Raw genomic sequence first — 56,799 nt, forward strand, 5'->3', positions numbered from 1 at the left:
ACACCGTCGCGAGCACGTCCAGGACCAGGCCTCGGCCCGACGGGTCGTCGGCGTGACGCGTGTCGAACGGGGCCGCCGAGAAGCCGAACGGCCTGGGATCGAGCGACGCCTGGAGCAGGGCGGGGCTCTCGCGCAGCATCGGCACGAGCGCCTGGGACGTGTCCGGCGGGAGCTGGAGGCGGGCGGCCGCGCTGTCCCCGATGAGCGCGTGGAGGCGATCGCGGAGCTCCCGTGCATCCCCCGCGGAACGGACGGCCTCCAGGACCGCCTTGGGCAGCTCCTCCCGCAGGAGGCTGTCGCGGGGGACCGCGTCCGATACGACGACCAACTCCTGGATCGCGTCGGCTGTGATCCTCGCTTTCACTGCCTTGCTCGTCAACACCCGCTGGAGGAGCCCCTCCAGGCGGTAGCGAAGGTACGCGTCGGAGAGGACCCGCGGGAACCGGGAGGCCATCAGCTCGCCCCAGCGAGACCGGTCCGATAGGAGCAGGGCGACGGCCTTGTCGACTTTCTCGGGGTCGTCCAGCGTCGCTCTCCAGCCCTCCGGGGTCCGTTCGACCGGGAGGCCGTCCTGCGCCAAGCGGGCCAGGTTCCGCTTCACGGTCATGCGCGGTAGGTCGAGTTCCTTGGCGAGCCTCCCGTGGGGCACGGAGGCGCCCCGGCCCGCGTCGTCCAGGCGGGTGAGCAGGGCCAGCATGACCGTCCATTGGTGTCGGTGCGGTCGCCCCCTCCTGCGGCTGTGGCTCGGAACGGAATCGGTCATTTCGTCCCCTCGTCCTCAAGTACCGGCGCACCCCTCGAAGGCGTAGGAGGTGAAAAAAAGATGCCTGAACCCGGCGCCGCCGTGCCCCTCATCCTCGCCGCCGTCGTAGCCCTCGGAGCTTTGGCCCTGGGGACGGCCGCGATGACCGGCACCGCGACCGATCCGACGGTCGTCGCCGTCGCGGGGGGCCTCGCCCTATTCGGCGCGATTGGGGCGGCGATCAAGAAGCAGATCGCATAGAGAGAGGTCTCTCGGAACAGGTACGTCGCGAGCGAGCCACGGCTTCGTCAGCGAGGGTCAACGGGAATACGGCGCTGCCGTGAAAGTCCCCCCCGGATCATGCGGGGAGTCGCCACCCTGGCTCGAGGCCTAACGGACCTCTATCTGCAGAAGAACTGCATGAGGCCGATCAGCAGCTTCGGTTCGTTCAGTCGCGGGCGTGTCCTGGCTCTCACCCAAATGTGCAATCGACGGTGACCTTGTCCATGACGCTCTTGAGGGCAGCCAGCTCTTTTTGATCGAGTCGCGCGACAAAGAGATCGGAGACCCCGCGCAGGTGGATTCGCGCCGCCTCGGTCAGGCGGGCCACGCCCGCATCGGTCAGTACGACCACGACACCACGTCCGTCTGCATCGGTGTCGGCTCGACGAACGAGGCCTTCGTCAACCAGCCGCGCGACACGGCGAGTCATGCCCGACCGCGAGATGAGCGCCCGGGCCGCGAGGTCGGTCATGCGCAGCTCGCCACCCGCGAGCGCCAGCTGCGCGAGCACGTCGAAATCGGCCAAGGCCAGGCCGGTCTTCTTCTCGAGATCCGTATCGAGTTGGCGCATGAGCGTGGCGTGTGCTCGCAGCAGGGAGCGCCATGCCTCCAATCCGCGCCGGCTCGGCAGCTCTTTCGCGACGAGCCGGTCGAAGAGCCCAGTGACGTCCCGCTTTGATCTTACTTGCATCCGCAACCTTATACACCACCCAGGGTATAAGGTACTTGCACTTGCAAGTTATTCCACTGGAACAACGCGGAAGGGAGTGTCAATGACCACCGAGCTCTACGCCGACCTGGATCGGTCCATCAGACGTCGGTTCGGGACTCTGGCGGACGACACCCGCGTGAGGCGCACCGCGGCCGCCCTCGAAGCAAACGGAATTACCGTTCTCCGGGCGCCGGACGCCGCAGAAGCCAAACGGATCGTGCTGGGTCTCATCCCCGACGGATCCCAGGTGCATCACGGCGCCTCGCAATCTCTCGAGCTGTCGGGCATCGCCGAGGAGATCGAGAAATCCGGTCGCTACGAGCCGCTCCGGCCGAGAATCTGGAGCATGGATCGCAAGACGCAGGCCGACGAGATCCGCCGCCTCACCTCTGCGCCCGACGTCATGCTCGGCAGCGTGCATGCGGTCACCGAGAGTGGATCGCTGCTCGCGGTCTCGGCCAGTGGCAGCCAGCTCGGCCCCTACGTCACCGGTGCGGGGCGACTTATCCTCGTCGTGGGGACGCAGAAGATCGTGTCCGACCTCGAGGAGGGTCTCCGCCGCATCGACGAGTACGTCTTCCCGCTCGAGGATGCCCGCGCCCAGGCGGCGTATGGCGTGCACAGCGGCGTCAACAAGGTCCTCATCATCAACCGCGAGATCGTGCCCGGCCGCATCACCGTCGTCTTCGTTGACGAGGTCCTCGGCTTCTAGCGCCAGCCGACGGAGGAATCCACCATGGCCACCCAAATCGAATCGACGCTGGGTGTCGGCATCATCGGTGTTAGCCCCGTCCGGGGCTGGGCCGCCACCGCCCACATCCCGGCACTGCACGCGCTGCCAAACTACGAGATTCGGGCACTCAGCGGGCACAGCGCGGAATCCGCGCGCGCAGCGGGCGAAGCGTTCGGGGTCAGCGCGGTGTTCTCAGACCCCAAGCAGCTGGTGAGCCAACCCGACATCGATGTGGTCGCGGTTACGGTCAAGGTCCCGCACCACCGAGAGCTCGTCTCCGCCGCACTTGCCGCCGGCAAGGCCGTCTACTGCGAGTGGCCCCTTGGCCGCGACCTCGACGACGCGCGAGCGATGGCCGCACTCGCCGCCAAGCAGGGGGTGCGCACGGTCGTCGGGTTGCAGGCCCGCCAGGCCCCGGCGATCGAGTTCGTTCGAGAGCTGCTCCGCGACGGATACGTCGGTGAGGTCCTGTCAACGACCATGGTCGGGCTGTCGGTCCCGGGCGACGTGATCGTCCAGCCCAACGCGTACATGCTCGACAAGACAAACGGGGCCAACGTGCTGACGATCGCCGTCGGCCACAGCCTGGACATACTCAACTACGTACTGGGCGAGTTCGCCGACCTGTCGGCCGTCTCGAATCTCCGCAGGCCGCTCATCACCATCGAGGAGACCGGGGAGCAGATCGTGAAAACGGCGGCCGACCAAATCGCGGTGATCGGCACCCTGACGTCCGGCGCGATCGCCAGCGTGCATGTCCGTGAGGCCGTGGCGGGTGGTACCGGGTTCCTGTGGGAAATCAATGGAACCGACGGAACGCTTCGTATAACCGCTGACGCAGCATACCCCGAAATCTATCCCTTGACCGTCGCGGGAGCACACGGGCGGAGCGAGCCCGCCGAGCTTGCTGTCCCGGCGACGCTGACGCAGAAATGGCCCGCGCTCACCCGCCTGCAAGGAGCGCCCGCCTACAACGTCGGGCGTGCCTACGCCGCGTTCGCGGCAGACATCGAGAACGGGACTCACACCGTTCCGGACTTCGCGGACGCCGTCCGGCGCCACGAGGTCATCGCGGCCATCGAGAGGTCCGCGGCATCAGGGGAACGCTTGAAGGTGTAGCCCGTGCGCCGAGCCGAGTAGCAGAGCCTCGAGAAGGCGCTTGCGCCGCTCGATGCAGACGGCGGTCAGGCACTACGCCGACCTGCGAACGACACGAGGTCCGAAGGCGTTCATTTCCCCGGTCAACAGAAAGCCGACGCCAGGCTCGTCGTGTCTCAGAGACCGCACGGATCGGCAGGGGGGCCTGCGCGCCAGACGGTCAGGGCCACACAACGAACAGCGCCAGAACCGTGCCGTACGCCAAACGGGTCAGGAAGCTTGTCGTGACCGCAGCGGATCTGAGCCCTTCCGACCAGGGGCTGCCAGCCGTGGCCCGCCTGTGGATAGCGAGCGTGATGGCGAACAGGGCGATGCCATATCCGGGTCCCAAGATCCAGGGCAAAAGCCCGGACGGGAACAGGGGAAGGACCAACACGAAGACGACGCCTAGGACCAGCCCGTGGAGGAAGTGGAGCCCGAGCCCTGGGAGCAGAACGGCGTCCGCAGGCCGCCTGAGAATCCTCGAAGCCATCCTCTGATTCACCTGCCAATCGAGGAGGCCTTCGATCCCCCAACGAAACCGCACAGGGAGTTCCACGAGGGTCATCGCTCCCGTGGCCGCGAGGCCCGCGGCGAGCCCCCGCACGATCACGAGGACGTCCATGGTCTCACATTGCCAGGCCGTCAGGTCGGCGTGAGGCCTCGGCGCCGAGGCGACGCGGAGCGCCTCGAATCGGTTCCTCGCACGTCGAAGCCACTTTCGGACATCGAGTTACGACCTATAATCATCCCTGCATGGACTTGCTCCGCGCACCTTCCCCGTGGTCTCACAAGGCCCAATCCACCCGACCTAGGCGCGATACGCAGCGGGACACGCCGTCATAGGAGAATAGCGGACCCTGAGGGATTCGTGTGTTCTCCATATGGACATGTCAACGTCTGACAGAACAGCGGACCAATCGAGGTACGCGAAGAGCAGTAGGTCGTCCCGTCCCAACATGCTCCCTTGGGAGGTCACAGGCATTGGCGGGAACGAGGGCTTCAACGACATGATCCGAACAGAAGCGTCCGTAGCTGTCTTCGAAGTGCTTTGTCTCGACCTCCTGGCTGAATCGAAAATCTTGCCCCTCGCGCGACGTCCCTCGGTACGTCCGTTTGGTTGTCCCGTGGAGGCCACAATGACTCCCAAACTTGATAACGGCGCCGCAAGTCTGAACCGAGCGACTAGCATCCCAACGGATCAGTAAGGCACTCCGCCATGAAAGCAGAGACCGAGAACGACCGCCCAGTGCTCGGTAAGACCGAGAACGACCGCACAGTGCTCGGTAAGACCGAGAACGACCGCACAGTGCTCAACAATTTGTTCGGATTGGAAGAGGGGACATGCTACCTCGTTCGGGGGAAAAAGGCCGAAACGAGCTACCTGCTCTTCCAAGCCATTGTGGAACAGGGGACTCCTGGCCTTTGCATTACGACGAGGTACCCGGAGAAAGTGCGTTTGCGGTACCGTCTCGCCTCCTTTCCGGTCTGGTGGATTTCCTTCGTCCCAGGGGATCAACACTACGCCCCAACCGCGATCGGCGTCCTTGCGAAGGTGATCGAGGGCTTCGTCGACGAGAACCCAGCCGGCTGCGTTGTACTCCTGGACGGTGTTGAATCGATCATGAACAACATCGGGTTCGACAAGGACATGCTCTTCGTCGAGCATCTGAACGAGTACATGATGTCGCGGAAAGCGATCGTCCTCTTCACCGTGGATCCGGAGTGTTTCAAGCTATCCGAATTCGCCCGCCTCGAGAGATCCCTCGAAAGCATCGACGAACCGCAGTTGCGTCAAGCCCTGGACAACCCGGAACACTATCCTCGAACTGGAATCCGCTGACTGACGCGGACCCAAACATGAACGAACGGTCTCCCGGTGGCGGGACGAAGTGAAGGGATACCACCTCAGCCGTCCACCTCGCCGAGGAACGCATCCTTCGCCGCCCGCAGGTGATGGATTCACCCAAGGATGCCCTTGCGCGAATCAAACGCGGCTTCGCGGGGCCCTTGATTGACCGCGATTCGCATGGGAAAGAGCGCCGTCGTGCGGATTCGCTCTGTACGAGGCAATTTGGGCCAGTTCCGTCCTATGGATTCAAGGACGCGGGCATCGAGGCGACTACCGTGTCCTTCAACGTACGCACGAGCAAATCCTGATGGACCGGTTCGAGGCCCGTGACCACAAGGAAGGCAGCGTCATCGAGATTTCTGCGAAGCGGTTGCGCCATTCAATGCAGACGGCGGTCCGGCACTACCGGACCTGCGGACCAGCAGAGGTCAGAAGGCGGCGCAAGACGCTTGGGAGACGCCGATCGTCAAGGTCAGTGATCGTCGCGACTAGGCGTCGGCAAAACGTCAGACACGGACCCACCGAAAACCATGACCCCCTCGGACACGTCGCCATGGAGGAGCAGCGGACCCGGAGGGATTCGAACCCTCGACAGCCGGATTAGAAATCCGGTGCCCTATCCGTGCTAGGCGACGGGTCCGGTCTCAGGGACAGAACGGCAATCTTAATAACCCATCGACCCCGCACTCCGAGAACCGTTATCTAGCCCGGCCCATCCTTCCGATCCGGAGTTTTGACACCATCAAGGTCGTCCTCCTCGGAGCCGGCGCGATTTGCTCCGTCGTCGCCACACTCCTCGCGAAGAGCCCGAACGAATCGGGGGCGTGGGTCGGGGGCTCTCCGTGCCGCGCTTATACCTCTAAGTAGAGGTATATTACCGGCCGAGCCCAGGTGGGGACCGCGGTCTCACTTCCCGTGCAGTGCGGCTACGCGGAGAGGTCCTCGATGCGGTGTTGGCCCGCGTACACGTTGAATCGCTCGCCGCGCGCGAATCCGACGAGCGTCATCCCGAACTCGTTCGCCAGGGTGACCGCCAAGCTGGAGGGCGCTCCGACCGCTATGACGAACGGCGCGCCAGCCACCGCGGCCTTCTGCATGATCTCGAAGCTCGCGCGGCCGCTCACGGCAAGGATCCGGTCCGACAACGGGACGCGGTCCGAGAGGAACTGCTCCCCGACGACCTTGTCGACCGCATTGTGCCGGCCGACGTCCTCTCGAATGCTCACGCGGCGGCCGGCGGCTTCGAACAGCCCAGCGGCGTGAATCCCGCCCGTCTGCGAGAACAACGTCTGACCTGTCCGGAGGCGCTCCGGGATCGCCGCGATCGTCTCGGCGGTGGCGAGAGGCCGGTCCTTCGGAATCGGATGGCGGGCGGCGACGCGGACCGCTTCCAGGGACGTCTTGCCGCAGACGCCGCAGCTGGACGACATGTAGAAATGGCGGCTCAATCGGTCCGCGTTGAACTCGATTTCGGGCCGGAGGACCGCGCTCACGATGTTGTACTCCTGCGCGATGCCGGCGTCCGTGCAGTACTCGATCCGCACGAGGTCCCGTTTCCGGGCGACGATCCCCTCCGTCAGGAGGAATCCGGCCGCGAGCTCGAAGTCGTTCCCCGGAGTCCGCATCGTGACCGCTAGGGAAGTCGTGGCGCGGCGTTTCCCGCCGTGCTCCACGCGGATTTCTAGCGGCTCTTCGGCGGCGAGCCGGTCCTCTTCCTCGACGAGGCTCCCAGGGCTTCGCTTCCAGACGTCCGCGGTCGCCGTGGGGCCGGGGCGGTTCACGGGCCCTCCGGAGGTGTCGAGGGCCGGGTGATCTGCACGAGGGCGTTGTAGTCGGGCATCTCGCACGCGGGATCGACGACGCCACGGCGGATCAGGACGTTGCCCTCGGGCCAGTAGATCTGGACGTTCCGCGGTCGGATCGGCGCGATCCGGACGGGGCCCCGCAGCGATCCGAGCGGGTTCGAGACGAGGACTTCGTCGCCTTCATGGATGCCGAGCGCGTTCGCGTCGTCGGCGGACATGAGGACGTCTCGGCGCGCCGCACCCAACAAGAAGTCGACGTCGCCGTGAATCATCGAGTTGAACTGCTTCCCGCGTCGCGTGCTCAGCAGGAACTGCCCCTCCGGGATGTCCGCATCCGGCAGGCCGACCGTCGTGAAGCGCGCCCTTCCGTCCGGCGTCGGGAAGACGCCTCCCTCGCAGAGGCGCGGGCCGCTGTACTGAAAGGCGTCTCCCTTGGCCGCGAGGTTCTGGATGCCGTCGTACGTCGGGATCGCCCGGGCGATCTCCGCACGGATGGCGGCGGCGTCCTTGAAATGGATGAGCCGCGTGGCGTTCGGGATGGCGCGCTCGGCGAGGCCCATGAAGATCTCCCACTCCGCTCGCGCCTCGCCCACCCTTCGGCGGGGGATCTGCGGCGAGAAGTACACGCGGCGCTCCGTGGACGTCTCCGTGCCTCCGCCGGGCTGCTCGTACCGGGTCTGCGCGGGGAACAGGAGGACCTTCTCCGCGGGGTCGACGAGCATCGACGACGTGACGACGAGGTCTTGGTGGATCCGGAGGGGGATGCGCCCGAGCGCCTCGCGGACGTACTCCGGCTCCGGGAGCGTCTCGAGGAAGTTGCCTCCCGCCTGGTACAGGATGTCGAGGAGGCCCTCGTGCGCGGCGTCGATCATCCCGACCGCCGTCATGCCGGGGATCGTCGGCGGCCGGAAGCCCCAGATCCCCGCGAACCGGTCCGCGTTCTCGTCGTCCACGGGGAAGCCGAGTCCGAACGCCGCGGGCTGCGCCCCCATCTCCGAGCCGCCCTGGACGCCGCTGTGTCCCCGGATCGGCATGAGGCCGCACTTCTCCCGCCCGACGAAGCCGCGCGCCAGGGCGAGGTTCACGATCGCCTTGACGTTGTCCACGCCAAAGCGGTGGTGCGTGATCCCCATGCTCCACACGAAGACCGCGGAGCGCGCCTCGTGGTACATCCGCGCGAAATCGAGCATCCGCTCCCGAGAGACCCCCGCCTGCCGTTCGAGCTCTTCCCACGGTTGCGCCGCGAGCTGCACCCGCAAGGCGTAGAAGCCGCTCGTGTGCTTCTCGACGAATTCCTCATCGAGCCAGTCGTTCTCGAGGAGGTGCTTCAGGACCCCGGTGATGAAGGCGATGTCGCCCCCCGTGTGGACCGTGAAGAATTCGTCGGCGAAGTGCGTGCCGAACAGGGCGCTTCGCGGGACCGACGGCACCCAGTACCGTTCGAGGCCGGGCTCCCGCATCGGATTCACGACCGCGACTTTCGTGCCCTGCTCCTTCGCGTAGTACAGGTACTTCATCGTCACGGGCTGGTTGTTCGGGACGTCGGAGCCGAAGAAGACGATCAGATCGGTCCCGATCCAGTCCTTGTAGGAGCACGTCGAGGCGGCGACGCCGAGCGTCTCCTTGAGCCCGGTCGTGCTCGGCGAGTGGCACGGCCGGCTCGAGTTATCGATGTGGTTCGTCCCGATGAAACGGGCGACCTTGTTCGCGACGTAGTACGATTCGTTGGTCATTCCGCGGGAGGTGATGAAGAACGCGATCCGGTCCGGAGTCGTCGCTCGGATGCCCGTTGCCGCGGTCTGCAGCGCCTCGTCCCACGTGATCCGGCGGAAGCCCCGGTCGCCCCGGTCGCGGACCATCGGAAAGGCGAGTCGGCCGAGCCCCCGCAGCTCCTGCGAGGACTTCGTCCGCAGCGGCTCGACGTCCTTCAGCACCCGCGTCCGCAGGCGTCCCATCGTGTTCAGCGGCAGGAGGTCCAGGCGCACCGTGCAGAGGTGGATCCCTTCCATCGTGAAGTCGCGGAGGCCCGTCGTGCCCAGGGCGCAACCGTCGCACACCCCGTTTCGAAGGATCCGCGTGGCGAGCAGCGGCCGCCGTTTGTTGTCCCACGCCGATCGCAGGACTTCGCGGTAGTTGTGTGGCTTCACGAAGCCGAGGCCGAAGGGGACCGGGCTCACGCGCCGCATGGTCGTCCGTCGCCCCGGAGACGCCACGTGCCTGGGAAGCGCATGCGGTTTATCTTATCTTCCCCCTGCGAATCACACCGACGACGGACCCCTTTTCAAATCCCGAAGCCATCCCGTGCCCCATGGACACGGCCCTCATCCTCGCGGGCGGGGAATCCGCCCGATTCGGAAGGCCGAAGGCCCTCGTGGACGTCGGCGGCAAACCGATGGTGTCTCGGGTGTTCGACGCCGTCCAACCCCTCGCCGGGGAAGTCATCGTGGCGGTCGCTGACGCGGGCATGGCGGCCGCGATGAAACCCACGGTACCCTTAGTGAAATTCGCGGTCGACCGCCGGCGCGGGGTGGGCCCGATCGAAGGACTTGCTCGCGGCTTCAGCGTCGCGCTCGGAGATCGGGTCCTCGTCGCACCCTGCGACGCTCCCCTGTTGCGCGCCGAAATGTATCGACTGCTGCTCACGGACCTCGGAGACCATGACGTAGCCGTGCCCCGGTTGGACGTCCTCGATCCGGTTCGAGCCGTCTACCGGAAGACCGCGGTCCTGCGGATTCTCGCGAAGGCAACGGAGCCGGTGCCGTCCCCGTCGGCCCTGGTCGATCGACTCGACGCGGTCTTCGTGAGCGAAGAGCGGTTGCGGTCTGTCGATCCGCGACTCGACTCGTTCCTCGATGTGAACACGCACGCGGACCTGGACCAAGCCCTCCGGAGGATGAAGACACCCGCGGACTAGCACAGCGGGGCAAGGTCTGCGAAGGCTATGGTCGTCGGAGCCCTCGGAACAGACTCAGGACGGCCTTGCGGTGCTCCCCACGCCGGATTTCTTTGGCCTTTAGGAGTTCCTCGATCTTTTCAGGCGTGTATTCGCGGAACGTGGCGTCATCCATCGCCGCAAGCCGATCCAGCTCGCCGGCGTCGAGCCAGACCCCGTTGCAGTCGAGGCACACGTCCACGCGGATGTCCTCGATGTCCTCGCCATCCATCAGGCCGCCGCAGTTCGGGCAAACGAGCTGGCTGTCGGAATCGAGGCCCAGTTTTTTCGTGAGTAGTCTGTTCAGACTCCGGCTGCCTGTCAACGTCCGGATTTCCCCTCGGTCGAGGAACAGCCCACCGCAAGTCGGGCACACGTCCGTCTCCACGGTCCGGAGGTGCGTTTGCCGCGGTTCCTTCCGTAAGGGAGTCCAATCTTTGGGGCACTCCCGCGCCTCGCGGATCTTCTTGGTCACGGGCCTCATGACGGAGACGTTGGCGGAAGAGGCTTTCGCCTCGTGGGTCAGGTCAACCGAACATTCCGCGCGACGGGGGCGACCGTCTGCACGTAGCCTTTCGGCTCCGTGTTGGCGAAGATGTCCTGGAGGAGCTTCGCCCGATCCTTCTCCGGCACCCCATCGAGGAACTTCCGCTTCTTGCTGGTCTTCTCCCACTCGCGGAACTCTTCCTGCTTCGAGACGTACAGGGACTTGACCGTGTTCTGCACGAATCGCGTCCCGCCCGCGCTGACGGCGTCCGGATCATAGTCCCGCTGGACGAACTCGATGAAGAACCACTCGTCGTCGAACAATTCGCGCGTGAAGGCCTGGAGGAGCGGCCCGAAGGAATCTTTGTCCTTGTAGATGGGCGTGAGGAACTCGCCCCCCTTCGACTCGAGATGCGCCTTCAGCTTGGCGAGGTCCGTCGTCCGGAGCGCGAGGTGCTGCATGTACGTGTGCGCATCCTTCTGCGGCTGGCCCGCGAACCCGTAGACGAACGGCGCCTGCGCATGGGAGACCTCGTTGGGGGCGCTCAGCCCCATGACCACTGCGAGACATTCACCCGTCAAGCCGCTCCGGCACGCGAACGTAGCCATGGCGGTCTTCTCCTCGCCAACGCGTTCGGTCTCGTACACGCCGACGTAGCCGCTGTTCAGGAGGAAGTCGCGCAGGGCACGGTAGGTGTTCAGGTCGCGGCAGAGGACGGTCTTGTGGTCCACCTTGAGTTTCATGAACGGGGGAGCGGGCATTCCGTCACCGGCCTCGGAGGGGAAACTGGGGCGATAACCCTTTCGTGGCACGAGGTCGCACGGAGTGTGACGCCGTCGAGTGTGCTCCGAACTAGCCCCCTCCGATGCGCATTGAAGGCGACCTCGCGGGGGGCTCGAGTCTCGCGTGTCCGCGCATCGAGGAACGAAAGTAATGCGATGATCACGTCCGCGCGATGGAGTTCGCCAAGACGCCGATTCCCTCGATTTCGATCTCGACTCGGTCTCCGGGCATCAGGTACCTCGCCCGGTCGCCTCGCTCAAACTCGCAGCCGCCTGGAATCGTCCCGCTCCCCCACACCTCGCCTGCTTGGATCGGTTGGAAACGCGAGGCGAACTCGACCATCTCGGGGAACGACCACAAGGCGCGCGGACCTTCCTTCGCCCACGGGTTCTCGAAGACCATGTTGCGATAGCGGTCGCGCAGCCGCTCCTCATTGTTCACGCGGACCACAACGGCTTGGTCCCGCAGCTCCCCGAACTCGTCGCGGGTCACGATGGCGGGTCCGAGGGCGTTCGCCCAGTCCTTTCCCGGAGCGGGACCCATCCCGATCTTCCCGGCCGTAACTTGGATGTCACGCGCCGAGAAGTCGTTGAAAATCGTGACGCCGAACAGATGCGCAGGGGCCCTCATCGCATCGATCTCCCGACCGCCCTTGCCCAGGACGAAACCGATTTCTGCCTCGTAGTCCATCTTCGGCGAGAGGATGAGCCGGGGCGTCTTGCCGTCGAACATCTCGTAGCGCATCGGCCCGACCTCTTCCCCCGTCCCGACGATGTTCAGGTGGTTTCCATTGTAGTAGCCGGGCATCCAGTTCCATTCCGGCGGGATCGACGTCCACGCGGCCGCCCGTGTGCGGGCCACATGGGCACGGAACGCAAGGAAGTCTCGCAGGAGGCGGGGCAGGATCGGCGGATGGATCCGGACGTCGGGGGGTCGGAAGGCCCACGGAGGCGGATCCGACACGATCCGTTCGGCCTCAGAGAGGATTCGATGGGCGCGGTCCCAGATGTCCCCGGTCAGGTCCGGACAGGCGTCGATGAACCCGAGGGTGTCCGACGGGATGGCGGCGTCGGCTGCCGAGAGGTCTGCGATCCACTCCCAGCGGTCCCAGGGCCCGACGACGGCTCCGAGTCGGGGAGCGGAGCCGCCGCGGGAGAAGGTGACGAGCTTCATCGGCGCGGGCCTTCCGCGAATTCCCTCCAGGACACCGGGGGCGAATTCGTCGCGACGCACTCCGGACACGAGGCGGGCGGATAGAGCGGCACGTCGACCTGGAGCGTGCTGTAGAAGCGCGGGCCAAACCGCTCCTCCGTTTGGCGGACGAGGTCGGTGGCGCCCTTGACAAAGACCGCGGCCGAGACGACCTCCGCTCCGAGGCGCGTCACGAACTGCGGGAGGCGCAGGCCGACGCACCGCCCTTGGAGGCTCACGCCGTTGAAGGCGAGGACCTTCGAGTTCGAGGGCACCCATCCTTCGACGAGCGCGTTGCCAAAGCGTCCGCTCGGCCGGTATTCCCAGTAGGCCACGGGCCGACGCAGGCGCTGGGCGAACGCCTCGGCGAGCGGACGCACGGCCGGCTGAGCCGGCGCGAAGACCAGGTCGACGTCGATTCCCTCCCTCAACGCCCAGGCCGCCATGTCGTCCGCGATCGCGTCGACGAACGGCGCGTACGCGGTGACCGGCTCGATTGCGAAGAAGCCCCGCGTGTGATTGCCATCCTCGTCCGCGGGGTACACGAAGTGACCCTCCGCGGTGGACGGTCGGGAGACGTCGAGGATCTCCTCGAGGAATTGCGGCTTGAACGTGGGCGACACGAGTCGGATCGGGAGCGGCGGCATCGGTATCAACCCCTCACGCGGACGGCGATTCCCAGCCTTCGCCTTTCGGCGCGTGCACGCGGCTCTCGTCCCAGCTCAGGACGTACTCCGGGTCCCGGAACGCGTAGCCGTGGGTCGTGATGCGCATGCTCTCGAAGTAGGTATCGAGCATGACCGCGAGGCGGCCTTGCAATTTTCCGCGGCCGGCGAGGGACTTCTGCGCCGCGTTGCCTTGCGGACTGTGCGGCGTCGCGCCCGGATGGAATGTGAACGAGCCTTCCTCGACGACGCCCTCCCGCGCTCCGTAGAACGGATTGCAGAAGAACATGAGCTCGTCGGAGTCGACGTTGAAGTGGGCGTACGGCGCGGGGACCTCCTGCGGATGCCATCCGGCCATGACGGGCACGAACGAACAGAGGGAGAAGCCGCTGTGCGGCACGTTGCCCGCCTGGAACGTCTGGTGCATCGGCGGCGCCGTGTGGATCTCCCGCGCGATCCCGTGGTGGCTCTTGATGTCGAAGACGTACGGATAGAGGGCGCCCTCCCAGCCCGCAAGGTCGAACGGATGGTGGCCGAGCGTGAGCCGCGTGACCTTGCCGCCGGTGTGTCTCACGTCGATTGGGAATTCGCCGCGCTCGTCCTGGAACGGCGGTAGGACCGGCGTCTCGATCTCCGTCTCCACGACGGGCGACATCAGGGTGGCCTGGCCTTCCTTATTGAAATAGTGGGGCGCGAAGTTGACCGGATAGATCGACTCGACGAGGAGGAACCATGCCTTCGGCGACGTCAGCTCGACGCGGTACGTCGTGCCCTTCGGAATCACGACGTAGACGTCCTTGCGGAACGTCAGGTCGCCGTACTCCGACCGCACGACGCCCTCGCCTTCCTGCACGAAATAGACCTCGTGCCGCTCGCCGTTCCGAAAGAACGTGTCCGGCGGCATCGACTCCGCGGGCTTTGAGATCGACAGCGTCGTGCGCGGGCCGTGGACGACCGGCTTGCGGGAGCGGATCGCGTCTCTCTCGAAGGGCATGCGGCCCGTGTAGATGTGGTATGGCTGGAGCACGTCGGCCTCGGGAGGGAACTCTGGGACGAGATCGAAGTCCCCCTTGCGCGGGGGCTGGACCTGCTCCGTCGGATAGAACCGGACGTGGACCTTCCGCGACCAGGCGCCGCTGAAACCGTAGCTGCCATGGATCTCCTCCCTCGCGAGGACGTCGGGGATCGCATAGAATTCCGTGTGCGGTGTCGGCGGGAGCGTCCCCTTCTTGACGATCATCACCATGGCCGCCTCCCCCTCGGGGGGATATCGGCGCGCGCCGACTTAAACCCGCGCGGCTCATCCTGCGCGATGGGCCTGCGCGTACCGGATGCCGCCGCCCGCGAGGAGGACCTCACGCTGGTGTGGCCTCAGGTCAACCCGGACCGCCGTCCGCGTGCCGCGGGTCAGGTCCTCCACCTCGGCGTCGCGCTCGCCGCGGATCGCGGCGAAGACGTTCGTGATCCGCAGTCGGTCGCCCGCCCCGATCGCATCGTACCCCGTCGGATCCGCGAAGGTGACCGGCGGGATGCCCGAGTTCACGAGGTTGTCCAGGTGGATCCGGGCGAAGCTCTTCGCGAGGACCAGTCGCACGCCGAGGAACATCGGGGCGACGGCCGCATGCTCCCGGGAGGACCCTTGGCCGTAGTTCTCGCCGGCGACGATGAAGCCGCCGCCTCCCTTCTTCGCCCGCGCCGGAAACGTCGGGTCGACGTACTCGAAGACGTGTTGCGCCATTGCGGGGATGTTCGACCGCAGCGGGAGCACCTTCGCGCCGGCCGGCATGATGTGGTCCGTCGAGATGTTGTCGCCGAGCCGGATCAGGACCTCGCCATCGAGCGTGTCCGGTGGCGGCTGCGCGACCGGGAGCGGCGCGATATTCGGGCCCCGGATGACTTGGACCGACGCCCGGTCGTTCGGCGGCCATTCGAACCCGGACGTGTCGATGGGATACTTCGTCGGCTCCTTGACGATCGGAGCCTCCCCGAGGTCCCGCGGATCCGCGATCTCGCCTCGCACAGCGGTGGCTGCCGCCGTCTCGGGGCTGCACAGGTAGACGAGATCGTCCGCGGTCCCGCTGCGCCCCTCGAAGTTGCGGTTGAACGTCCGGACGGACGCCCCTTTCGTCGGCGGCGCGAAGCCCATGCCGATGCACGGCCCGCACGCGACCTCGAGTTCCCGGACGCCCGCCTTGATGAGTTTCGTCATGAGGCCGCTCGTCAGCATCAAGAGGAGCGTCTGGCGGGAGCCCGGCGAGACGGCCATCGAGATCCCGGGGGCCACACGCTTCCCGTCGAGGGCGTGCGCGACCACGCCTAGGTCTCGGAACGACGAGTTCACGCTGCTCCCCACCGCGACCTGGGCGACGTCCGTCCCCGCGACTTCTCGGACCGGCCTCACGTTATCCGGACTCGACGGGCAGGCGATGAGCGGTTCGATTTCGCCCAAGTCGACGTCCACGGTGTCATCGTACGCCGCGTCCCCTTCCGCCGCCAGCGGCCGGAACTCCTTCGAGCGCTCCTGCGCCGCGAGAAACTGCTTCGTCATCGTGTCTGCCGGGAATACGGACGCGGTCGCGCCGAGCTCGGTTCCCATGTTCGCGATCGTCCCCCGGGACGGGACGGTCAGTTCCTTCAGCCCCGGGCCGGTGTACTCGAGGACCTTGTTCTTCCCCCACTTCACGTCGAACCGGCGCAGGAGCTCGAGGATCACGTCCTTCGCGCTCACCCAGGGCCTGAATTCGCCGGTCAGCTTGACGTTGACGACCTCAGGCATCGTGAGTCGATACGGTTCCCCCGCCATCGCGCTCGCCACTTCGAAACCGCCGGCCCCGATCGCCAGCATCCCGCAAGCGCCCGCGTGGGGCGTGTGGGAGTCGCATCCGAGCATTGTCTCCCCCGGCACATCGAACCGTTCCATGTGGGCCCAGTGGCTGATCCCGTTGCCGGGTCCCGAGAAGAGGGCTCCGTACCGTTGACATACGCTCCGAAGGAAGCGGTGGTCGTCCGCGCTCTCGAATCCGGTCTGTAGGATGTTGTGGTCCACATACTGGGTCGCCTGCCGGATCGCGACGCCGTCCCGGCCCATCTGTTCGAATTCGAGCCACGCGAGCGTGCCCGTCGCGTCCTGGAGGAGCGTTTGGTCCATCCGGATGGCGATCTCCTCGCCGGCCTGCATCTTGCCATCGGCGAGGTGCGACTTGACGAGCTTGTGGGTCAGCGTCTCTCCGGACATGTCCCGCCTCGTCCGTGCGGATGACGGCTCCCGTTCATGAGCCTTCCCACCCACTCGGCCGCCGCGCCTCTATCGGTTCACGGACGACATGTCGGCGTAGCGGTCCCCGGCGGCGGCCCCTTTCGGGAATGCCGCGTCAATCCGTTCGAGGTCCGACCGCGTGAGGTGCACGTCGACGGCGCGGACGTTCTCCTCGAGATACCTGCGCTGCTTCGTCCCGGGGATCGGGACGATGTCGTCCCCCTGGCGCAGGAGCCAGGCGAGTGCCAGCTGCCCCGAGGTCACCCGTTTCTCCGCCGCAATTTCGCGGATCCGCTCGACGAGTTCTTGGTTCCGGTGGAAGTTGTCACGTTGAAAGCGAGGAAGGGACCGTCGGAAGTCGTCGGCGTCGAGTTCGTCCGGAGATTGAATCGTCCCCGTGAAGAATCCGCGGCCTAGAGGACTGAACGCGACGAACCCGATGCCGAGCTCCCGCACGGTGGACAGGATCTCCCCTTCCGGGTCGCGGGTCCAGAGCGAATACTCGGATTGGAGCGCCGAAATCGGATGGACCGCATGGGCCCGCCGGATCGTCTTCGACGACGCCTCAGAGAGGCCCAGGTATCGAACCTTGCCCTCGTCGACGAGCTCGGCCATGGCGGCGACCGTCTCCTCGATCGGCGTCTTCGGGTCGACCCGGTGGAGGTAATAGAGGTCGATCGTGTCGACGCCAAGCCGCTCGAGCGAAGCGTGACACGCCTCTCGGACGTGCGCCGGGCTGCCGTCCAGGCTGCGGCTGCCTGGTTCGCTTGAGCGAACGAGGCCGAATTTCGTGGCCAACACGACCTCGTCGCGGCGGCCCGCAATCGCCCGGCCAACGAGCTTCTCGTTCGTGAAGGGACCATACACGTCGGCGGTATCGAGAAAATTCACCCCGAGCTCCAGCGCACGATGAATCGTGTGGATCGCCTCGGCCTCGTCCGGCTGTCCGTAGACCTTGGACATGCCCATGCAGCCCAACCCGATTTCGGAGACCTTGAGGCCTTGCCGTCCCAGCGTGCGCGTTTTCATGACTCGTAGCCCCCTATGAAGGTCCGCCGAAAAGCCGCCGTTTGGGAAAAGGTTGACGCCGCTCGTGACGTGCGCGCGGGAAACCGTTCATCGATCCGAACAAGGAGATCCCGAAATCGTAGGCCGAGCGTCTCCGGTCACTCGCCGCCCGAGACGAAGACCGTCTCCGCGGTCACGAAATCGTTCTCGATGAGGAACCGGACCACGTGGGCGATCTCTTCTGGCTTTGCCATGCGGCCGAGCGGGATGTGCGCCACCCGTTCCGCGAGGTTCGGAATCCCCCGTCGGACCATTTCCGTGTCCGTGAGGCCCGGGGCGACCGCGGCGACCCGGACGTTGGCGTGCGCCACCTCGAGGCCCAGCGCCCGCGTGAGCCCGAGGAGCGCCGCCTTTGCGGCCGCGTAGTGGGCGCGGCCCGGACCGGGCGGACGCACCGCCGCGAATGAGGCGATGTTCACGATGACCCCTCGCTTTCGTTCGATCATCGTCGGCAGCACGTGGCGGATCATGTTGAACGCGCCGAAGACGTGGACGCGGAAGATGGACTCCCAGTCCCGTGGTTCCATCACCGCGGCCTTCTTGAGCTCGAAGATCCCCGCGTTGTTCACCAAGACATCGACGGGTCCGAATCGCTCGACGGCGGACCGCACGATCGTCCGACACGCATCGAAGTCTCCGACGTCCCCCGCGGCGACGAGCACCGGGCCTCGGGCCTGGAGCTCCTTCGCGACGCCCAGCAAGCCCTCGCTTTCCTTCCGCGCGTTCACGACGACCTTCGCGCCATGCTCGGCCAGCAACGAGGCGGTCGCTCGCCCGATGCCGCGCGAGGCTCCCGTGACGATCGCGACCGAATCACGGATCTCCATCGGCCTCTCCCCTGCAGACCGGAATCGGGCCGGGTACTTCAACCCCCCTCAAGGGGGTCGTCCGATGGCGCAAAGGCGCGGACCCCACCGCCTGGATAGACTGCCTCGAGACGCCCCCTCCCGTGCTTGAGATGTCAACGAGCTCGGAGGATGGGGCGGGTCAGACAGGTCGCGCCACCTTCCGCTTTCAGCGAGATCTCGTTCCCCCGGTATGTGCGCACGCGGCACCCGGCGTCTTCGAGCAGTCGCCTCGTGATCGGATTGCCTTCGAGAGTGATGCAGTCCCGCGGGGCCACCGCGAGCACGTTGGGAGCCATCGTCTCGAACTCGTGCTCGGGCACGTCGATGAAGTCGAATCCCCTCTCTCGGAGGTCCGTCCAGAACGGCACCGGCAGCAGGCGCCGGTAGACGACCGCGAGGTCCTCGTCGACGAGGCTAATCAGGGACATTAAATGGAGGCACGCGTCCGGTCCTCGGTGGTAGGGAAGCGGGACCGGCTCGGTGCGTACGCCTGATTCGCCGAGGATCTCGCGAAGTTGCCGGAGCCCATCGGCGTTCGTGCGGAAGCCTCGTCCGACCGCGAGCACGTCGTGGTTCACCCAGAGGAGGTCACCGCCTTCTGCGGTGGCCGGGGCCCGCAGGCTCCCGACGATCGGCACGCCCTCCTTGGCGAGGGCCTTTCCGATCGACGCCTCCTCGCCTCGCCGGAGCTCCTTGCCCATCCGCAACACGATCGCGCCTCGGTCCGTCACGATCGCGGGGTCGTGCACGAAGATCGCATCGGCCCGGCCCGGCTGCGGTTCGGCATCCCTGCGGACGTCGACGCCGGACGCACGCAACAGGGCCACGAGCCCGTCGTGTTCGTTCCGGGCGGCTTCCAGATTCGGCCGTGCCGTGTAGCCCCACGCCTTCGGATCCGCGACTGAGAACGAATCGTCCGGTCGACGGACGAGAACAATTCGCAACGGGTCGGTCATGCTCTGGGATCCGTAGGACGCGGTCACGGCTGTCCGGATGACGAAAACCTGCGGGGCTCTTACGCTTTCCTCCGCGGGGCCGGCTTGGCGGGACGGAGGTCAAACAAATCCTGGCGTTCCCGCGCAGGAGGTCGTTCGTCGACCCGAAGAAGGAGATTCCGAAGTCCTGAGGCGCTCAAGATTCAAGTAGCGCGCCCGCGGTCGCCGCCCGGATGGCGCTCTCCCTCGACACCCGCGTCCCGCTGACCGACGGGACGAAGATGCCGGCCCTCGGGCTCGGGGTGTGGCAGGCCGCATCCGGGAAGGAGACGCAGCGGGCGGTCGCGGCGGCGCTCGAGGCCGGCTACCGACTGATCGACACGGCGAAGCTCTACGGGAACGAGCAGGACGTCGGCTTGGCGGTCCGTGCGAGCAAGATCCCGCGCGACGAGATCTTCATCACGACGAAATTGTGGAACACGGACCACGGATACGAGGCGGCGCTCCGGGCGTTCGAGCGAAGCCGGCGGGAGCTCGACGTCGGCTCAATCGACCTCTACCTCATCCACTGGCCCGTGCCGGAGCTGCGCCTGGAATCGTGGAAGGCGCTGCTCCAACTCAAGGAGAAGGGGCTGGCGCGGTCGATCGGTGTGAGCAACTACACGATTCGCCACCTCGAGGCTCTCCTGGCGTCCTCGCCCAGCCCGCCGTCGGTGAACCAGGTCGAGTTCCATCCGTTCCTCTATCAATCGGATCTGCTCGCGTTCTGCCGGGGCCGCGACATCCAGCTCGAAGCCTACAGCCCGCTCACCCGCGGACATCGACTCGACCATCCCGTAATCAGGGCCCTCGCCGCAGAATACGGACAAACGCCCGCCCAAGTCCTGATCCGTTGGGGACTCCAGCATGGCCTCGTCGTGATCCCGAAGTCGGTCCGACCCGAACGGATCCGCGAGAACGCACAGGTCTTCGATTTCGAGCTCTCGCGGGCCGCGATGGCGCGCCTCGACGCGCTCGACGAGGGGTCCCATGTCGACTGGGACCCGGACGACCAGCCGTAGCGGCTCGACGAGCAGGCTTTACGCGTCGCGGCCGTTCCCGGGGCGTGGTGCGCCGACGGTACGAGCTGCCCGGAGACCTGGAACCGGCCTCCCTCGAGACGCGACGCGCATTCTATCGCGATCGGATGGACTACGGGGCGGCGGAGCGCTGGATGGCCCGGCCCCCCGGAGACCGGGCATACGCGCTCATCGTGGGCCGTCATTCGGGGATCTACCCGCGGCGCTTCCGGTCCCTGAAGAACGTGCCGCTCATCGTGGACGACGTGCGGGGCCCGAGGGGCTTGCGTCCGTTCCTGACGAAGTACCTGCCCGAAGGCGTGTACTACGACCGGAATGTCTATTCCTCTCTGGTCGACGCACGCGAGGCGGGCATCGACTATGCGCATGCGTGGCGCAGCCGCTACTTTCTCGGCCAGGAGCTCGCCTTCGACCTCGATCCGGAGAACCTCGACTGTCCCGTCCACGGCGACATCGCGGAGAAGATGAGGCGCGGGCAAGGCCTGTCGTTCTGCGATTGGGAGTTCGAGGAAGTGCGGCGGCAGGCGGCGGAACTCCACGATGAGTTGTCGCGGCGATGGACCCGCCTCCGCGTCGTCTACTCGGGACGGGGCTTCCACATCCACGTCTTCGATGCGGACGGCTTCCGCCTGAGTCGGAAGGAGCGGGGGACGATTGCGCGGCGCGTCGCCCGGAGATACGCAGTCGACGAATGGGTCACCTCGGGAGAGATGCGGCTCATCCGTCTGCCCTATTCCCTCCACGGGATGGTCTCTCGAATCGTGGTCCCCGTGGATCGCTCCCGTCTGGAACGGTTCCGTTATGACGACCCTCGGGCCCGACCCCGCAGCGCGCGTCCCTGACTACTTCTTTGCCCGAAGTTCTTTGCGGCCCGCGTAGTAGGCCTTCTTCTTCGCCGCCTTCTTCCCGGCCTTCTTCCGCTTCTTCTGCGCCATCGGCACCGCATGGCCCACGGTGGATTGAAACCTTTGCGCCTCGGGTCGCAAACATTGTATCCCACGGCGATCTTCGGTTTTCCGAGGAGTCCGGAGGAGTGCGAACGGCTGCCACGGCCTTCGATCCACTCGAGCCCTTTGCGAACAAGGAACGCTTAGACGAACTGGTCGAGGAGCTCGGAAAGTTCCGGTACAAGCTCTATGGCTCGATCCCGATCCGATTCCACCGAGGAGGGCCGACGAAGTACGAGTTCGATTTGAACCTCGGGGTGGTCCACTTCACGGAACAGGACTTTCAGAAGCTCAGCGAACTCTTTCAGCGGCTCAACAAGAAGTGGGGCGCGCGGATGACGTTCTGCGTCTACCCGTCGAAGGAGAAGGCGAGGGACATGATCCTCAACGTCCGCGGATCGCCACGTGCGCCCTCGGAGATCGACTGAGGCGACCGTCAAGTCCGTCTGGGCCTACGATTCGGGAACGTACGCGATTCCTTGGATCTCCACCTTCATCCCGAAGAGCAGGTCCGCTCGCACGGTCGCCCGGGCGGGTCTCGGTTCCCGCGGGAAGAACGTCGCGTACACCTCGTTCATCGCCGCGAATTCTCCGAGGTCCTTCAGATAGACCGTCGTCGAGAGGACGTGGTCCATTCCAGATCCGGCCGCCGCCACGACGCCTCGGAAGTTCTCGAGCGTCCGTCGCGTCTGTTCTCGGATGTCGCCGTCGACCACCTTTCCGTCGGGCCCGAGCGGCCCTTGCCCCGCGACGAAAACGAGATCCCGCCACCGCACGCCCCAAGAGAACGGGAGCCCCATCGCGGGCAGGTCCGTCCGCACCGCCTCATGCGTCATGGCCGGCGTATCCGCGTCGACGGGGATAGGGATTCCGTCGTGTCCGCGAGCAACCGCCAGCAGCGTCGGCTTTTTTGGCCGGATTCCGATGACGGGTTCGATGTCGCAATCCGCGTCGGGATTGGTCGCGTTCCGAGGGTTCCGTCCTTGACCTATCTGAAGAGCGTGAAGCGCGGATGGTCGGAGGGGGCGGTTCAGCAGAGCATCCGACGGATCGTGGGCGAGAACGTGCTGTGCTCGATGTCGACGATTCGACCTCGGAACGGGGCGCACATCAACACCGCGTACTTCTGTTATTCCCCCGCAATGGAAATCTTCTTCCTTTCGGACGCCAGCTCGACGCACTGCCGCAACCTCGATCGGAATCCGTCGATGGCCGTGGCGGTGTTCCGCTCGACGCAGGTTTGGGGCAGGCCCGACCGCGGACTCCAGCTCTTCGGAACGTGCCATCAGGCTGTGGGTCCCCTTGCGCGGCGGGCGGAACGGCTTTACGGCCAGCGGTTCCCCCGCTACGCCCGAAACGTCGCGATGACATCCGGCGCGTCGAAGCGCGGGGCCGATCAGCTTCGGTCCTATCGCTTTTATCGGTTCGTGCCGAGGACGGTCAAGATCCTGGACGAACGGGTGTTCGGGGGCGCCGTGTTCGTGATCGTGTCGGTGCCGAAGCCATGAGGTCGGGCGTTCACGTCATATCGATTCGCCGAGGCGCTTCAGGACGAGCATCGCGCGCAGCGTGACCATCTTGCTCGGTTCTCCCGGTTTCTCGAGCGCGAACGGAGTCGGCAGACCTTTCGTGTACCACTTGGCCACTTTGGCATCGAGGTCGGGATGGACCGCGTCGAGGTTCCATCGGCCGTCCGCCCGCCGCTTCTCTTTGAGGAGCGACACGGCGGCGCGCATGCGCGGATCTGCGCCGTAGCCGAGGGAGGTCATGAAGTCAAGGCCGACCAGGATGTCGTAGTAGTAGTGGATCGGATAGTGGAAGCGATACCAGGGCTCGTAGCGGGAACCCTGCTTGTGCAGCTCCCGCTGAAGGTAGAACTCGGCCGCGTCCTCGACCGCGCGCTTCATCCCCTCTGTCCACTTCTCCCTCGGGTAGGCGGCGAAGGCGCTCATCCCCTCCCACGAGTCCAGGTTGCGGCCGCTCCCGAAGCAGCTCCAGCCGCCGTTCTTGTCTCGATGCTGGACGAGCCACTCGAGGGCGCTTCGGACCTTCGGGTGGTCCGCGTAGCCGAACTTCACGAGGGCACGGGCCGTGTTCCCGACGACGCACAGGTGGCTCGCCTTCGCGCCGTCCATGGAGAATCCGCCATCGTCCTTCGCGAACCGCTCGATCCACAGCTCGCACGCCGCGCGGGTTCGAGGCTCTTCTTTCGTGAGGCCGAGGTCCGAGAGGATCAGCAGCATCCAGTTCGTGGACAGGTACTTCGGGCGGTACAGGCTCTCGTCGTTGATCCAGAATCCTCCCGGTCGCTGTGCCGCGAGGATGTCCGCCGCCCACCCCTTCCGAGGGATGGCCTCCTTCGCGCCGCTCGCGTCAGGATCATCTTCCGGCCGCTCGAGCAGTTGCGTGAGCGCCAGATACCGCACGGAGGGCTGGTCCTCCTCCAGGAGCCAGGCCAATGCGCCTTCCGACGTCGCGGAGCCTCCCGTCGGAACGTGAGGCGTCTCGCTACTTCATTGTTGGCACGCGGTCGGTGAATCCCGTCTCGGGGGGATCGATGGGACTCAAGGCCGACGGCTCGACGCCGACGGGATCAAGCGGCCCGGGATCGTCCCGCCGAAACAAGTTCTCCCAGGACCGCCGCGCAATTCCGGCTGGTCGCCAGCCACGCGTGCGCGACTGCCAGGGCGGCCTCAAGAGCGATGCGTACAGTGTGGAAAGCCACCGCGCAACCTGCTTGATCCGTACTCGTTCGTCGTTCGTTCCTGAAGGCGAGCCGTGGCCTCGCGGCCGTTCAGAGGCGCGGCGGCCGGTTCTCGTTCCGACCTCGGGATGGCTGCGGGCCGCTTCTGCCCCGGCAACAGCGGTCACGAGAGGAGTCTCCCCGAGCGCCAAGACATCGCTCCCGTTAATGTCAACGGATTGCAACGCGAGCCGAAGGGCGTCAACCATCGTCTCGGGGCTGCCGATGTCCAAGGCCACCTCGTCCGAACCGAGCCGGACGCCGATCACGGTCTCGCCCGCCACGATGAGTTCCTGGATCGCATCCGTGAGTTGCAGCTCACCGTTCTTGCCGGGGGGGACGCTCGACAGGGCGTCAAAAATCCGGTCCGTGAAGACGTAGACCGGCATGATCGCGTGGTTGCTCTTCGGCGCCCGAGGTTTTTCCACCGCGGACGTGATTCTCAGGACTCCGTCTTCGAGGCGAATCCCCTCGAGCACCCCGTACGCCCTCGGATCCGGGACGTCACGGAACAGGACCGTCGCCGCCGCGCGGTACTTTCGGTGCGCCGTTTCCAGCCGATGCAGGTATCGGTCCCCCGCCGACTGGATGAACGTGTCGGCCGCTTGGAGCAAAAAGTTCCCGCGGATGACGGGCCGGCCGAGGAGGACCGCATCCCCGAACCCCCGGGGTTCGGCCTGATTGAGGAACACGAGGTTCGAGGATCGGATCTTCTCGTAGAATTCAGCGAGGCTCTTCCATGCCTTCCCGTCCTTGTCCAGGTACTCCAGCAACCCCGAATCCACGGAGAAGTGATCCTCGATGGCCCGCTTGCCTCGTCCGACGACGATGTAGAAGCTACGGACTCCGGCCGCGTGGAGCTGCTCGAAGATCGCCTGGATCAACGGCTTCAGGATCAGGGAACCATCCCGATCGGAGCAGATCATGGGGAACATTTCCTTCGGGATTTCTTTGGAGAACGGAAGGAGTCTCGTCCCCGCGCCGCCCGCGGTGATGAGCGCCTCGTGCCCATCGAGCCGTGAAGGGGTCGACAGCGTTGTTGGTTGGGAGTCCACGCGCGCCACCGAGTCCTCCTCAGACTTGGAGGGGTGTCAAAAGGATATTCCGTCACGTTCTCGACATCCGTGACAGTTCGACTCTCTTTGAGCACATCCGAACACACGGCCCATATGACCCGCGCCTTTCTCCTATATAGAACGGGTCCCACGGACGGTCATCGAACCGTACGACCAGGGGGGACGTCGATCGGAAAGGTCTTGGTGACGGGAGGCAACGGGTTCATCGCGAGCCATCTCGCGGAGCGACTCGAGGACCTCGGCGATGACGTTACCCTCCTCGACCTCGAATTCAACGCGAACACGAAGTCCCTCGATTGCGAGCGGGTCCGGGCGGACGTCCGCGATTACGCCGCGATTCACGATGCGGTCGAAGGGAAGGACGCGGTCTTCCATTTCGCGGCGGTCTCTCGCGTCGCGTGGGGCCAAGAGGATCCGTACAATTGCTGGACGACGAACCAGCTCGGCACGTTGAATGTCCTGGAGGCGTGCCGGAAGTCGGAGTCCCGGCCGACGCTCTTCTATGCGTCGAGCCGCGAGGTCTACGGCGAGCCTCGCTACCTGCCCGTCGACGAGGCCCACCCCAAGGCGCCCGTGTCGGTCTACGGCGTGACGAAGCTCTGCGCGGAGCGGGCCTGTCGGTCGTATGCCGCTTCGAGCGGACTCGACCGCTCGGTCGACGAGGTGATCTTCCGGTTCTCGAACGTGTACGGGAGCGAGCGGGATCTGCCGGAGCGGGTGATCCCGAAGTTCATGGCGAGCGCCCTGCGGGGCGAGGACATCGTCCTGTACGGCGGCGAGCAAGTGCTCGACTTCACCTTCATCGACGACACGGTCGGCGGAATCCTGCGGGCGTACCTCGCGACGATCGACAACGGCCGCGACCTCGTCGGCGAGGAATTCCACTTCGTCACCGGGAGGGGGGTGTCCGTCTCCGAGCTCGCCGAGATGATCGTCAACCTGACAGGTTCGTCCTCCCGGATCGTCAGGGGCTCCGCGAACGGGTTCGAGGTCCGCCGTTTCATCGGCGATCCGCGGAAATCGCAGAAGATGCTCGGGTACGCTCCGCGTGTCCGGCTCGAAGACGGACTGAAACGCTTGAAGGAGAGAATGCTCTCGACGAGTCATCGAGATTTTACTCGTGGGGTCCGTGGGTCTCCCACCGTCGTCGAGGAGCTCCCGGGGTGGTGAATGTGTCGCAGGTAACGAGGAAGCTCTGACGGAACCGAGCGTGGTCCTCGGGCGGCCCTGCGTCCGCGGTAAGACCTTTTGCGTCGGCTCGGAGAAAGTTCTGGTCCGCGGCGTGAGCTACGGCACCTTCCAGGTGGACGAGTCGGGTCAGGAGCGCACCTGACGCCCAAGGTGGTCGATCATGGCTTCGCGCGGATGACGGAGGAAGGCTTTCAGCGTCGTCCGGATGCACATCGGCCCGCCGCGGTGCGTCTTGGGTAGGGCCTTCAAGCCGGGCTCTGGGTCATGGTCGGCCGCAACTGGAACAACCATACGCGCCGAAGGCTCCCACGGATTCCAGAGCGGACATTTCACGCGATGAAATGCAGAGGGCGATCTTGCGGCACTAGACGACTGGAGCGGTAGACCGCCGCACCGTCGTGAGGGCCGCCCTCGGGTTCGCCTCCACCAGGATTCCTACGGGAGGTCTAGTTTCAATTTTGATAGCACCACAACCTGTTGATTTACCCCTGGTCCCATTATAGCTATGGCAGTGGGGGCACGGCCGGGGACGCACCGCATCACGACGGCGTCGTGGCGTCGAGCGTCTGCAAAAACTGTTCCAATATGACTAAGTATCTGCCGTCTCACTTATTACGCCCTTGCCGGGGGTGTGGAGAAATCGAGTGGGCAGGATTTTGATCACGGGAGGAAATGGTTTTGTCGGAAGCCATTTGGCTGAACGCCTGGTGGCTCTCGGCCAATCGGTAACGCTATTTGACCTCCATTTCACCTCGAATTCCCGAGGGCTTGGGTGCGCGAAGGTCCGCGGCGATGTCCGAGATTACAGGTCCGTGCGAGAAGCCGCGAGGGGGAAGGACGCCGTCTTCCATTTCGCCGCGGTGTCGCGCGTCGCTTGGGGCCAGCAAGATCCGTACAGTTGTTGGGTTACGAATCAGCTGGGCACGTTGAACGTCCTCGAGTCCTGCCGGAAATCGAGGTCCAAGCCGGTCCTCTTCTATGCGTCGAGCCGGGAGGTGTACGGCGAGCCGGAGACTCTCCCGGTGACCGAGAGCGCACCGAACAACCCGATTTCGGTATACGGCATGACGAAACTGTGCGCGGAACGGGCGTGTCTGACGTATGCGGCCCCCGAGACCAATGGTCACAAGGTCAATCAGGTGATCTTCCGCTTCTCGAACGTGTACGGTAGCGAGCGAGACGTGCCGGAGCGGGTGATTCCGAAGTTCATGGCGAAGGCTCTTCGAGGGGAAGACATCACCCTCTTCGGCGGCGACCAAGTGCTGGATTTCACGTTTATCGATGACACCGTCTTCGGGATTCTGAAAGCGTACCAGGCCACCTTGGATGGCAGGGACGACCTCTTCGGTCAGAAGTTTCATTTCGTTACCGGGCGCGGCGTGTCCATCTCGGACCTTGCGAAGATGGTCGTGGAGGTGACGGGCTCGTCGTCCCAGATCCTCAAGGGCTCCTCGAACGGCTTCGACGTCCGCCGGTTCATCGGAGATCCCGCGAAGTCTCGGACAGTGCTTGGCTTTGAGGCCAGAGTGCCCTTGGAGGAAGGATTGGAGACCCTCAAGGAGCGCCTGCTCACGATCGAGACGACCCCGGCTGCGACCTGAGAAGGTCTGAGAAGCCTGCGAGTCCTGAAGACCACGTCGGCCTGCCTGGGGAATCTCGACCGAGACGTCGGCGGCTTGATGGTAGCTGATGAGGGGGATCCTCCGCTCGGCGGACGCGCGGTGGATGCGGGGGCCACACAGCGTTGGCGACTCGATTTCGCGCTCAATGCGATAGCTCGTCACATGACCGTCGTCAACCCCTTGGCCCGGAGGAGCGATTCGATCCCGTTTCGCTAGGACCCACCTTGAGTCAGCGCGTGGCTCAGGATTCCTGCCATGACTTTCTTGGTGTCGAAGTGGGCCTCCGCCAGCTTTCGCGCCGCACGACAGTGGCGTTCATAATCGGCATTGATAATGTCGAACGCCTGTGCCGCCTGCTCAGGCGTCGTGAAGCGGAACATGCCCTCATCGTTGGGCAGGAATGCGCTCGGACCGGTGTCCTGGACCACGACCGGCTTGCCGCTCGCCAAGTAGCACGCAGTACGGTCACTCACCCATGCGTTCTGGAATTCGATGTACGAACGTTTGGCGCAGCTGAATTCGCCGCGCGACTGCTGGATGTACTTCTGATACATCTCGGGTGTGGCCGCCACGTCGCGTGAGAGGCGGATCCGCCAACCCCGCCCTTCCATCTCCTTCGACTCCTTCATGTCCCTCTCCCTCTTCAGAAACAAGGCCAGCTCCAGCGGTTGCCGGGTCAGCCGGGGTAGGTCGGAATACTCCAGGAACGCGGCTCGTTTCGTGTTCTCGTATTTCTGGTCCCCGTCCACGACCCAATCTGAGGAATCCCAGATGGAGACAGTCGTGAAAGCTTCGCAGTTCGGGTCGAACCGGTAGGGCCATTGATCGAGGTAGACGGGCGGCCGGATGGAGATCCAGCTCAAACCGCAATCGGGAATTCTGCCGCCCGGCTTGCCCACGTTCTCGCCTACGGTGAAATACAGGTCATGTCGAGGGACGGTCAGTTGCCCGCGGGAGATCCAGAACTGGAGGAGCCCTGGATCGATATCCACCAACGCGGTGCGTTGGAAGCGCGCGAGCAGCGCGGGGCTGATCCCGTAGTGAAAATTCAACAAGAAATCCGCTCCCTCAAAGATTGTTTCCGCCTCGTCCCGTTTCATGTCGAGGTATCCAGTCGGCGCCTTGGAAGGAGGCTTCTTCGTATCCGTCACGTACACGATGGACTTGCCCTCAAGCCCGTACCGTTGCATCCGCTCGCGGAAGGTAGCCAGCGCGGCGGCCTCCTGGTCGGTGCGACCTTTGGTTCGAAAGGCCTCCAGCCAGTATACGTCGCAGCCGAGTTGGCGCAGTCCCAGCGCATATTGGAGGTAGACCCAGAAGTGCCCTCCGCCCTCAGGAAAGGCGACGGTATTGTAGGCTGCGATGACCACGGTTGGCTTGGTCACGCCGTCACCCCGCGCGCTCAAGCGTTCGCTCAGGCGGCACAGGCGACGGGAGGACGGGTTTGAACTGATCAAACCACCCCTCGACCTCCGTGAGCGCCTCGGTCGCCCACTCGGCGTGGTCCATGACCAAAGCGATTGCCGGCCAGATGATCCGGTTGACGATTCGAGCGTACTCGGCGGTCTGGAAGAGGGCGTTCAGGGTGTCCTGCTCGGGGAGCCGCGATCCCTGTGTTTCCACTTCTTTGCGGTAGAATTCGAGGATGGATTGCCTCTGATCGACCGGGAAGCGCAGGAGAAACGTCGATAGGTCGTAGCTGAACGGGCCGACGGCAACGTGGTCCCAGTCGATGAGGCGTGCCTGCAGTCCGTCTTTCGTCTCAATCACGAAGACGTTCATGGCCCACAGATCGCCATGGAGCAAGGTCTCCGCTCCTCCCGAGTCCTCGACGAGTCGTTCCCGCTCAGGAAGGTCTCGTCGGAGGGCGTCGAGACGTTGGAGGAGGCGGAGGCGCAGGGCTTCGTCGCTTGCGCCCGCCTCCCACGCGTCGAGGGCGTAGACGGCGTCTTTCACGTTCGCCCTGAAGAACTGCATCCCCAGGTCACCGCCGTGGAGCCGGACTTCCCCCAGCAGTGGATGCCTGGCAAACCGAGTGTGCATCCGCGCGATTTGTTCGACGGCCGCTCGGACCGCCTCGGGTGCAGCACGTTGCGGGTCCAACCCGTGCGGACCGAGGTCGTTGTACACATGCCAGACGCAGGCCCCAGTGGGGTCGGCGACGCTGCCCGCCAACGGTGGACCGATGCTGCCCAGACCGGCCGCGGGAAGCCAGCGCTTCGCCGCAAGTTCGTTCCGGTGGGCGATTGCGGGACTCAGACGCTTGACGATGAGTGTGTCGGGATGGCCGTTGACGGCGAAGCGCAAGCGGAACACCCGCGTGGACTGCGGCTTCAGTTGCGAATGTCCGAGGAAGCTCCCCTTGGCGGCCGGCCCTCCGAGGAGTTCCTGCAGCAATCCGCGGAGTTCGGGCAGGCCCGGCTGCCCGGAGCCAGCGAGAAGCTGGTCCAGACCGTCAATCAGGGCCATACCTCACGATGGCCGAACGAATGGCCTCATCGGACACCACATCGAGTTCGGTTCGAGGGCCTCTGACCACCATCATCGGTCGTCCACAGAACCGTGTTCCGGGTATATCCAGATAAGCTTTGCGTTGTGTTCGGATGTACCGACAACCTCTTGATATCCGAGAATCGTAGAAGTTGGCGGTGAGATGACCGTCCCCGAAGCGACGCCGGAGTCTCGGACCCAACGGAGCACCGTTGTGGGCCGTCCCACGGTCCGAGGAAAGTACCTGTTCGTGGGGGCCGAGAAGTTCTGGGTTCGCGGCATCAGTTATGGTACATTCTATATGGACGAAAACCGGCAGGAGCGTCTGACGCCCGAGAAGGTGGAGAGGGACTTCTCGCAGATGGCGGCGCACGGCTTCAACGTCGTACGCGTGTACACCGCGCCGCCTCGGTGGCTCTTGGACGCAGCCTTGGAGCATGGGCTCCGGGTCATGATCGGACTCAACTGGGGCGAGCACATGGCCTTCCTGGGCGAGCCGAGGAGGGTCGAGGAGATCGAAGGACGAGTCCGAACCTGGATTCGTTCGTCCGCGGGCCATCCCGCCGTGTTCTGTTACATCATCGGGAATGAGATCCCCACGTCGATCGTCCGGTGGCACGGACGGCGTCGCGTCGAAAGATTCATCGAACGCTTGTACCGGATTGCCAAGGAGGAGGATCCGGATGCCTTGGTCACCTACGTAAACTACCCGTCGACCGAATACCTGCGCCTACCATTCCTGGATTTTTTCTGCTTCAATGTTTACCTCGAATCCCGTGATTCGTTCGAGGGCTATCTCTCCCGTTTGCACAGTTTGAGCGACGATCGTCCCGTGATGCTCGCGGAGATTGGGCTGGACAGTCTGCGCGGGGGGGAACAACGGCAAGCCACGATGCTGGAGTCGCAGGTCAAAGCCGCGTTCCTGCTCGGCTGTGCCGGGGTCATCATCTTCGCCTGGACGGATGAATGGTACCACGGGAAGTACCGGGTCGAGGACTGGGCCTTCGGCTTGACGACCCTCGATCGAACGCCGAAGCTCGCCCTTCCCGCAGTGTCAAAAGCCTTCGCGGAATCGCCCTTTCCGCCCGGACTCCAGTGGCCGAAATTCTCAGTGGTTGTGTGCACGTACAACGGCGCGTCGACGATTCGCGACACACTGGAAGCCCTACGCAACTTGGACTATCCCTCCTTTGAAGTGATCGTCGTGAACGACGGCTCGACCGACGGGACCGCGCAGATCATCTCGAGCTATCCCTACAGGGTCATCCACGAGGAGAATCAAGGCCTGAGCCGAGCGCGCAACATCGGAATCGCAGCGGCCACGGGAGAGATGGTGGCGTTCATCGACGACGACGCCTACCCGGACCCACACTGGTTGCGGTTCCTCGCCCTTTCCTTCATGGAAGCCAAATACGCTGCGGTCGGCGGCCCGAACCTCGCCCCATCGACTGACGGATGGAGGGCAGGCGCGATTGCGAACGCCCCCGGCGGGCCGAACGCGGTTCTCCTCACCGATCGGACTGCGGAGCACATCCCAGGATGCAACATGGCGTTCCGGAAGAGCGCGCTCGAAGCGATCGGAGGGTTTGACCCCGTGTTCCGGACCGCGGGCGACGACGTCGATCTCTGTTGGCGACTACGGGACCGCGGGGAGGTCATCGGATATTCCGCCGCGGCGGTCGTCTGGCACCATCGCCGCCGGTCCCTTCGAACGTATTGGAAACAGCAGGTCGGATACGGAAAGGCGGAAGCGTTGCTGGAGAAAAAATGGCCTTCGCGGTACGATTCCCTCGGGCGGTTGAGCTGGCTCGGCAGGATCTATGGCAGAGGCGTCTCCTACGATCTGTCTTCGTTGGGCGGACGTGTCTACCAAGGCGTCTGGGGCACGGCACCGTTCCAGTCGCTGTACCAACCGATCCGTTCTCGCTGGTCTTGGGCTCTGATGCCCGAGTGGTACCTGCTCGTCGCGATCCTCTCTGGGATGTTCCTGCTCAGCCTGGGGTGGGAAGCGTCCTTCCTCCTCGGGCCGTGCCTGCTCCTTTCCCTCGCTGTGCCGGTCGCCCAAGCCGCGATCTCCGCCGCCCGGGCCCGCTTCCTCGGCTCTCGTGCGACCAGCCGGTGGTCACTCCTCGAACTCCGGACGGTCGTCCTGGTCCTGCATCTCTCCCAACCGATGGCCAGGCTCGTCGGGAGGATGCGGGGCGGCTTGACTCCCTGGCGGAGGCGAGGCCCGAAGACGCGACCTCGGCTCCGACCCCTTCGCATGATTTACTGGCGTGACGAGCGCGAACCGCCGGAGGATACATTGAGAGCGCTTCAGAAGGACCTCCAAACGGCGGGCGCGATCGTGAGGGTCGGCGGGGAGTTCGACGCATGGGACTTGGAGGTCCTTGGAGGACCGTTCGGAAGGAGTCAGTTACTCCTCGCCGTGGAGGACCACGCCCCGCGGAAGCAACTCTTGCGCTTCCGAATTTCTCCGAAGGTTTCCCGGTCGGCGATCGGCCTCTCCGCCGCGTTTGGGGCTCTCGCGGTGGGAGCCCTTCAATCCGGCGTGTGGGTATCGAGCATCGTGGCGGCCGTGATCGCGGCCTTTGTCGCTGCGCGGGCGTTGGCCGACTGCGGATTCTCGGCGGGCATCCTAGGCGAATGGGTCAGACGGTTCGGAGCCACCGAACCGGCGCCGTCCACGACGGTAGAAGGGAGAGACGAAATCAAGCAGGCCGATGAACCGCCTCGACCACGGGAGCCACACGAGGAGGTACTGGAGTGACCCCGCCTGACGATGGGCCGAAGGAGGAGACGAAGCGGCGGTCCCCCAAACGCGTCGATCCCGATGAATTTCGTGGCGCGACCGACGGAGCGTCCCATCGGCCTCTCGACGAGCAACAGGCCACCGACCGGAAGTCCGATCGCCCTTCCCATGAGCCGCGGCGCCTCGACGACAAACGAAGGGCCCACGACAGCCCCGCGATCCCGAGCCGGAGGACAACCCCGCAGCGGTCCGAGCCCGTGGGCGCCCATCCGCCTTCGGTCCGCGACAAGCGTGACCGGAGGTTCATCGCAACCGCGGCCGAACTGATCACCGGCGCGTTCCTTTCGTATTTTGCGCTCGACGCGCTCTCGACGGTCCCCACACGGTGGGTCCGCTTCATTGGGCCGATTTTCGCGTTGGGAGTTTTGTGGCTCATCACCGCACGTCAAGTCCTGCAAACTCGGGAGCGCCCTCCGGCCAAGCGGCGGATGGGTCGGAGGCTACTCCGTGCAATGCGCCCATACGTCCCATCCATCGCTTTGCTCTTCCTCGTGTCCTTCGCGTCGGTGCCGCTGACCTTGATCACTCCCTTGCCGATCAAGCTCATCGTAGACAACGTCGTCGGGTCGAAACCGCTCCCGGGTTATGTGGCGTGGCTGATGCCCTATGTCGCGTGGCTGACGCCTAATCCCTCTGGGGCCGCGAATGAGGCGGTGTTGGCGATCGCAATTGGCATCCTCCTGGGAGCGACGGTCCTCACCCAACTGCAAAATCTCGCGAACGCCTGGCTTACCAATCGCCTCGGAAACCAAATGAACGTCGACATGCGAGTCCGATTATTTCGTCAATTGCAGCGTCTATCGACCGCGTATCACGACACGAAGGGGACCACGGATTCCACGTACCGCATCCAGTACGATGCGACCGCGCTCTCATCTCTGTCGACGGAAATCCTCGTCCCTCTCGTCACGGCCATCCTCACGCTCGGAGGGATGATCGTGGTCATGGCCAGCCTCGACCTGCAGCTCGCCTTCATCGCCTTGCTCGTGTCCCCTTTCATGTTCTTGCTCACGCTCACCTATCGACGTCGGATTCGTGTCGGCTGGCGCAACGTGAAGTCCTCTGAGAGTGCGGCGATGTCCGTCGCACAGGAGTCGTTGAGCGCATCACGCGTCGTGAAGGCGTATGGCCAGGAAGCCCGAGCGAACGAGCAGTTCCGTTCCCGTTACACGAAGACGGCCTCAGCCTCGCTCAACGTGACCGTCGACCAGGGTAAATACAGCCTGATTGTCGGTGTCGTAACGGCAATCGGTTTGGCGGCCGTCCTGTTCATCGGCGTCCAGCACGTGCAGGCGGGGACCCTGCTCGCCGGCGACCTGCTAGTGGTCTACTACTACATGACCCAATTCTACTCGCCTTTGAAAGACGTGGGGAAAAAGGTCCTCGACATCCAGAAGTCGATGGCTGGGATGGAGCGATTTCTCGAAATTCTGGACGAAAAAGCCGACGTCCCAGAGAAACCCGATGCACGTCCGCTCGAGTCCGCCGTCGGCCATATCGCCTTCAAAGGAGTGTCCTTCGGATACGATGCAAGTCGGCCCGTCTTGCGCGATGTGTCCTTCGATCTGCCCCGCGGCATGTGCCTTGGCATCGTCGGCCCGACCGGGTCTGGGAAGACGACCCTCGCCAACCTCCTCGTGCGGTTCTTCGACCCGACGGAGGGCGCGATCACCCTCGACGGGATCGACCTCCGCGACTACAAGGTCGCCGATCTCCGGAACCAGTTCGCCGTTGTCCTCCAAGACACCCTCCTCTTCTCGACGACCATCGCCGAGAACATCCGCTTCGCCAAGCCGGACGCGACCGATCGTGAAATCGAAGCGGCGGCGAGGCTAGCCAACGCAAGTGAGTTCATCACGAATCTTCCGGACGGGTACGAAACACAGGTGGGCGAGCGGGGGATGAAACTGTCGGGTGGGGAGCGTCAGCGCATCTCACTCGCCCGTGCCTTCCTGAAGGACGCGCGGATCTTGATCCTCGATGAGCCGACGAGTTCGCTCGACTTGCGTACCGAGGCCTCGGTCATCGACGCGATCCACCGGCTGATGAATGGCCGTACGACCCTGATGATCGCGCACCGGCCGAGCACGCTGAGGGCGTGCGACGTCATCCTCTTCTTGGAGCCGAACGGGATGAGCCGGTTGACCAACGAGGTCGCGGCGAGCCTCCAGCAGTTGGCCGCGGCCGGCACGGAAGCGTCCGGAAGCGCCCTCGTCGGCGAGGGGAGCGTCTGATTCTGGCAAGGTCGGACCCTCGCTGCCGAAGCTCGATCAACTGACCGCCGGGCTCACGAACGGTCTCCGTCCGTGGCTTTCATCGTGAACTGTCACTGCCAAGTGCGCGACCCCCGAAATCGACTGACCCATTCCTGGTTCCACTTGTGGGTGCTGAAGTCCGAAAGGAGGTGCTGAACAAAGCGCCGTGGCCCAGATGGCGCGCCCGACGGGCTCGGGGATGTCATCGCTGTGGCTCGACCCTTAGTCAACTTCCGTTCGCTCATCGATCCGACCCGGATGACGCCCTCGTACTTGCCGGGCGCCCCGCGGGACAAGCGGAGGCGTCTGAAGGTCGTCGCGATCCGCGTCTTCCCATCGAGGCGAATTGATTCCTTCATCGAGCATGATCTCGCTCCAGTCCGGGACGGGAGGCTGGAGTTTGCAGAGATCGCGATGCGCTTGAAACAGAAACGCTGTGGCTCTGAAAAAAGGCAGATGGCTCAGTCCGATCGGCGGACCTGAGCACGCGTACCCGCGGAGGAACTCTTCGATCACACGGTCGTAGACACGGAGGGATTTCCGTTCCTCCAGGCCGAGCCGTTGGAGCGATATGATAAACCATGCCAGATCTTGGGCCGGGTCCGCGATATGATACTCGTCGAGGTCGATGGAGACGGTCCGGGCTCCGGACAGCATGACGTGTTCGGGCATGTACGTTCCGTGGCTCGCGCGCGGCTCGAACTCGCCGAGGACGGTGGGGGCTTCGGCCTCCAATTTCCGCAGCAGGCGTTCGGCCTTGCCCGCGAACGGCCCACCGGCGTCGCAGAGCCCCTGCGCCCAAAATCGGATAGCGAAGCGCACCCGGTCCGGCCCGCGGAGGGCGCCTTGTAGCGGTGCCTTCGTGTGGAAGTGCCCGAGCCAAGTCCCGCATCGCCTGGCCGCTTCGATTTGCCTCTCCATTTCGTCGCCCCTGAAAATCTCCACGGCCTCGGTCCCGAGGACCTTTTCCTGCACGAGGATGCGAGCAGAATCCAGGCAAGCCAGGGGCCTGGCGATCGCGAACAATGCATCAGAGTCGAAACCTGCGGCGACGACCGACTCCATCACGTCAAAGACATCGGAGCGATCCTTGTCGTACACCTTCACAATGACGCTTCGTTCGTCATCCTCCGGCCCGAACGAAACTTCGAAGGTGCAACGATGCCGATGCGCTCGGAGGTCTCGGACGTGCATCCCCCCGGGCGCGTGGTCAGGCCAGCGGGATTGGATGATCCGTTGCAGTTCAACGCGGACGTCAGGTTGCTCCAAGACTGCCTTGAATTGCGAGATTGCTTTCGACAGCTCGATTGGATCCGCGGGACCATCCTCCGATGTCCGATTGGGCCCTGGCCTCTATAATCCATTGACGCGGACGGAATGGATGAACGGGAGGCTCACACGCGAGCACAGGCGGTTAGTCTCGAACACACACTCGGGGGGGGGGTAGATATCCTTGGCCGTCGCCGGGCTTCAGCCGGATGGGAATCGCCGATCCAGCTCTGCGAAGGGCTCCTCTCTCGCGAGGACGCTCGAGAAGTAAGCCGCCGGATCGACGATCGTGGCCGGCTCGTGTCTCCCCTTCCACGCTGCTTACCGCCGTGGGACGTCGCTCCCCTTCGCATGATCATGACCCCGGCCAATCGCGAGGACCCGCACACCGTCGAGTTCTTCCGGTCGGTAGAGCCGCCTCGCGTCGACGAGATTCGGAGACCGCATGGTCGCGGTAAAGTCCTCCGCTTTGAGCGCACGGAACTCGTCCCACTCCGTAATCACGATGCAACAATCCGCCTCGGCGAGGGCGGCTTTCGGATCCGCCGCGAATTCGACTTCGTCACCGAGGGCGCGGCGTGCAGCGGGGATCGCCATCGGGTCATATGCTGCGACTCGTGCGCCCTTTTCTCGCAGCCGATGGATGACCCGAATCGCCGCCGCGTCGCGAATGTCGTCCGTGTCCTTCTTGAACGCGAGGCCCAGGACCGCGACGCGTTTGTTTTCTAGGGATCCCACGAGCCGCTCGGAGAGTTCTACCACCTCGTCCGCTTGTCTCTCGTTCACGTCTTCGACGGCGTCGAGGAGGCTCGGGTCGTATCCTCGCGTGCGGGCGAAGGCGATGAGCGCTTGGACATCCTTGGGGAAGCATGACCCTCCGTATCCCGGGCCCGCTTTCAGGAAGTGCGGCCCGATCCTCGGGTCGCGGCCGATCGCGTCCGCCACCTCTTCGACGTCGACGCCGGGTACGCGCTGGGCGATGTTTGCGATCGTGTTGATGTAGCTGACCTTCGTGGCGAGGAACGCGTTGCTTGCGTACTTGATCATCTCCGCGGTCTCCGGCGTCGTCACGATCGTGGGCGGAAGGTCCTTCCCATAGAGGGTTCGGTAGAGCCGTTTCAGTCGACGTCCCGATTCGGCATCGGCGCATCCGATGACCAGCTTGTCGGGATGGAAGGCATCTTGGATCGCAGTTCCTTCTCGCAGGAACTCGGGGTTCATGCAGAGGCCGAGGCCGTCGCCGACCATCTTCCCGCTCGATTCCTCGAGCAGCGGCTTCACGATTGTCCGCGTGGTGCCCGGGGTGACGGTGGACTTCACGATGAAGAGTCGGTAGCCCGCTTCGCCGCGAAGCGCGTTCCCGATTTGGCGCGTCGCGCCCTCGACGTAACTCGTGTCAATCGCCCCATCCGCACGGCTCGGTGTCCCGACCGTCACGAAGATCGCATCCGTCGACGCGACATCCGCCACATCGTCCGTCACGGTCAGTCGCTTGGTCCGCAACGCATCGTGCAGCATCCGGTCGAGCCGCGGCTCGTGGATTGGCGCTCGCCCCGCCTTGACGAGGGCGACCCGTTCCCTGTCGACGTCCATGCCGACCGTCTCAAACCCGCGCTGGGCGAATGTAACAGCCGTGCACAAGCCGACGTAACCCAGGCCCACGAGCGAGACGGAAGGCCGATGTCGTGCCATTGGAATCAGAGTGACGTGGTGCCCCCTCATACGCTGGGGGTCGCGCTGGTGTTCGCTTGTAATGTTTCGTGTTCGATTCGAATCGTCGGCCCAAGAAATCGAAGGGTCTTCCGCTCCGGGCCCGGAGTGTCCACGGGATCAAGGCGAACCGAATCAGCCGAGCCGGCCTCGCCGGTCCGCTCGCGATGGGCCTCGGCCGACAAGATCGGTGTAGAGTCGCAAGGCGCGGCCGCTCGAGCGCCAGTCGCCCGACACCTTCACGGCCGGGAGTTCTTCCTGGCTCGCGCGTAGGCTCAGATACTTCGCGGAATACGGCGACCCCTTCGACAAGGCACGGAGCGGTTTCAGCTCGTCCTCGCGGGTGCCGACGAGGTCCAGGAGGTCGAGCAAGGATCGGCCCATGGTCGTCCGCAGAAGTGCCTCGAGGTCGGAGAGGTTTCCACCGTGGCCTCGGTCGAGGGCGTGGAGGTATCGGTCCCGGTCCGGTGGCAAGATGTGCACGGGCGGCCAGCTGTGCCTTAAGAAATGGAGGTTGAGGAGGAGCCGTCCAACCCGGCCATTGCCGTCGCTGAACGGATGGATGGACTCAAATTCGAAGTGCATCCATGCGCCTAGGGCGAACGGATCTTCGCCGAAGATGTCTCGCTTGCCGTACTCTTCCTCCCATGCGGACATCATCGGTACGACCTTCTCCATCCGCGGGGGGGCGTGCTTCATGCCCGCGATTCGAACGTTGACCTGCCGCCATTGTCCTGCATCCGACTTGATGCCTCGGAACACCTCCTCATGCAGCTCCCGTACGGTGGCGAGGCGGATCGGGGCCTTCCGACGCTCAAGGAGGTTCGCAAACGCTGCGGCGTGCTGGATCGTCTCGATGACGTCGGGCAGCGGATGGTTGCCGACGGATCTTTGCTCGAGCAATATTCGCTCGACGTCGGAGCGACTCAAGGTGTTCCCCTCGATTGCATTCGTGCCCCACGTGTTGAGCGCACCCGCGCGCTTCCACACGCCTTCCGGCAGGGCATCGAGGGCGCCGCGCGTCAGCAGCTCGTCCCGGAGGGTGCGTAATATGCCTTCTCGCATCATGACATGTGTAGGACATACAGACTACTTATAAGAGTATGGTATACACATATTATGTCCATAAATACCATACCGAGGTACCTTGCGCCCGCGGAGGTCGGAGCACAGCCTCTGGGAAACGGTCATCGATGTCCGCGTTCGCCATCGAACGGGATAAGGCGATGACTGCTCAGGGTCCGTCGCGTCGGAAGCAGTGAAGCACGTGGTCATTGACCATGCCGATGGCCTGCATGTATGCATAGCACGTGGTTGATCCAACGAACTTAAAGCCCCGTTCTTTGAGGTCGCGGCTCATCGCGTCGGATCGCTCCGTCTTGGCCGGAAGGTCCCGCAAGTGTTTCCAGCGGTTCTCGATTGGCTTCCCACCGACGAACCCCCAGATGTAGGCATCGAAGCTCCCGAACTCTTTCTGGACGTCCCGTACCGCCTTCGCATTCCGGACGGCCGCCTCGATCTTCAACCGGTTCCTGACGATGCGATCGTCTTCGAGGAGCGCTTTCACCTTTCTGGAGTCGTACCGGGAGACCTTCGCGGGATCGAACCCATCGAACGCTCTCCGGTAGTGTTCGCGCTTCTTTAGGATCGTCAGCCAGGAAAGGCCCGCCTGAGCGCCCTCGAGCACGAGAAATTCAAAGAGCTTGCGGTCGTCGTGTTCCGGGAACCCCCACTCCGTGTCGTGGTACACCTGTAGAAGCACGTCGCGGGCTGCCCACTCGCATCGTCTCATCGAAGCCCCTCGCGTCGTTCGAGGACCCCCTACTCCCGCCTACCGTAGAGACTGTCCACCGACTCAACGAACTTCTCAAGCGACTGCAAGTATCGACTGCTGTCGGGCTTCCAGATTTCGTGGCCGGCGTCGTGGAAGACCTGAATCGATGCTGTCCTGAGGTGCGTTTCGTATTTCCTCGCGTCTTCCGGAGAGAGCAGGGAATCCTCGCGGCCGCCACGGAGGACCAAGGCCGGACACGAGATCTTGGACAAAAGGCCCCACAGGGGTCTCTCCGCCGCTTCGCGTTGAAGCCCGACCGCCGCGTGCCGTTTCGATTCGTCCATCATCGGTTTCGCCCGCTCGACCCAACTCTCCGAGAACGCCGGGTATCGGGCGGGGTAGTCAATCAGGACCAGGCCTCGCAGGAGCTCGGGGAACTCAGACGCAAATCCGATGGCGTATGCCACCCCGACCGAATAGCCGCACAGACAGAAACCCGAAAGGTTGGCCGTCGTCACCACCGCCTCGATATCGGCCACGTGATCTTCGAATCGGTAGCCCGTTTCCGGCGCGTCGCTCAACCCCCGGCCGCGAAGGCTCATCGCCACACATCGACGCGACGCGAACGCTTGCATCTCGGTGAGACAGTCCTCGGCGGATCCGAGCACCCCCGGAACGAACACGATCGGTGTCCTGGATCCTGTCCCCTCCTGATCGCTGTCCAGAAAGTGGATCCGGACCTCCCTGTTTAGCGCCCACCTTTCTTCGACCACGATCGAGGCCGATACATGAGCCATGCCAAGATGGTTGCGCCGCCCAAAGGGAGCGGGTGGCGGTCTCGGCCGATCGCGACGTACCGTTCCATCGTCGATGGGGCCGATGAGATTGAATCCGACCCCTTACGCCTTCGGCGTGTCGAGGTGGCGGGTCAGGAGCTGAAGCGTCCGCTGCCATGCGAGATCCGCGGCGGCTGCGTTGTACGCATCGGGTCGATCCTCCTCGAAGAACCAGTGCGACGTCCCAGGATATGTGTAGAATGTGACGTCCCTTCCGCTGGTCCGGAGGAGCTTCTCGAGTTCTTGCACGGAAGCGGGAGATTCGAATTCGTCGGTCTCCGCGAAGTGACCCAGGAAGGCCGCCATTGAGTCGGCAAATCCCCGCTCGTAGTTGCCTTCCCTGGTCCCGTAGAAGAGGACGACGGCAGCCAGGTCCGCGGGGAGCTCCTGCGCCAACCAAAGAGCCCAGAACGCTCCCAACGAAAAACCGATGACTCCGGGGCGTTTTCCCCGCACGCCGGGATGGATTTGAAGGGCCCTCACGCTCCTTACGATCTCCTCGCTCGCCTCCTTCTCACTCAGTTTCGACATCAGGGCTTTGGCCCCGTCTCTTGTCGACGCGGTCGCGCCGCGGTACAGGTCGGGAGCGAACGCGACGAATCCGGCCGTTGCCAAGCGATCGCAGAGTTCCTTGAAGAATTCGTTCAACCCCCACCAAGCATGGAGGACGAGGACGCCAGGCCCCTTGCCCTTCGTTGGGACCGCCAAATATCCCTTCACTGACCCCTCGTCGCTTTTCAGCTCAACCATTCCCATGTTTCACGTCTCCTTGCCAGGCGGAGCTTCCTGAATCCGGGATCTGTCCTTAAGTCTTAACGCTCGAGTCGACGCTTCCTCGCGCAGACCCAGAGTGAGGCGGATGGGACTGAGCCTCGAACCTCAGTCGGTGGCTCTGACCGGCCGACCGGGTCGCTCCAACGCCCGGCCCACGAGATGGCGGTCGGCTCGGAGCGCGCGCTCGCTCGAGTGCTATTTAGGCATATATGGTCTCCATTTCTGCAGCTCAGGAAGACCATATGACTCTCGGTGGTCGCTCTTGTCAGATTACTCCCGGAGTGCAACGGATTTCATTGGGGCCAACGATTATCTACTAGACGGATAGTAATCCCGCCCGGGTGGGTCACATGGAATGCCGCTCCACGTCGTCCGGTTGCCGAGTGCTGTGGGTCATCGCGGTTGGCTTCGCGGCGGTCCTGTTTCTTGCGGCGATGGCGGTCGGATCGAATCCCGCGTCGGCTCGCGGCGGACCGAAAGATCGGACGCCGCCGACGGCGCCGACGGACCTTCAGGTCCTGAACGTCACGTCGTTCAGCGTGTCGCTCGCATGGAACCCGTCCACGGACAACTCGGGGGTCGCCTCGTACATCGTCCAGGGGTCCCACGGCGCGGGTCTCTGGGTCCCCCACCCCACGACAAGCGTGGTCTTCCTCGCCGGGTTGGAAGGAGGATTCACGTACTCGTTCTACGCCTACGCCGTGGACCTCGTCGGACTCAGCTCGAGCCGGAGCAACACGGTGACGGTCACGCTGCCCCGCGACACGTCGCCGCCGACGGCGCCCATCGTCACCGTGACCGACATTGGTCCCACTCACGTGTCGTTGTCGTTCTCGTCCACGGACGATAGTCCGTTCGTCTTCTACACGGTGTTCCTCGACGGGACGCCGATTTTCTGGGCGGGCACGACCACGTCAGCCACGATCAAGACTCTCGCCCCGGACACGACATACACCTTCACGGTGCAGGCTCGAGACAACGGGATCAACTGGTCTCCGTTCAGCGAACCCCTCACCGTCAAGACGGAACCGAAGAATCCGGACGACACGACGCCTCCGACTGCGGTGACGGGTTTGACGACGAACGGTCTCGTCTTCGGTGAAGAGATCTGGTTGTTCTGGGTGCAGTCCACGGACGACTTCGCGCCTCCGGAGTTCATCCGATACGACATCTACGACAACGGGGTGTTGGTCTCTCAGACTGTCGGTCGCGGCGAGACCGTCTTCTACGGGACGGCCGGAATCGTCAACACGATCTCCGTAGTCGCCGTAGACACGGCCGGAAACGAATCTGCGTCGGCCACGTTGACGATCGACCTGAGCTGAAGTCCCGCGAACGCGTGTCGTGCGATCACGATCGGCGAGCCATCCAACGTGTCTCGGTCCGGCGCTCCGGTTCGCTCTTCCAACGGGCCGCGCGAAGCAGAGCCCACGCAATGTTTCGCCGTGCGGCCAACCGGGCGGGAGTTGAATAGCTGACTTAATGCGGCGCATTCCATTCGGTTTGCTTGCTGTCCACGATGGCCATCCTCTCAATCACCCGCGAGAATGTGCTTGCGTTCCGGCGACGCGCGACGTACCTACACACGCGCTTGCCGCGGGGACGACTCGTTGAGGCCGCGTTTGCAGGACTCCAAGATAGCGCTCCGCGATCCGCCGTCTTGGCGCTCCACGCGCGCGTCAGAGATGTCTCGCCGTCCGCCTGGAAGGATCCCCGGTTCGTCCAAGTCTGGGGCCCTCGCGGCGCCGTGTACGTCGTGCCGGCTCACGATGTGGCCGTCTTCACTCTGGGTCGGTCGCCGCGCAATTCCATCTTGCGAGCTTCTGTGAGCGCCGCCTCCGAAAGAGCAAGGCGCGCGTTCCGCGCCCAAGGGGCTCAACCGGGCCGCGTCCTCTCGGATCGAGCAGCGGGGGTGAATTTCCGCGAGCTGAGAATCGCATCGATGACCGGGGCGCTGAGGATCGAGTGGGATGGAGCCTCGACAGCCTGGCGGCTTGTCGAGCCTCCGACCGAGGCGGCGGAACCGGCCCGCCTCGAGCTCGCGCGTCGGTTCCTGCGGTCGGTTGGGCCTTCGACGCCCCGGGAATTCATGTGGTGGTCGGGCGGGTGGGCTGGATCCTTTGGCCCATCCACACGCGGAGAGCTCTCCGACGCGCAGCAGACGTTCCGTTCTCTCGAAGAGGAACTTAGCGAGGTTGAACTCGAAGGCCGGAAACGGTGGGTCCTTCGGACGGACCGCTCCAGGTTGGAACGCGCGGTGCCCGTCGAAACGGTGCGCCTGCTGCCGCCCGGAGACCCGTATCTGGCGTCCGCAGACCGGGCATTGCTCGTACCGGAGCCACGATTTCGATCCGAATTGTGGCCCAAGTCCGTGTGGCCGGGTGCGCTCATGCTGAACTGTGAGATCGTGGGTACCTGGCGTCGGCAGGTGGGCCGAGTCACCGTGCGAGCTTGGCGACCGTTGGGACCCGAAGTCAAAGCCGCAGTCGAGGAGGAGGTCTCCGGCATGCCCATCGAATCGGCGAGGAAGGAGGTCCGTTGGTCGACGGGCGATGTGCCCCTCTGAGTTGCGCGGTGACCGATCGTTCCCTCGAGAACGATGCCATCGCACCTTGTGTTTGTCGCTAATCGTGCTCCGGATGGCCCTTCATCCACCGCTCCTCATCCTCCGTGGGAGTAAGGGGATATCCGACCGACCAGAGGAACACTCGAGCGGTTGCGGGGCCGATGTGCTTGAACTCGTACTGGAGATCCTCGAGGAGCTTCCCTTCGCGCTTCCCAAAGCCGGCGATGTACCCCTTCACCGAACCGTGTTCCTTCGCCAAGTCCAAAATCGTCCTGGCGTTCTCGACCGTCGCGCGGATTTTCTTTTCGTTCCGGACGATTCCTGGATCCTGCAGCAATGCCCGGATGTCGCGCTCCGATAGCCGGGCGACCTTCTCGGGTGAGAAATCACGAAACGCCTTTCGAAAGTGGGGCCACTTCTTCTCAACCATCTGCCAATTCAAGCCCGCGCTGAAGATCGCCCTGGACATCAGGTCGAGGTACCCGTGGTCGTCCTTCGGGGGGACCGCTTTCCATCCCGGCATGGGGACTGCGACCATGTTCGCTCTATTTATGCCTACCTTCGCATCGGTCCTCGCCCCGCCTTGAGTGGGGCCCATTCTTGAATGCTCCTCGTCATCGATTCTTGCTTCTGCTCAATCGCGTTGTGGGCTTTACCCCCGACAGGCCTAGCGCGATCCACCCCTTGAGGTTATCATCCTCGCCGAGGCCCTTGCTGGCGACAAACACAAATCCTCGCAACGGTCGACCCGTGAAGTCCATAGGACGTGTATGAGGATGTCTTAGCGCTTCCGAGTAGTTCTCTGGGCCGACCCGGACCATCAATTCATCTCTGACGATCCCCAAGACCATCCGCCCGCGGTGCATGATGGCGAGTCCGCCGAACATCTCCTTTTCCGCGATGTCAGGCTCGTGTCGAAGGATTCGTCGAACCCGGTCGGCGAGTCGTTGTTCGTACGCCACAGTTATCATCCCTTGGGTCCGCAAGGCGGAAACGAGGCTCGGATGAGGTAGTCGGAATCCCTCCACCGCGCGCGGCTGGCCGGAGTTCAAAGCATCCCAAAGGCCTTTGCGAACTCGCGAGGATCGTAGTATATCCGCTGTTCCACGATCTTGCCCTCGGCGACTCGAATCCAGTCAGCGATCTGGAGCGTAATAACGGTGCCCGACGGGGTTTTCAGATCCATCTCGTAGATCGAGCAGACCTGGTTGCCCTTCTCGAACTGGCTCTGCATCCGGGTTTGGAGGTGAGAAGGGAGGAGCTGTTCGTTCATTGCGATGTATTGCTTCGCTCCGCTTGCGTTCATCACCGGGCCAGCGAACGACATGTCCTCTGCCAGTAGATCTTCGAGTCCCTTCGTTTTCTTCCCGTCCGTCATCTCATAGAGCTTGTTCACGACCTTGAGCGCTTCTCCCATCGTCCTGCCTCCTTCGGGTTCCGCTTGGCAGCCCCGAGGGAGCATTGTATCAAAAGTATATAAGCCCTGAAGGGAATCGGATGATAGTGGTCCTGATGCGGGACAAACTCATGCTCACCCCACGAGGTTTCGCGATTCCTACGGTGCAGCCTAAAGCCTGCCCCATCCACGCGAGTCTCGGGGTCCTTGGGCGGAAGTGGGCGCTGTTGCTGCTGCGAGACGTTGCTTTTCATGAGCATGTCCGCTTTAGTGACATGCTGCGAAACAGCCCCGGCCTGACACCTAGGATCCTGACAATGCGCTTGAAGGAACTGCAGGAGGAAGGATTCCTCATTCGCGTGACCGACGGAGTTCGGAGTGGCGCAATTACTTACGAGCTCGCGTCCAAGGGCCGGGACGTCATCCCGATCCTCACGGCCATAACGAATTTTGGTATCAAGCATCACGCCCACGTCGTCTTTGAGGATGGCGAGCCAAGGTCGTTGGACGAGATGTTTCCACGGTCACAATCGGAATTGCTCCGCGACCTAAAGGAGTACGCGGATCGGTCCCCCACGGCCAAGGAAGTTTCAGCGAAAGGTCGTCTTCGCGGCCGGAACTTGAACGGTTCCAGAGCCCGGGGGAAATCTCGTGCCGGGAGAGCTCCCGCGGCCACCATCCCGCGTGGCCGAGCTCCGCCCGAATGATAGAAGTGTCCCCAGAATCGTCCCGGCTCGGCCCTCATTCATGCATTATCGGATCTTGCCCGGATGCCGTAGAATAGTGGACCGGGTGGGATTTGAACCCAGAACACCAACCGGACCTGTGCCAGCATGTCTGCTACACTCGTCGGATCTGGGGTTTGTCGCTCGGGTGGAGTCTTGAAGACGACTCGGTGCTGGCCTAGAACCGCTCGGCAAGGGATTTATAGTCGTCATGCTATAGGATTATATCAGATAGACCATAGTCATCGGACACGCAGAGGAATAGATCCACATGGATGAGACAGAATTTAGAATCCTTGACACTCTGTCGCGAGATCCTGGAAGGGAACTCTCGATCAGTGGACTGACCAGGGAAATCCGCCGTCTGCATGGTACCGCCCATTATGCGAACACTTACCGGGCGCTCATGAGTCTGCAGAAACAGGGTGTTGTCCACCTCAAGAAAACCGGGAACATATCATTAGTCTCGCTCGATCTCAAGAACCGTGGAACCATTGATTCACTGTCCGAGATGGAGTTGCGCAGAAGGCACACTCTGCTCGAGAAGCGGGAGGAGCTGCAACGGCTGTACGATGCGTTTTCCGACGCCTCATACCTCGGACCGATATCGCTAATTGATGCCGAGAGGAACATTAAGCTCAATCGCGCGGAACTCCTCATTCAACTTCCAGACTGGGCCTGGAATAGGGCGTCAGCCGATATGTTCGAGGGGAAGCTTGAGGAGGCCGAAGGTAGGCTGGGTATCCGGATTGACGCTCTGACCTTGGACGACGATCGCTTTCGATCTCTGCTAGCCGCACAAGAAAAGAATCCGCTCAAGGAAATGCTGTCAAAGCACACCACCCTGCTGGCTCCTGATCTTTTCTGGAACCAGATCAGAAATGCTTGGGCACGTGGAATTCAGATTCGATTCGATGAAGATGAGACAAATCCTCTCAAGATTTCGGAACAGAATCTTCTGTACAATCTTGCCCGATTCGGATACACTGAGTTCGGCCCTCAGATTAAGGAAGGTCAAGACTTCGGGATTGAGTACGTCGTGATCGCCCTGCTCTTGCGAGGAGATGCAAGACGCATTAGGGCGATACCAGGCCTTCTTGCCAAGAATGCGCCTAACTACGAGTTGATCCTCTTCCTATCAAAGAAATATGGAATGCAAAGCAAGCTCTTCGGGCTCCTCAGAGCCTTGGCGAAACACGAGCGTGACAAGGATCTTGAAAGCGTCTTGCGGATCTTGGAGAAGTCGGGTGTCAAGGAAATCAAGACCGATGGTAGGAGCATCGAAGAGATGATGAGGACCTCTAATGCCCTCAAAAGAGCCTGAAATCGATCCTTCCAGCCTGCTGGACTTTCTTCGGTTGGTTGGCAGAGAGTTGTCCCGTGCAATTGTGTTGGTCGCCGCCGGGGGCACGGCGCTGACGCTCCTTGGTGTCAAGCCTTCCACGCGAGATATTGACTTCACTGGCCCAGGCGAAGACATTGAGGCCTTCAAGCGGGCGCTTGGCGGCATCCCGCACGGGATGAAAGTCGACACTTGGCCGGGTGGTCAAGTATTCACCCAGTTCCTGCCCTCGGACTATCTCGCGAGGAGCAAACCAATCAAGCAGCTGACGAACATCGATCTGAGAGCGCTTCATCCAGTGGATGTCATCGTAACCAAGATCGGTCGCCTGGACGAGCGAGATGAGCAAGACATCGAAGCCTGCATTCGCGAGTTCAAGATCTCGAAATCTGCCGTGGCAAAGAGAGCGAAGAGGGTTGCCTACGTCGGCAACGAGGAACTCTTCAGATCGAACGTCGAGTACGCCCTTCGTCGGTTCTTCGGTTCCAAGTAGGTTGCGAATCGGCAGACGGTCTGTCCCTAAAGGGTGTCGAGTCAATATCGTGACACGTACTGTATGATCAGGTAGGCGTGGTTCAGTCTCGACAGGGCGCGGACCGGGTCTTTCTTGCGGTTGCAACCGCGCCCTTGCGGCCTCAACAACCCTCCAGCGGACTGTCCGGGGGGCAACGGGATTCCGATCGGAATCGGCTCGTTCACTGTTCACTCTAGCTCGGTGATGTCGACGACCACGACTTTACGTCCTTCCCACTCCTTGGGTAGGTAGACCTGGTTTCCGCGCCCATAATTCTTCACTTCAGTAAGGGCGACGTTGAGTGGATTCCCTTTCTCATCAAGCGCGGCGAGAGCCTCCCGCCGTTTTCGGATTTCGATTCGCATATGGTTGGCGTTCGTGGATGGTCTTGTCGGCTTGTTTGTAGAGGACGAGACGAAGGGAGAGGCATGAGTCTGGGTAGCCGCCAGATTGTGGTCCCAGCCTGCACTGCTCTGGAGATCGGGAAGGCTGACATCTTATTTGTATCGAAAAGACATTCTAGAGACCTGGAATGGGCGCGGATCGAGGGACGACCCAAGACGGAGTGTTCGAGCAGCTCTTCTTGCGCGCCTTGGAACTCATGTACTCAGACATTGAGCCTGAGCCAGGCTTTCACCGATTCATCAATGAATGTAGTGATGTTGTTCGAAGCCGTGCATGGGACTCTCTCAGGAGGCTCGACATCCCGTCGGATCTCCGCCATATTGAGAGTTGGCTCAGCTCTCTTCTCGAGGACGAGCCCCCCGAACCGCAGATCAGGGGTCTGTACTTTGGAATCTCGGATCCGTTCGTGGGCGTCGGCTACGAACTCTACTTGTGCGGCTCGAGCCGTTATGATTCAGCGGATGTTGACTTCGCTTGGGCTGCTAATCCGGACTATTGGCCGGAGGATCGATACTCGAAATCCGATGTCTTCCATGCGATGTGGGCGCCGTCAGGGCAAAGACAGCTGCCCTATCAGCTCGCGGACGATGCGATCCCGCTTGTCTATGCGGGTCTCTTGGCTAACTGGCTCTCTTCCCGCATGTCACGGGTCGTCCTGGGTAACGCGAAGTCGCGCGTGATTGCGGTCGGTCATGACGAAGGTGATGCGTATCTCTTGGGTATTGTCGACTCAGACGGATATCACAAGTCGAGCCTCAAGGCTACGTTGGAAGCGATTGGTGAAAGGGAACGCCAGGTCGAGAGGTTTGTCGCCGGACTTGAGCCTGGCCAACGTGGCCACACCGATGAAAACCGGGACTTTCCCTAGTCCGTCGCCAAGTCTGGAAGCTTCAGAGCGACGCATAACCGAATCTCTCTCGATCCCGCGAACCGCTTGGAGGTCGACGAGGTCGAGAAGATCGTTCACGGGCCGGCTCCGGCCTGCCGTGGATGGCGTATGTTTGGCGGATGCCTGGCTGGTTCAATGGAAGAGAGCGCGTTCCCGGGCCCGATGAGGTTGCGTCTCGGTGGTGAGGCCGCAGGATTCCTTGGGTTTCCTGACTATAGTGTCAAATACCATGAGGAACCGCTTCGAGGAGGTCCCTTCTTAAGTGACCCTCAGGTCTTTCGAATGTCCCACTCCATAGAAAAGTGGACCGGGTGGGATTTGAACCCACGGCCTCTACCATGCCAAGATAGCGATCTTCCAGCTGATCTACCGGCCCGCGAGCGGTGTGTATTCGAGGAGGGGATATGAACTCTTGCGGGCAGGTTCCCGCACTCCCAAAGCGGAGTTCGCTGGCTAGGGAGAGATCATCTTACGCATGAGGACTCCGCTCGTCCCCAGGCGGGCGACGGTCTTGAAGCCCTCCCGCCGGAACATCCCCGGAGTCCCGAACCATCGCCATTCCGGCACGGCGGCCATTCTTTCGGAGACGACGGGATACGCCTCAACGACTCCGCCTCCCTGTCTCTTGATCGACTCCAGCGCCGCGTGCAGCGCGAACTTGGCGATTCCCTTCCCTCGGTGGCTCCTCGCCACGAAGAAGCACGTGATTCGCCATAACGTCTCCGTCGGGTCCGGAGCGGCCACTTTGCGGTAGTTCCGTCCCGCATCGATCCTCGGGAGCTCCTCCCGTCTTCCATACTGGCACCATCCGACCGGACTCTTGCCATCGTAGACGAGGATCGCGTGGGACCGCCCTTCGCGGACGAGCGCCTCTTTGTCGGTCCGATTCAGCGCCTTGCGTTGTTCACCGGACAACCCGCGTCCAATCGGCTTCGGCCGTTGGTAATAGATGCACCAACACTGCCCCTGTTGGACCGCCAACACCGCGAAATCGTCGAACGTTCGAGCGCTCAGCTCGCGCGTGGTGTACGCCACCGTGGCCCTCGCCTATGGGTTCGAGATGAATGCGCGAACAGTCGTGTCGAAACCCATCAGGCCGCCGCCTTCGACTTCTTGGCAGGAGGAGCCTTTCGCGCGGGCTCCGCGAACATCTCCAACGGCTTCTCCCGCCGGAGCTTCTCCCCTGGAATCGGAACGGGATATTCGCCGACGAGGCAGCCCAGGCAGACGTCGTCCCGCGAGTGCTTGAGCGCCGCGATGAGTCCCTTGAGAGACAAGTATCCCAGCGAGTCGGCGGTGATGAACTCCGCGATCTCCGGCACGGTCTTCTCGTTCGCGATGAACTGGTCCCGCGTCTTCATGTCGATACCGAGGTAACACGGGAATCGGATCGGCGGACAGCCGATGCGAACGTGCACCTCCTTCGCGCCGGCCTGCCGCAGGATCTGCACGATCTTCCGGAGCGTCGTCCCGCGGATGATGGAGTCGTCGATCAGGACGATCCGCTTGTTCTTCACCGCCGAACGGATGGGGTTCAACTTGAGCATGACGCCGATCTCGCGATCCTGCTGGTCCGGCATGATGAACGTGCGCTCAATGTAGCGATTCTTGATTAGGCCCTCCACGAGGGGAAGCCCCGCCATCTGCGCGTATCCCTGCGCCTGCGCCCGGCCCGACTCCGGCACCGGGACGATGATGTCGGCTTCGACCGGATGCTCCTTCGCCAGTTGCTCCCCGATCTTCACCCGAGCGTCGTACACGAGGCGCTCGTCGAGGACGCTGTCCGGCCGCGCGAAGTAGACCCACTCGAACATGCAGTGCGCCGTGTGGTTCGGATGTGGGAGGCGCATCGACTCGAAGCCGTCCGCGCGCAGTTCGACGATTTCCCCGGGCTTCAGGTCGCGGATGAACTTCCATCCGGGCAGCGTATCGAACACGACGCTCTCCGACGCGATCATCATCCGACCGTCCCCTTCCCCGATGCAAAGGGGCCGGACCGCGTACGGATCGCGGACCGCGTAGACGGTGTCCTTGATCATGAGCGCGAGGCTGTACGCGCCGACGAGACGCCGGGTGAACTCTTTCAGCGCGCGATGCACATCGCCGCCGGTGTTGACGATCTCGTTCGCGAGGAGGCGGACGATCACCTCGCTGTCCGAGGTCGTCATGAACGCCCAGCCCTTCTTGCTCAGCTCCCGCCGAATCTCGTCCGCGTTCGCGATGTCCCCGTTGTGCGCGAGGGCGATGTCGCCGTACGACGTCCTCACGACGATCGGCTGCGCGTTCTCGAGCACGCTCGAGCCCGTCGTGGAGTACCGCACATGGCCGATGCCCGAATTCCCGCTCATTTCAGCGAGGTCCTCGTGGGAGAAGACTTCGTGGACCAGGCCCATCCCCCGCTTCGCCTTCAGGCCGCCGTCGTAGACCGCTAGGCCGGCCGACTCCTGGCCGCGGTGCTGGAGGATCCTCAGGCCGTAGTACAGGTCCGACGCCACGGACGACGTGCCGGCACAGCCGATGATTCCGCACTTTTCCGTCGGGCGAAGGTCGGAGTATTCCGACGTCCCTTCCTCGCGGGCCATCCTCAATGCCTCTTCGCCCAGGTGAAACTCCGAATCCGCTTCGTGCGTCCGTACCCGCAGGACGCGCAGTACCCTTTCTGCTTGTGGAACGAATGCTTGCCGCAACGACGGCATCGGATGTGGACGCTCTTCCGTCCCATCTTGCCGAGCGATGCGGTCCCCTTCGTCACGAAGCCCACCCGCTCATGGGGAGATGTAGATCACGTTGTCTCCGCGGACGATCGCGAGGTCCATCTTCCGCTGGGCCTGGTTGTCCTGCATCTCCTCCGCGTTGCGGAGGACGAGGTTCATGTGCGGGTCGAATCCGTCCAGGATTCCGCGGTACCCGCGCCCGCCCTTCAATTCAACCATCACGTTCGAGCTGATCCGCTGGTTGAGGAGAGAGAGCGGCTTAATCATTGGACCACGGCGCAGCCATGGAGGCGCGCTACTTAAAGGTTTACGGGTTGCGCGAACTTCGGCCGTCGACGTCGCGGCCGTTGCCCTTCGACGGATCGACGAGGAATCCTGAATCGCGGAGGACATCCATCCCCACGATCATGTGATACCGCATGTCTTTGCGGTCCGTGATCGCCACCGCGACGTCGAATTCCCGCCCGGCGATCTTGAGCCTTGCGTCGGCCACGTCGCGTTCCTCGAGCGCCTCGGCGGCGGCCGCACGGACCCGGACTCGGTCGAAGACGGGCCCCAGCCCCGCGCGGGCGGCGAGGTCCGTGTCCAGGCTCGTGCGAGCCGCGCCGGTGTCGATCCTCGCCAGGACGCGGAGTTCCCCCTTGCTCCCGAGGATCGTCACTTCTTCCACGACGCCGATCGTCGTCCGCGCGACGTTCCGTCGACGGTCCGAAACCACGGGGTGCACCCGCCTTCTCCCTTCGGCCGGGCCGATACTCGTCCGTCGATATATCCTTAACCGCCTCATTCTCTCGACACGTTTTTCTGCCGCGAACCGCATCGCGGGGTTCTGCATTTGGCCGGCGGCCTCCCATGAAAATCGGCGTGATCTCGAAGAAGGCGGCGTACTGGTCGACGAAGGCGCTCCTCGCGGCGATCCGTGACGCCGGCCACGAGGCCACCTATGTGAAGACGGACGAAGTCCGCTTGATCGTCGCGGGCGAGGACGACGCGACGTACAACGGGGCGTCGCTCCGACGACAGGACGTCCTCATCCCTAGGATCGGGCGATCGATGACCGATTTCGGCAAGATGCTCCTCCGGCAGCTCGAGCTCATGGGCGTCCGCACGACACTCGCGAGCGACGGCCTCATCACCGCGCGGAACAAGTTCCTCGCACTCCAGTCGTTGCGGCAGGCGGACATCCCGATACCCCGCAGCATCCTCCTCGCCTCCCGGCCGAACCTGATGGAGGCCGCGCAACTCGTCCATTATCCCGCGATCCTGAAGATCCTGTCCGGGACCCAAGGGATCGGGGTGATGCGGGTCAAGAGCATCGAGGAGACCGCTTCGATTGTCGACACGTTGAAGTTTTTCGGCGAGGTCATGTGCCTCCAGGAATACATCCCGAATCCGGGCGTGGACATCCGCGCCCTCGTCGTCGGAGACCGCGTCGTGGGGTCGATGAAGCGGGTCGCGCCACACTACGAGTGGCGGGCGAACATCCACCTTGGCGCGAAAGGCATCGCGATGGACCTCGACGACCGCGCGAAGGAGGTCGCCGTGAGGGCGTCGAAGGCAGTCGGCCTCGAGATCAGCGGCGTCGACATGATCTTCCGCGGCGATACGCCGTACGTCCTCGAGGTGAACGCGTCTCCGGGTTTCCGAGGACTCCTCGAGGCCACCGGGATCAACGCGGCGGAGGCGATGGTCGAGTACGCCGTCGGGAAGGCGAAAGCCGGGTCGCCGAAACGTCCTTGAGCGGGGCGACCGTTTCCTCGGCATGGACGAGGCGCCGATCCCCGGGTCGCGCGTCCGGGCGGCCACGAAGCACGGCACCCTCACCGTCGACGACATCGCGGCGATGCAGCCGGGCATGGCCCGGCTCATGGACGAGCTCAGCCGCCGCTACTGGGTGCTCTACTACGCCGCGAAGGCGGGGAACTGGGACCTCGCCCGGTACATGGAGCAGGAATCGGAGAAGCTCCTGACGACCGCCGCGGTCGCGCGGCCGAAGTATCGGGACGACATCGGCTCGTTCCTGCGGGATCGCTTCGGGCCCATCGCCCGTTCGATCGAGTCACGGGACTGGCCCGCCTTCGAGGCCGCGTACCGCCGGGGGATCGAGGATTCCGACACATATCACGAGAAGTACAACAAGCGCTTCATCCGGTTCCGCCTCCCGGACCACCCGCCGGAATGGTTCGACCTCGCCCCGCGATAGCTTTTTGGCCCGCATATGCGTGCCCGTGGCGTATTCGCATGGACTACGTCACTTTGGGACGAGGCGGTCCGAAGGTCTCCGTGATCGGGGTGGGGATGTGGCAGGCGGGCGGCAAGGCGTGGGGCGCCGACGTCCGAGACGAGGACTGCCGCAAGGCGATGGAGCACGCGGTCGAACTGGGGATCAACCTCGTCGACACCGCGGAGGCGTACGGCGACGGGCACTCGGAGAGCGTCATGGCCCAGGCGATCCGAAACGTCGGCCGCGACAACGTCTTCCTCGCGACGAAGGTCGCGGGATGGCACCTCCATCCCGACGACGTCAAGAGGGCGTGCGCGGCAAGCCTGAAGCGGCTCGGCGTGCGGGAGATCGATCTGTACCAGGTGCACTGGCCGGATCCCTGGAGTCAGGTGCCGCTGCGGGAGACGATGAAGACGCTCGAGGCGTTGCGCCGCTGGGGCAAGATCCGCCACATCGGCGTGAGCAACTTCGGCGTGCGAGACCTGGAGGAAGCACGGGCCGCCCTTTCGAGAGACGACATCGTCTCGGACCAGGTGCGGTACAACATGCTGCAGCGAGAGGTCGAGGCGGAGGTCTTGCCGTACTGCGAGCGGGAGGGGATCGGCGTCCTCGCGTGGAGCCCGATCGGGAAAGGCGTCCTCTCCGGCAAGTACCACCGCGGGAAGCGGCCCAAGGACCGCGTCCGAGCCGACGAGGAACTGTTCAAGCCCGCGAACCTGCGCGCCGCGGCGCCCCTGGTCCAGGAGCTCCGGAAGATCGGGAAGGCCCATCGCAAGACGCCGGCGCAGGTGGCGCTGGCGTGGCTCCGCCGGCATCGACATGTGATCCCGATCCCCGGCGTGAAGCGGTCCTCGCAGGCGGAAGAGAACGCGGGAGGCGCAGGCTGGTCTTTGGACTCCCGCGAAATCCGGGGGCTGGCCGGGATCCTGCGGCGATTGAGGATCGACACCTTCTAGGGCCCGGGTTTCTTCCGACGCATCAAGACGGCCGCCGCCACCGCGACGATCGCGACGACGATGACGACGCCCCCGATCAGGAGCGTCGTGTTGATTCCGGTCGTCCCGCCTCCGCCTCCGACGGCGCGGACGGTGAACGTCCCGTTCATCACGTCCGGATGGTACTGGCATCGATACGTGTAGTTGCCCGGAGCCAAGGTCACCTGGAAGCTGTAGCGGATCGAAGCCCCGAAGTCGTTCGAGTGGGGTTCGCTCGTCTGCTGGACCCGGTCGTTGTTGAGATCGATGAACCAACTGTGGAGCTGGCCGTCCGCCGACGTCAGATCGATCGTGACCGTGTCGCTCTGGTTGACCACCAACGTGGGACCGGGTTTCGTGAACGTCCCGTTCACCTCGCCCCAGCCGAGCGTGCCGTCTCCGTACAACTCGAACGTCGGCGCCACCCGGACGACGATCTGGCCCTTCATGATGGCCGGATGGTAGTGGCACCGATACGTGAAGGTCCCGACGCGGTCCGCGGTGAACGAAAAGGTCCCAGCGGTGTTCCCGCTAAAGTCGCTCGAATGCGGCTCGCCGGTGTCCACGGCGGAGTTGTCGTTGTAGTCGACGAACCAGTCGTGAAATACGCCGGTGCCGTCGACCGAGTGGAGAGTGAGGTCGACCGTATCGCCCACGGTCACGGTGATGGTCGGTCCCGGGTTCGTGAGCGGGGTGCTCGTGAACCCCCAGCCGGTGTTCTGACCACCGTACAGCGTGAACGGCTCGACGTCGGCCCGCACCGGCGCGAGCGCAAACGCCGACGCGACGAATGCAAACGCCAGAGCGGCGACGTAGACTGCCTTTCGAGTTCGACTCATGGTCCGTTCCTCCGGCTCGGCGAGCCGATTCCCCGTGATAAACCTTTCCCGGAATCATCATGTGGATAGAGCTGAGTGTGGTGCGGGGGATGGGAATTTCCGCCCCGCGCGTGCGCGCGGAGCATTTGAACCCACGGACTCCTGCGAGACCGGATCTTAAGTCCGGCGCCGTTGTCCTAGCTTGGCTACCCCCGCGCCGCGCCCA

General features: G+C 63.8%; 56 protein-coding genes and 3 tRNA genes. 21 read left to right on the forward strand and 38 right to left on the reverse strand.

Annotated features, from left to right (window positions below; translation table 11 throughout):
* On the reverse strand, positions 1-763 hold a 763-nt coding region (locus tag VF992_06395), incomplete at its 3' end, for a hypothetical protein (GenBank protein ID HEX9340783.1).
* Between the two features lie 60 nt (positions 764-823).
* On the opposite strand from VF992_06395, the gene VF992_06400 reads away from it, so the two are divergent.
* Entirely contained in the window at positions 824-1,003 is a 180-nt protein-coding gene (locus VF992_06400; GenBank protein HEX9340784.1) for a hypothetical protein, read from the forward strand.
* Between the two features lie 211 nt (positions 1,004-1,214).
* On the opposite strand, the gene VF992_06405 is transcribed toward VF992_06400, so the two are convergent.
* Entirely contained in the window at positions 1,215-1,715 is a 501-nt protein-coding gene (locus tag VF992_06405) for a MarR family transcriptional regulator (GenBank protein HEX9340785.1), read from the reverse strand.
* Positions 1,716-1,797: 82 nt separating this feature from the next.
* Between VF992_06405 and VF992_06410 the strand changes: the two genes are divergently transcribed.
* Both VF992_06410 and VF992_06415 read left to right on the forward strand, forming a co-directional pair.
* Positions 1,798-2,448 (forward strand): LUD domain-containing protein, encoded by a 651-nt coding sequence (locus VF992_06410; protein HEX9340786.1) that lies wholly within the window; start codon positions 1,798-1,800, stop codon positions 2,446-2,448.
* Between the two features lie 24 nt (positions 2,449-2,472).
* Positions 2,473-3,588, forward strand: coding sequence for a Gfo/Idh/MocA family oxidoreductase (locus VF992_06415; protein HEX9340787.1), 1,116 nt, complete (start codon positions 2,473-2,475; stop codon positions 3,586-3,588).
* A 199-nt stretch (positions 3,589-3,787) separates the two neighbouring features.
* Here VF992_06415 and VF992_06420 read toward each other — a convergent pair whose 3' ends face one another.
* Positions 3,788-4,231: a hypothetical protein gene (locus VF992_06420; protein HEX9340788.1), complete on the reverse strand. Its 444-nt coding sequence runs from the start codon at positions 4,229-4,231 to the stop codon at positions 3,788-3,790.
* A gap of 594 nt (positions 4,232-4,825) precedes the next feature.
* Here VF992_06420 and VF992_06425 point away from each other — a divergent pair.
* Positions 4,826-5,449, forward strand: a complete 624-nt coding sequence (locus tag VF992_06425; protein HEX9340789.1) for a DUF835 domain-containing protein — start codon at positions 4,826-4,828, stop codon at positions 5,447-5,449.
* Between the two features lie 574 nt (positions 5,450-6,023).
* Here VF992_06425 and VF992_06430 read toward each other — a convergent pair.
* The 3 genes from VF992_06430 to VF992_06440 all read right to left on the reverse strand — a co-directional run bounded on the left by VF992_06430 (position 6,024) and on the right by VF992_06440 (position 9,449).
* Positions 6,024-6,098: transfer RNA gene (locus tag VF992_06430), tRNA-Arg, on the reverse strand.
* Positions 6,099-6,384: 286 nt separating this feature from the next.
* Positions 6,385-7,239, reverse strand: a complete 855-nt coding sequence (gene fdhD / locus VF992_06435; GenBank protein HEX9340790.1) for a formate dehydrogenase accessory sulfurtransferase FdhD — start codon at positions 7,237-7,239, stop codon at positions 6,385-6,387.
* Entirely contained in the window at positions 7,236-9,449 is a 2,214-nt protein-coding gene (locus tag VF992_06440) for an FdhF/YdeP family oxidoreductase (GenBank protein ID HEX9340791.1), read from the reverse strand. The genes fdhD and VF992_06440 overlap by 4 nt, the downstream gene beginning before the upstream one ends.
* Before the next feature lie 122 nt (positions 9,450-9,571).
* Here VF992_06440 and VF992_06445 point away from each other — a divergent pair, with 122 nt between their 5' ends.
* Positions 9,572-10,177, forward strand: coding sequence for a molybdenum cofactor guanylyltransferase (locus VF992_06445; protein HEX9340792.1), 606 nt, complete (start codon positions 9,572-9,574; stop codon positions 10,175-10,177).
* 25 nt (positions 10,178-10,202) lie between these two features.
* Here the strand turns inward: VF992_06445 and VF992_06450 are convergent, their stop codons facing one another.
* The 9 genes from VF992_06450 to VF992_06490 all read right to left on the reverse strand — a co-directional run bounded on the left by VF992_06450 (position 10,203) and on the right by VF992_06490 (position 19,476).
* Positions 10,203-10,670: a zf-TFIIB domain-containing protein gene (locus VF992_06450; protein HEX9340793.1), complete on the reverse strand. Its 468-nt coding sequence runs from the start codon at positions 10,668-10,670 to the stop codon at positions 10,203-10,205.
* 47 nt (positions 10,671-10,717) lie between these two features.
* A complete protein-coding gene (locus VF992_06455) occupies positions 10,718-11,443 on the reverse strand; it encodes a hypothetical protein (protein ID HEX9340794.1) in 726 nt (241 codons plus the stop codon).
* Positions 11,444-11,624: 181 nt separating this feature from the next.
* Positions 11,625-12,638, reverse strand: coding sequence for a fumarylacetoacetate hydrolase family protein (locus tag VF992_06460; protein HEX9340795.1), 1,014 nt, complete (start codon positions 12,636-12,638; stop codon positions 11,625-11,627).
* On the reverse strand, positions 12,635-13,303 hold the full coding sequence (locus VF992_06465; GenBank protein HEX9340796.1) for a hypothetical protein: 669 nt from the start codon (positions 13,301-13,303) through the stop codon (positions 12,635-12,637). The genes VF992_06460 and VF992_06465 overlap by 4 nt, the downstream gene beginning before the upstream one ends.
* A 13-nt stretch (positions 13,304-13,316) precedes the next feature.
* Positions 13,317-14,567 (reverse strand): homogentisate 1,2-dioxygenase, encoded by a 1,251-nt coding sequence (locus tag VF992_06470; GenBank protein HEX9340797.1) that lies wholly within the window; start codon positions 14,565-14,567, stop codon positions 13,317-13,319.
* 54 nt (positions 14,568-14,621) lie between these two features.
* Entirely contained in the window at positions 14,622-16,556 is a 1,935-nt protein-coding gene (locus VF992_06475; protein HEX9340798.1) for an aconitate hydratase, read from the reverse strand.
* A gap of 69 nt (positions 16,557-16,625) precedes the next feature.
* A complete protein-coding gene (locus VF992_06480) occupies positions 16,626-17,606 on the reverse strand; it encodes an aldo/keto reductase (protein ID HEX9340799.1) in 981 nt (326 codons plus the stop codon).
* Between the two features lie 137 nt (positions 17,607-17,743).
* The gene (locus tag VF992_06485) at positions 17,744-18,472 is read right to left on the reverse strand and encodes an SDR family NAD(P)-dependent oxidoreductase (GenBank protein ID HEX9340800.1); all 729 of its coding nucleotides are present in this window, start codon (positions 18,470-18,472) and stop codon (positions 17,744-17,746) included.
* A gap of 134 nt (positions 18,473-18,606) precedes the next feature.
* A complete protein-coding gene (locus VF992_06490; protein ID HEX9340801.1) occupies positions 18,607-19,476 on the reverse strand; it encodes an arginine deiminase family protein in 870 nt (289 codons plus the stop codon).
* Between the two features lie 185 nt (positions 19,477-19,661).
* Here VF992_06490 and VF992_06495 point away from each other — a divergent pair, with 185 nt between their 5' ends.
* The 3 genes from VF992_06495 (at position 19,662) to VF992_06505 (ending at position 21,882) form a co-directional block, all read left to right on the forward strand.
* The gene (locus tag VF992_06495; GenBank protein ID HEX9340802.1) at positions 19,662-20,489 is read left to right on the forward strand and encodes an aldo/keto reductase; all 828 of its coding nucleotides are present in this window, start codon (positions 19,662-19,664) and stop codon (positions 20,487-20,489) included.
* 47 nt (positions 20,490-20,536) lie between these two features.
* Positions 20,537-21,349 carry a DNA primase gene (locus tag VF992_06500; GenBank protein HEX9340803.1) on the forward strand — a complete coding sequence of 271 codons (813 nt, stop codon included), beginning with the start codon at positions 20,537-20,539 and terminating at the stop codon, positions 21,347-21,349.
* Between the two features lie 191 nt (positions 21,350-21,540).
* Entirely contained in the window at positions 21,541-21,882 is a 342-nt protein-coding gene (locus tag VF992_06505) for a hypothetical protein (protein ID HEX9340804.1), read from the forward strand.
* A 24-nt stretch (positions 21,883-21,906) separates the two neighbouring features.
* Here the strand turns inward: VF992_06505 and VF992_06510 are convergent, their stop codons facing one another.
* Positions 21,907-22,290, reverse strand: coding sequence for a RidA family protein (locus VF992_06510; GenBank protein ID HEX9340805.1), 384 nt, complete (start codon positions 22,288-22,290; stop codon positions 21,907-21,909).
* 147 nt (positions 22,291-22,437) lie between these two features.
* On the opposite strand from VF992_06510, the gene VF992_06515 reads away from it, so the two are divergent.
* Positions 22,438-22,962, forward strand: coding sequence for a pyridoxamine 5'-phosphate oxidase family protein (locus tag VF992_06515; protein HEX9340806.1), 525 nt, complete (start codon positions 22,438-22,440; stop codon positions 22,960-22,962).
* 15 nt (positions 22,963-22,977) lie between these two features.
* On the opposite strand, the gene VF992_06520 is transcribed toward VF992_06515, so the two are convergent.
* Positions 22,978-23,913 (reverse strand): hypothetical protein, encoded by a 936-nt coding sequence (locus VF992_06520; protein ID HEX9340807.1) that lies wholly within the window; start codon positions 23,911-23,913, stop codon positions 22,978-22,980.
* 49 nt (positions 23,914-23,962) lie between these two features.
* Positions 23,963-25,261, reverse strand: a complete 1,299-nt coding sequence (locus VF992_06525; protein HEX9340808.1) for a sugar phosphate nucleotidyltransferase — start codon at positions 25,259-25,261, stop codon at positions 23,963-23,965.
* A 195-nt stretch (positions 25,262-25,456) separates the two neighbouring features.
* On the opposite strand from VF992_06525, the gene VF992_06530 reads away from it, so the two are divergent.
* Entirely contained in the window at positions 25,457-26,443 is a 987-nt protein-coding gene (locus VF992_06530; protein HEX9340809.1) for an NAD-dependent epimerase/dehydratase family protein, read from the forward strand.
* A gap of 665 nt (positions 26,444-27,108) precedes the next feature.
* Positions 27,109-28,065 carry an NAD-dependent epimerase/dehydratase family protein gene (locus VF992_06535; protein HEX9340810.1) on the forward strand — a complete coding sequence of 319 codons (957 nt, stop codon included), beginning with the start codon at positions 27,109-27,111 and terminating at the stop codon, positions 28,063-28,065.
* Between the two features lie 233 nt (positions 28,066-28,298).
* On the opposite strand, the gene VF992_06540 is transcribed toward VF992_06535, so the two are convergent.
* On the reverse strand, positions 28,299-29,471 hold the full coding sequence (locus tag VF992_06540) for a hypothetical protein (GenBank protein ID HEX9340811.1): 1,173 nt from the start codon (positions 29,469-29,471) through the stop codon (positions 28,299-28,301).
* Between the two features lie 4 nt (positions 29,472-29,475).
* A complete protein-coding gene (locus VF992_06545; protein HEX9340812.1) occupies positions 29,476-30,555 on the reverse strand; it encodes a phosphotransferase in 1,080 nt (359 codons plus the stop codon).
* A 184-nt stretch (positions 30,556-30,739) separates the two neighbouring features.
* Between VF992_06545 and VF992_06550 the strand changes: the two genes are divergently transcribed.
* Together VF992_06550 and VF992_06555 are read left to right on the forward strand one after the other, a co-directional pair.
* Positions 30,740-33,346 carry a glycosyltransferase gene (locus tag VF992_06550; GenBank protein ID HEX9340813.1) on the forward strand — a complete coding sequence of 869 codons (2,607 nt, stop codon included), beginning with the start codon at positions 30,740-30,742 and terminating at the stop codon, positions 33,344-33,346.
* On the forward strand, positions 33,343-35,622 hold the full coding sequence (locus tag VF992_06555; GenBank protein ID HEX9340814.1) for an ABC transporter ATP-binding protein: 2,280 nt from the start codon (positions 33,343-33,345) through the stop codon (positions 35,620-35,622). Before VF992_06550 ends, VF992_06555 begins: the two co-directional genes overlap by 4 nt.
* Before the next feature lie 243 nt (positions 35,623-35,865).
* Here the strand turns inward: VF992_06555 and VF992_06560 are convergent, their stop codons facing one another.
* The 6 genes from VF992_06560 to VF992_06585 form a co-directional block, all read right to left on the reverse strand.
* The gene (locus VF992_06560) at positions 35,866-36,837 is read right to left on the reverse strand and encodes a phosphotransferase (GenBank protein HEX9340815.1); all 972 of its coding nucleotides are present in this window, start codon (positions 36,835-36,837) and stop codon (positions 35,866-35,868) included.
* 396 nt (positions 36,838-37,233) lie between these two features.
* Positions 37,234-38,634 carry a UDP-glucose/GDP-mannose dehydrogenase family protein gene (locus VF992_06565; GenBank protein ID HEX9340816.1) on the reverse strand — a complete coding sequence of 467 codons (1,401 nt, stop codon included), beginning with the start codon at positions 38,632-38,634 and terminating at the stop codon, positions 37,234-37,236.
* A 123-nt stretch (positions 38,635-38,757) separates the two neighbouring features.
* Positions 38,758-39,690: a Fic family protein gene (locus VF992_06570; GenBank protein ID HEX9340817.1), complete on the reverse strand. Its 933-nt coding sequence runs from the start codon at positions 39,688-39,690 to the stop codon at positions 38,758-38,760.
* A gap of 166 nt (positions 39,691-39,856) precedes the next feature.
* Positions 39,857-40,414 (reverse strand): DNA-3-methyladenine glycosylase I, encoded by a 558-nt coding sequence (locus VF992_06575; protein ID HEX9340818.1) that lies wholly within the window; start codon positions 40,412-40,414, stop codon positions 39,857-39,859.
* Positions 40,415-40,443: 29 nt separating this feature from the next.
* A complete protein-coding gene (locus VF992_06580; GenBank protein HEX9340819.1) occupies positions 40,444-41,169 on the reverse strand; it encodes an alpha/beta hydrolase in 726 nt (241 codons plus the stop codon).
* Between the two features lie 126 nt (positions 41,170-41,295).
* Positions 41,296-41,988, reverse strand: a complete 693-nt coding sequence (locus VF992_06585) for a dienelactone hydrolase family protein (protein HEX9340820.1) — start codon at positions 41,986-41,988, stop codon at positions 41,296-41,298.
* 368 nt (positions 41,989-42,356) lie between these two features.
* Between VF992_06585 and VF992_06590 the strand changes: the two genes are divergently transcribed.
* A complete protein-coding gene (locus VF992_06590) occupies positions 42,357-43,331 on the forward strand; it encodes a fibronectin type III domain-containing protein (GenBank protein ID HEX9340821.1) in 975 nt (324 codons plus the stop codon).
* A gap of 194 nt (positions 43,332-43,525) precedes the next feature.
* Positions 43,526-44,572, forward strand: coding sequence for a crosslink repair DNA glycosylase YcaQ family protein (locus VF992_06595; protein ID HEX9340822.1), 1,047 nt, complete (start codon positions 43,526-43,528; stop codon positions 44,570-44,572).
* 58 nt (positions 44,573-44,630) lie between these two features.
* Here VF992_06595 and VF992_06600 read toward each other — a convergent pair whose 3' ends face one another.
* From VF992_06600 to VF992_06610, 3 genes are all read right to left on the reverse strand, one after another.
* Positions 44,631-45,095 (reverse strand): DNA-3-methyladenine glycosylase I, encoded by a 465-nt coding sequence (locus tag VF992_06600; GenBank protein ID HEX9340823.1) that lies wholly within the window; start codon positions 45,093-45,095, stop codon positions 44,631-44,633.
* 91 nt (positions 45,096-45,186) lie between these two features.
* Entirely contained in the window at positions 45,187-45,534 is a 348-nt protein-coding gene (locus tag VF992_06605) for a TfoX/Sxy family protein (protein ID HEX9340824.1), read from the reverse strand.
* Between the two features lie 86 nt (positions 45,535-45,620).
* Complete coding sequence (locus VF992_06610; protein HEX9340825.1) at positions 45,621-45,989, reverse strand: nuclear transport factor 2 family protein; 369 nt, start codon at positions 45,987-45,989, stop codon at positions 45,621-45,623.
* A 975-nt stretch (positions 45,990-46,964) separates the two neighbouring features.
* Between VF992_06610 and VF992_06615 the strand changes: the two genes are divergently transcribed.
* Complete coding sequence (locus tag VF992_06615; GenBank protein ID HEX9340826.1) at positions 46,965-48,017, forward strand: hypothetical protein; 1,053 nt, start codon at positions 46,965-46,967, stop codon at positions 48,015-48,017.
* Entirely contained in the window at positions 47,998-48,528 is a 531-nt protein-coding gene (locus VF992_06620; protein ID HEX9340827.1) for a DUF6036 family nucleotidyltransferase, read from the forward strand. The genes VF992_06615 and VF992_06620 overlap by 20 nt, the downstream gene beginning before the upstream one ends.
* 209 nt (positions 48,529-48,737) lie before the next feature.
* On the opposite strand, the gene VF992_06625 is transcribed toward VF992_06620, so the two are convergent.
* Complete coding sequence (locus VF992_06625) at positions 48,738-48,914, reverse strand: DUF2080 family transposase-associated protein (protein HEX9340828.1); 177 nt, start codon at positions 48,912-48,914, stop codon at positions 48,738-48,740.
* Between the two features lie 446 nt (positions 48,915-49,360).
* Here VF992_06625 and VF992_06630 point away from each other — a divergent pair, with 446 nt between their 5' ends.
* On the forward strand, positions 49,361-49,822 hold the full coding sequence (locus VF992_06630) for a hypothetical protein (GenBank protein HEX9340829.1): 462 nt from the start codon (positions 49,361-49,363) through the stop codon (positions 49,820-49,822).
* A gap of 324 nt (positions 49,823-50,146) precedes the next feature.
* Here VF992_06630 and VF992_06635 read toward each other — a convergent pair.
* The 6 genes from VF992_06635 to VF992_06660 all read right to left on the reverse strand — a co-directional run bounded on the left by VF992_06635 (position 50,147) and on the right by VF992_06660 (position 53,275).
* Positions 50,147-50,219: transfer RNA gene (locus tag VF992_06635), tRNA-Ala, on the reverse strand.
* Positions 50,220-50,296: 77 nt separating this feature from the next.
* Positions 50,297-50,878: a GNAT family N-acetyltransferase gene (locus tag VF992_06640; protein HEX9340830.1), complete on the reverse strand. Its 582-nt coding sequence runs from the start codon at positions 50,876-50,878 to the stop codon at positions 50,297-50,299.
* Positions 50,879-50,934: 56 nt separating this feature from the next.
* Positions 50,935-52,425, reverse strand: a complete 1,491-nt coding sequence (gene purF, locus VF992_06645; protein HEX9340831.1) for an amidophosphoribosyltransferase — start codon at positions 52,423-52,425, stop codon at positions 50,935-50,937.
* A 2-nt stretch (positions 52,426-52,427) separates the two neighbouring features.
* Complete coding sequence (locus tag VF992_06650; protein HEX9340832.1) at positions 52,428-52,595, reverse strand: 50S ribosomal protein L37e; 168 nt, start codon at positions 52,593-52,595, stop codon at positions 52,428-52,430.
* A 13-nt stretch (positions 52,596-52,608) separates the two neighbouring features.
* Positions 52,609-52,824 carry an LSM domain-containing protein gene (locus VF992_06655; protein HEX9340833.1) on the reverse strand — a complete coding sequence of 72 codons (216 nt, stop codon included), beginning with the start codon at positions 52,822-52,824 and terminating at the stop codon, positions 52,609-52,611.
* Positions 52,825-52,864: 40 nt separating this feature from the next.
* Positions 52,865-53,275 carry a RimK/LysX family protein gene (locus VF992_06660; GenBank protein HEX9340834.1) on the reverse strand — a complete coding sequence of 137 codons (411 nt, stop codon included), beginning with the start codon at positions 53,273-53,275 and terminating at the stop codon, positions 52,865-52,867.
* 134 nt (positions 53,276-53,409) lie between these two features.
* Here VF992_06660 and VF992_06665 point away from each other — a divergent pair, with 134 nt between their 5' ends.
* The 3 genes from VF992_06665 to VF992_06675 are packed head-to-tail and all read left to right on the forward strand — an operon-like array spanning position 53,410 to position 55,737.
* Complete coding sequence (locus VF992_06665; GenBank protein HEX9340835.1) at positions 53,410-54,297, forward strand: RimK family alpha-L-glutamate ligase; 888 nt, start codon at positions 53,410-53,412, stop codon at positions 54,295-54,297.
* 22 nt (positions 54,298-54,319) lie between these two features.
* Positions 54,320-54,760, forward strand: coding sequence for a hypothetical protein (locus tag VF992_06670; GenBank protein ID HEX9340836.1), 441 nt, complete (start codon positions 54,320-54,322; stop codon positions 54,758-54,760).
* Positions 54,761-54,798: 38 nt separating this feature from the next.
* A complete protein-coding gene (locus VF992_06675; GenBank protein ID HEX9340837.1) occupies positions 54,799-55,737 on the forward strand; it encodes an aldo/keto reductase in 939 nt (312 codons plus the stop codon).
* Here VF992_06675 and VF992_06680 read toward each other — a convergent pair.
* Positions 55,734-56,594 carry a hypothetical protein gene (locus VF992_06680; GenBank protein HEX9340838.1) on the reverse strand — a complete coding sequence of 287 codons (861 nt, stop codon included), beginning with the start codon at positions 56,592-56,594 and terminating at the stop codon, positions 55,734-55,736. The two genes, VF992_06675 and VF992_06680, sit on opposite strands and share 4 nt — an antisense overlap.
* Before the next feature lie 78 nt (positions 56,595-56,672).
* Positions 56,673-56,789: transfer RNA gene (locus VF992_06685), tRNA-Leu, on the reverse strand.
* Positions 56,790-56,799 lie beyond the last annotated feature (10 nt).

It is taken from the genome of Thermoplasmata archaeon, assembly GCA_036395115.1.
In the GTDB taxonomy this organism is placed as follows: Archaea; Thermoplasmatota; Thermoplasmata; order RBG-16-68-12; family RBG-16-68-12; genus RBG-16-68-12.

Coding starts and splice junctions, on each gene's coding strand:
- VF992_06400 (HEX9340784.1), top strand. CDS start 824: ATGCCTGAACCCGGCGCCGCCGTGCCCCTCATCCTCGCCGCCGTCGTA.
- VF992_06405 (HEX9340785.1), bottom strand. CDS start 1,715: ATGCAAGTAAGATCAAAGCGGGACGTCACTGGGCTCTTCGACCGGCTC.
- VF992_06410 (HEX9340786.1), top strand. CDS start 1,798: ATGACCACCGAGCTCTACGCCGACCTGGATCGGTCCATCAGACGTCGG.
- VF992_06415 (HEX9340787.1), top strand. CDS start 2,473: ATGGCCACCCAAATCGAATCGACGCTGGGTGTCGGCATCATCGGTGTT.
- VF992_06420 (HEX9340788.1), bottom strand. CDS start 4,231: ATGGACGTCCTCGTGATCGTGCGGGGGCTCGCCGCGGGCCTCGCGGCC.
- VF992_06425 (HEX9340789.1), top strand. CDS start 4,826: ATGAAAGCAGAGACCGAGAACGACCGCCCAGTGCTCGGTAAGACCGAG.
- VF992_06440 (HEX9340791.1), bottom strand. CDS start 9,449: ATGCGGCGCGTGAGCCCGGTCCCCTTCGGCCTCGGCTTCGTGAAGCCA.
- VF992_06445 (HEX9340792.1), top strand. CDS start 9,572: ATGGACACGGCCCTCATCCTCGCGGGCGGGGAATCCGCCCGATTCGGA.
- VF992_06455 (HEX9340794.1), bottom strand. CDS start 11,443: ATGCCCGCTCCCCCGTTCATGAAACTCAAGGTGGACCACAAGACCGTC.
- VF992_06460 (HEX9340795.1), bottom strand. CDS start 12,638: ATGAAGCTCGTCACCTTCTCCCGCGGCGGCTCCGCTCCCCGACTCGGA.
- VF992_06465 (HEX9340796.1), bottom strand. CDS start 13,303: ATGCCGCCGCTCCCGATCCGACTCGTGTCGCCCACGTTCAAGCCGCAA.
- VF992_06470 (HEX9340797.1), bottom strand. CDS start 14,567: ATGGTGATGATCGTCAAGAAGGGGACGCTCCCGCCGACACCGCACACG.
- VF992_06475 (HEX9340798.1), bottom strand. CDS start 16,556: ATGTCCGGAGAGACGCTGACCCACAAGCTCGTCAAGTCGCACCTCGCC.
- VF992_06480 (HEX9340799.1), bottom strand. CDS start 17,606: ATGAAAACGCGCACGCTGGGACGGCAAGGCCTCAAGGTCTCCGAAATC.
- VF992_06485 (HEX9340800.1), bottom strand. CDS start 18,472: ATGGAGATCCGTGATTCGGTCGCGATCGTCACGGGAGCCTCGCGCGGC.
- VF992_06495 (HEX9340802.1), top strand. CDS start 19,662: ATGGCGCTCTCCCTCGACACCCGCGTCCCGCTGACCGACGGGACGAAG.
- VF992_06510 (HEX9340805.1), bottom strand. CDS start 22,290: ATGACGCATGAGGCGGTGCGGACGGACCTGCCCGCGATGGGGCTCCCG.
- VF992_06545 (HEX9340812.1), bottom strand. CDS start 30,555: ATGGCCCTGATTGACGGTCTGGACCAGCTTCTCGCTGGCTCCGGGCAG.
- VF992_06550 (HEX9340813.1), top strand. CDS start 30,740: ATGACCGTCCCCGAAGCGACGCCGGAGTCTCGGACCCAACGGAGCACC.
- VF992_06560 (HEX9340815.1), bottom strand. CDS start 36,837: ATGCACGTCCGAGACCTCCGAGCGCATCGGCATCGTTGCACCTTCGAA.
- VF992_06565 (HEX9340816.1), bottom strand. CDS start 38,634: ATGAGGGGGCACCACGTCACTCTGATTCCAATGGCACGACATCGGCCT.
- VF992_06570 (HEX9340817.1), bottom strand. CDS start 39,690: ATGATGCGAGAAGGCATATTACGCACCCTCCGGGACGAGCTGCTGACG.
- VF992_06575 (HEX9340818.1), bottom strand. CDS start 40,414: ATGAGACGATGCGAGTGGGCAGCCCGCGACGTGCTTCTACAGGTGTAC.
- VF992_06585 (HEX9340820.1), bottom strand. CDS start 41,988: ATGGGAATGGTTGAGCTGAAAAGCGACGAGGGGTCAGTGAAGGGATAT.
- VF992_06590 (HEX9340821.1), top strand. CDS start 42,357: ATGGAATGCCGCTCCACGTCGTCCGGTTGCCGAGTGCTGTGGGTCATC.
- VF992_06595 (HEX9340822.1), top strand. CDS start 43,526: ATGGCCATCCTCTCAATCACCCGCGAGAATGTGCTTGCGTTCCGGCGA.
- VF992_06600 (HEX9340823.1), bottom strand. CDS start 45,095: ATGCCGGGATGGAAAGCGGTCCCCCCGAAGGACGACCACGGGTACCTC.
- VF992_06610 (HEX9340825.1), bottom strand. CDS start 45,989: ATGGGAGAAGCGCTCAAGGTCGTGAACAAGCTCTATGAGATGACGGAC.
- VF992_06615 (HEX9340826.1), top strand. CDS start 46,965: ATGGATGAGACAGAATTTAGAATCCTTGACACTCTGTCGCGAGATCCT.
- VF992_06620 (HEX9340827.1), top strand. CDS start 47,998: ATGCCCTCAAAAGAGCCTGAAATCGATCCTTCCAGCCTGCTGGACTTT.
- VF992_06625 (HEX9340828.1), bottom strand. CDS start 48,914: ATGCGAATCGAAATCCGAAAACGGCGGGAGGCTCTCGCCGCGCTTGAT.
- purF (HEX9340831.1), bottom strand. CDS start 52,425: ATGGCCCGCGAGGAAGGGACGTCGGAATACTCCGACCTTCGCCCGACG.
- VF992_06655 (HEX9340833.1), bottom strand. CDS start 52,824: ATGATTAAGCCGCTCTCTCTCCTCAACCAGCGGATCAGCTCGAACGTG.
- VF992_06665 (HEX9340835.1), top strand. CDS start 53,410: ATGAAAATCGGCGTGATCTCGAAGAAGGCGGCGTACTGGTCGACGAAG.
- VF992_06670 (HEX9340836.1), top strand. CDS start 54,320: ATGGACGAGGCGCCGATCCCCGGGTCGCGCGTCCGGGCGGCCACGAAG.
- VF992_06675 (HEX9340837.1), top strand. CDS start 54,799: ATGGACTACGTCACTTTGGGACGAGGCGGTCCGAAGGTCTCCGTGATC.
- VF992_06680 (HEX9340838.1), bottom strand. CDS start 56,594: ATGAGTCGAACTCGAAAGGCAGTCTACGTCGCCGCTCTGGCGTTTGCA.